We start from the raw sequence: 57671 nt of genomic DNA, 5'->3' as shown, positions 1-57671 counted from the left end.
CAAACTCGTTGGCAGGATGAATATTGGTTACACTTACCGGGGTTCCGTTTGGCAGTACTGCAAGATTCGTGTAGGTAGGATCACCAACTTTTTTTAATAACAATGCAAAACCATCCCCAATGGTACAAGGATAATTATTTTCATATTCTTCTGACGCAAAGAGATAGTTGAATTTAACTTCAGCAGAACTCGGAACAAAATCAAATTCTATGTAAGTAGCATCTTTTAAATTATTATTTCCTATGCCAAGGGCATTGGCAAGATCAACATCTCCCTGAGTGGGCACACCATCACTCAACTGTCCGGACTGAAAAACATTTCCTGCCTTTCTTGCGTGTCCGGTGGTCAGGATGATTCCCTTTGCAAAAGGAAAATTTGTAGTTCCTTTATTAAAAAAACCCCATGTCCTATTCTGATTATTTACTGCCAGATCAGGAGAAACGATAACGTTGCTCACATTTGCTGTAGAACATGTAGATCCACCTGCAATAAGAACATCTTTAACCAACTGCGTAATGCTGAAGGAAGATTCCTGATAGTTAGCAGTGTTGACATCAATAAAATTACCTGCTTTCATTGATTGAGCAGACCCCTTCTGAACACTTTTGCCCCTCTCCCTGATCTGAGAAAATGTAAAGTTCCCTATAAAAACTAAAAGTAAAGCCAAAAATAAACTTCCTGCACTTTTATATAACATTTTATATTATTTAGAACAAAAATACTATTTTTTTTGATTAAAATTTAATTCACTGATATTTATATTATTATTACTATAATTCTGATATCAGCCTTATTGATTTATCGAATGATACAATAAAAAAAACCGGTCAATTTTATGACCGGTCTTTATTCAATATTACAATAAATTTATTCAAAGTTCTTCAATAATATCCATCCTGTTTTTACAGTCAACTTATCAGTCGCAGGATCTTCAAAAGTTACCTGATACCAGTAAGACGCCGTTGGAAGTTTTTTACCCTGGAAATATCCATCCCAGAAAGGCCTTGTTTTTTCTGCCTTAAATACTGCTTTGCCATAACGGTCTGAAATAACTGCCTGGAAATCTTTCAAATCACTGATTCCCCTGAAATCGATCATGTCATTCACATTATCGCCATTCGGAGTGATTACATTTTTCATCACAAATGTGAAGTATTCAAGAAAACCTACACAGCTTGTATTTTTCACTCTGACCCTGATTGGAACGAGCACATTTTTAGGAACATTGTTAAATACATTTGAAGACTGCCAGGTCACTCCATTATCCATAGAATATTCTAACACTCCATTACTTGGATTACTGGCTGTTACCACCAGTGTTCCGCTTTCACTGAAATCAACTTTTATAATTTCAGGAATAATCGCAAGAATCACCTGGGTAGTGTAGACTTTTGAACACACTCCATTATTAATAGTGACAGAATATGCTCCCGGCGAATCTGCAGAAATAGTTTGTGTTGTAGCACCATTGCTCCAAAGATAAGAATAATTTGGTCCAGCTCCCGCATCTAAAGTGATTCTGTCACCGATACAGATAAATCCACCCGTAAGATTTGAAGTAATAGCAGGGACAACTTCAACAGTTACTGACGCAGGCTGCAATGATTTACATCCTTGCGCTCCAATAGCATAAACTGTATAGGTTGTGGTCTGGGTCGGAGACAATGTACGTACCGCTCCTGTACCTGCAAATCCATCCCACTGATAGGTCACCCCCCCAGAAGCTGTTATCGTAACAGATTCACCCAAACAGATTTTCAATTTTGAAGCAGTAAGCACTGCGACAGGTGTAGCTTCTTTTTGTAAAGTTAAAGTAACAATCTTACTACAGAAAGCACCGTTTGATACAACCACATACAGAACCTGCCCGTCATTTCCGTTAAAGAGCTGAGGTGTTGCAATAAAATTGTTATTCTGAGCCGTAGCATCTGCCTGATTAACGTAGAAACGAAATACAGCTCCTGGTGTTGTGCTTAAAGAAGGTTTAGCAGAATTGAGATCAAAAGTAGAAACAGTCGGAGTAGTACATAGTTTCAGAACCGCATTCTGAGCAACTGGCGTTGTACCTCCAACAATGGTCACTGTGGCTTCAGCAGGACAGGTAGCTCCCGGAGCTGTCACCTGTACTTTATAAACACCGGGTGATGTAGCAGTATATTCCATATTGGTTGCCCCTGGAATAAGTACACCATCTTTAAACCATTGAAATGTTGTTCCGGGATTCACAGGAACAAGGGCTTTTAAGACCTGCGGAATATTATCGCATACATTAATACTGTCAGGAAGAGGGTTTCCACTACTGTCAACGATCGTAAGACCTAAGTCAAAAGATCCGCCTTCAAGAAAAACTGCTGAATCTAAAGTATTATCATTATAATCAGCTAAAACCATTTTAAAATGATAAGAGACTCCGGGTGTTACTGTAGCAGTTGCTGTTAAAGGAACGACTCTTCCGTTATAGTTAGTTTCTATACTGGAAGAATTATAACCTGCAAAATACGTCGGATTCAGCGCACCACATGAAAGAGCACCCCCGGTTGAACTGTTGGCAGGTCTTATGTTGGTTACACTTACCGCACCAGCCGTACCCGGCAACACAGCAACATTAACATAAGGACCTCCTGCTGTTGGTCTGATTAACAGAGCAAAAGCATCCGAGTAGCTGCAGGGAAAAGTCCCGCTGTACTCTTCAGAAGCAAATATATAATTGAATTTTACCTGAGTAGAATTGGGAACAAAGTCAAATTCCAATGCGACAGCATCCCGCTGACTTCCCTGATTAGTATTGGTGGCTGCAGCAAGATCTGCATCTCCTAATTGCGAAATGTTTCCGGCTAAAGAACTAGATATAAAAGAGTTACCCGATTCCGATGCAAGACCGGTGGTTAATACAATCCCGTCATTAAATGGAAAATTGGTTGTACCTTTATTAAAATACCCCCAAAAGCGATTTGCATTGCTTACTAATTGATTAGGTGAAACAGTGACGTTGCTTACATTAGGTATAGAACATGTAGAACCACCGTTAATCAAGACATCTTTAACCAGCTGCTCAGGAGTATAATTGCTCGGAAGATATGGAGGTACATTTACATTGATGAATGCTCCTGCCTTATATGTAAGAGCTCCTGCCTTGGCTTTTACATTTTTATTTCTTTCAGTTTTTTGAGATATTGCAAAAAATGGCAGAAAAAAAATCAAAAAGAAAAAATAATGTTTTAATCGATATTTTAACATTTTATTATTGTTTGGTCAAAAATAATAAAAATAATTCTAAATATTTAAGATTAGCTCGATAGATTTACGAATTAACAACATATTAATCATATGATTAAATCAAATTTGATCAGGCTGATCTTTTTTCAGCTGATCGATCATAGTTTGCAGTTCACTAATTTTGTCCTTTAGCAGTTTAATCTCGGTCTTATTAGAATGAACGTTACTTTTTAAAATTGCATTTTTCGCCTTTTCAATATGTTCTTCATCATCCTCATCCTCATTGATTTCCTCAATGTCTTCCTGAATATCTTCAATATCTTCTGTAATTTCTTCAATATCTTCCTGAATATCTTCAATATCTTCACTGATTTCTTCAATATCTTCCTGAATATCTTCAATTTTTTCATGGCTTTTATTGACTGACATCTGAATAAAGATTGCAAGATAAATTGCTTCAAGAGACACAACAGTCGTCAGTATCAGCAACATTTTATCAAACTCAACAATATTGAGTGCCGGAAGTAAAAATGAAATAATGAAAAACAAACTATGGACAATAAGGGAAGGTATAGAACCAATCCACCAGGTGATACCATCAGCAATCTTTTCTAAAAATTCTATTCTTTCGTGCGATGTTTTCATTATTTTTTATTTAGAACAATTCTTTAGTTACTCCTAAACCGAACAGAGCAAAATCGTATTTTGCAGGATCCTTTTCGTCAAACATTCTAATGATCGCGTCCAGTTCCATGACTGTTTTCCAATCGTTCTGTGTTCTGGTAATCATTCCTAATTTTCTGGATATATTTCCGGTATGAACATCTAAAGGTATGGATAGATACCTAGGTTCAATATTTTCCCATATTCCAAAATCGACACCGCGCTGGTCATTTCTTACCATCCATCGTAAAAACATAATGATTCTTTTCGAAGATGAATTTTTGTAAGGCGAACTGACATGTTTATGACTTCTGTGTTTTTCAGCCTGTAAAAAAAACGCTCTGAATCTCTCAATTGCATGATAAAAATTATTTTCATCGGGATGCAGCACAAATAAGTTTTCCAAGCTTTCATATTCACTGTAAATCTTATTGAACTGTCTTATAAAATAAATAAAGTCCTGTCCGTTAAAAGTTCGGTGTATACTTTTGTGTTCTAATGATCTTAAATCCTCTTCAGAACAGTTCATTACAAAGTCATATGGTGAATTCCCCATAATATCAAGCATCTTATCTGCTGACTTTACAATTGCTTTTCTGTTTCCCCATGAGATCGTTGCGGCCAGAAAACCTGCAATTTCAATATCCTGCTTTAAAGAAAAACGATGTGGTATCTGAATAGGATCATCCTGGATAAATTCAGAATTATTATATACATCAGCCTTCTCGTCCAGAAAATTTTTCAACTCCTTAAAATTCAGCATATCCTTTTAAATTTTTACAACCTCTAATGCTTTAGGTAAAAAAGTGTTTGGAAAAACGGTTCTTGCTTCGTCTGTAAATACTGTCAAATCACCATATCTGTTTGAGAAATGACCTAAAATTAATTTCCCTACATCTGCGTTTCTCGCTATTCTGGCTGCTTCTAAAGCTGTAGTGTGCCCGGTATAGTCGGCCATTTCCTTGAGATCATGCAGAAATGTAGATTCATGATATAAAACCGTCACATTTTTTATGATGGGAATTATACTTTCCAGATAGCGTGTGTCACTGCAAAATGCGTAGGAAACAGGTGGAGCAGGCTCAGTGGTCAGGATTTCATTCTTAAGAACATATCCATCGCTTAGCTCAAAATCCCTTCCTGCTTTCAGATGATGATAGTCACAGGTTTCAATTTCTTTGTACTTTGAAATTTCCTGCATATTGAGATGTCTGTCCTTCGGCTTTTCTTTAAAAAGGTAACCATTACAGTAGATCCTGTGATCAAGTGGTATTGTAAATACCTCTACCCTGTTATCCTCATAGATTTTTTCAGAATAATCTTTCTGTAACTCGTGATAAATAATTTCAAACCCCCGATGGGTCTCTGTAATACTGAAAATAGTTTCCAACATCTTTTTTATTCCCTTCGGACCGTAAACATGCAGAGGAATATCTCTTCCCAACAGACGGAATGAGGCGATGAGCCCCGGCAGACCGAAACAGTGATCGCCGTGAAGATGGGAAATAAATATATGATTGATTTTTGAAAATCTTGCCTTTGCTTTTCTCAGCTGTACCTGTGTTCCTTCTCCACAATCAATAAGGAAACACCGTTCTTCCATTTCAAGAAGCTGGGCTGTAGGTGACGTGTTGACTGTAGGAATAGCTGAATTAAATCCTAAAATCGTTAAATAAGTACTCAAATCAATAATTTATTGGGGTAAATGTACGACACAAAATTAAAAGGCAGTTGATTTTAATCTTCTTTTGTTTTCAGAAACTCCAGAAATAAGTCTAATGCCTGCTTACGGTGACTGATCTGATTTTTATCTTCGGGATTCATTTCTGCAAAAGTCATTTCATATCCCTGAGGAACAAAAACAGGATCATAACCAAAGCCCTGCTGCCCTCTATTTTCAGTCAGTAAATTTCCATGTGCTCTTCCATCGAAATATTTTGCTCCGTTTCCGTCATAATAGCATAAAACAGTAATAAAATAAGCTTTCCTGTTATCAATACCGTCCATTTCGCTTAGCACCTTAGAAATATTTTTAGCAAAATCATGATCCCCTGCATAACGGGCTGAGAAAATTCCCGGCCTTCCGTCTAAGGATTCCACCACGAGACCACTGTCATCTCCCAGACTTGGCACTCCTGTTTTCTCAAAGCAGTATTTCGCTTTTATTAATGCATTAGCATTAAAAGAATCACCATCTTCCACTATCTCATCATGCAGATTGTAATCTGCAAGACTTTTAACGGTAAAACGATTTCCCAAAATCTGCTGTATTTCTTCTTTTTTATGTATGTTGTGGGTAGCAACTAATAATTCCATGATCAATTTATTTTTCTATGTCAAACAATAAAAGCCCTGATTTTTCAGAGCATTTTCCTGAGATTTAAATTTCTGAATAATGTACTTTGTATTTTTTCATGAATAAAAAACAAAACAAAGTAAAGAGGATAATTCCCGCAAACAGTATGATATATTCAGAAACTTTAAAAGCATCGGCAAAGCTCTCATTTTTTGTATACAGGATCAAGAAACATGAGCAGAGATTATTAAAACCGTGTAAAAGCATCGGCAACAGTAAAGATTTGGTTTTATAATAAACTAAACCTAATACACAACCCAACAGAACCGCTCCTACAAACTGCCAGGGATTTCCATGTACAAGACCAAAGACAACAGAAGCAAATACAATGGCTTTCCATGGATCAACCCCTTTATTGATCAATCCTTTCTGTATAATTCCCCTGAAAATAATTTCTTCAAAGATAGGGGCCATCAGTACTGCAGTAATAATCATAACCACAGGATTATTCGTCAGCTGACCCATTAAATCCGTGAAAAAATCATAATACTTTCCAAAGAAAGGTCCGGTAGTGGGAATCCGGGAAGTTACAAACTCTCCAATCAACATCATCCCAAACATCATTGGAAATATAAGGAGGTAGGTTGCAAAATTTGTAGGTGAAAAATTGAAATTCAGTTTTTGTTTAGTATTTATCCTCACTACAAAAAAGTCAAAAAAAGCGATTGAGGACAGGAAAACTATCGCATTTGAAGCCATCAGAAACCAATCTTTGTATTGCAGGTTTTCTTTAAATGTGAACATCCAGAATACACTGAAAAATCCAACTGCTAATGATCCGACAACAAAACCCGCGAATAAGATAAGACCGCCAAGCCATGTAAAAGTAAATTTAGGGTATCTGCCGTTTTCCATATTTTCTTTAAATTTAAGGAAAACAAAGATAATTGATTTTGTCCGATACATGAAAGTAAAGATTCACTCTTCATCTTAATTAATTTGCAGTGAAAATGATACATCTTATCTATATCAAATTTATCATTCAGTTTAAACAGTTTTTCTTAATTATCTTTGCAGCCTAATTTTTTATGAATATGGAGCATGCAGTCAATCAACCGGAAAATGTTAATTTGTCACTTTTTACTTATGTTGCTTTTACATTTTTAGGGTATTTTATTATAGGGTTATCATTATCTGTCCTCCCAATTTTCATCAGTAAAAGTTTAGGTTTCAGTTTGGTTATTGCAGGTTTGGTCATCAGCCTTCAATACGTAGCAACATTTTTCCTGAGAGCCTATTCCGGTAAAATTATTGACGGAAGAGGGCCTAAACCAGCGGTACTGTTCAGTATGCTGAGCTTTTCACTCACCGGAATATTCTTGATTTCAGCATATTATTTCAGATTATCTCCACTGATCAGTATCGGATTTCTCATCATTACCCGCCTTCTTACAGGGTGTGGAGAAGGAATGATCGGAGCAAGCCCCATCAACTGGGCAATCATGGCACTTGGCGAAAAACATACTGCAAAGATCATTTCCTATAATGGAGTTGCCTGCTATGGTGCTTTAGCTGTTGGAGCTTCACTTGGGGTTATTATAGAGCAAAAATTTGGTCTGTACGGCATTGGAATATTATCTATTTTTATTGGAGTTACCGGATTTCTATTGGCGAAAATTAAAGTAAATCATATGCACAGCAACTCCCAGGATTCACAGTCATTCTGGAAAGTATTGGGAAAAGTTTCGCCTTTCGGGGTCTGTCTTGCTTTAGGCGGAATTGGTTTTGCAAGTATTTCAACATTTATCACACTGTACTATAATTACTTTCACTGGAATAACGGTGCGCTCTGCCTCAGTGTATTTGGTGGACTTTTTGTTGCCGGAAGACTGGTCTTCAGTAATGTCATCAATAATTACGGAGGAATTAAAGTGGCAATTGCCTGTCTGTTTGTAGAAGCTTTGGGACTTGTTATTATAGCTGTGGCAACAAATCCTGAAACCGCATTGCTCGGAGCAGGAGTAACCGGTTTAGGATTTTCACTAATCTTTCCTGCTCTTGGAGTGGTCGCTATTAAAAGTGTATCACCATCCAGCCAGGGTTCAGCATTAGCAGGATATGGACTTTTCATTGATCTTTCACTCGGTGTTGCAGGCCCTTTGATTGGTGCAGTAGCAGATCTTTGCGGAATGAAATATATTTTTCCTTTCAGTGCTGTTATGGTTTTGACAGGTTTGGGAGTTGCTTATTTGCTTAAAAGAAAATCTAACTTATAATTGATTTCACAAAACCACAAAGTCACAAAATATTTTAGCACATTACTTAAAAAAAATTTGACTTTTATTATTATATGACTTTTCACTTCCAATTTACTGAAGCTAAAAAACTAATGTGCCTTAATGTGTTCTTATGTGTTTAAATAGTAAAAAAAATTAAAACAATGAGATACTTTAGATTATAATCTTTGTAAACACAAAAACACATTCGTTAAAAAACATTTTTCTTCCTATGTGAGCTTTTCTCTTCCAATTATTGAAGCTAAAATGTGCTCTACAATGTTTACAATAATAAATATCACAACTTTAAACTTTAAAAAATCCGATTTTCAGAATCCGATAAAAATACCGATTTTTGCAAATTCAAAATACACTATGTCAGACTTAATCAAAGAAATAGAGAAAAGAAAAACATTCGGAATTATTTCTCACCCCGATGCCGGAAAAACCACGCTTACAGAAAAACTTCTTCTTTTCGGAGGGGCAATCCAGGAAGCCGGAGCTGTAAAATCGAACAAAATAAAGAAAGGAGCTACTTCCGACTTTATGGAAATCGAAAGACAGAGAGGAATCTCGGTAGCAACTTCTGTATTGGCATTTGAATATAAAGGCTATAAAATCAACATCTTAGATACACCAGGACACAAAGATTTTGCTGAAGACACTTATAGAACTTTAACAGCCGTAGATTCAGTAATCGTTGTAATTGATGTTGCGAAAGGTGTTGAAGAGCAGACAGAAAAACTGGTAAAGGTCTGTAGAATGAGAAACATCCCAATGCTGGTTTTCATTAATAAACTGGATCGTGAAGGGAAAGATGCTTTTGACCTCCTGGATGAGGTGGAGCAGAAATTAGGCTTGAGAGTCGTTCCGCTTTCTCTACCGATTGGAATGGGAGCAGATTTTCAGGGAATTTATAATATCTGGGAAAATAATATTCAGTTATTTTTAGAGGAAAAGAAACAGAAAGTTGGTGAAGCCATCAAGTTTGACGATATCAATGATTCTACAATTGACGAGATTATCGGAACCAAAGCTGCACAAAATTTAAGAGAGGAACTGGAACTGATACAGTCGGTCTATCCGGAATTCAGCCGTGAAGAATATATGAACGGTGATTTACAACCTGTTTTTTTTGGTTCTGCTTTGAATAATTTTGGAGTTCGCGAATTACTGGATACATTTATTGAAATTGCTCCGATGCCGCAGCCGAAAGAGAGTGAAACACGAATGGTAAACCCTGAAGAATCAGCGTTTACAGGATTTGTTTTTAAAATTCATGCAAATATGGATCCTAAACACAGAGACAGGCTCGCTTTCGTTAAAATTGTTTCCGGAACTTTTAAAAGAAATGAAAATTATCTCTTGGTGCGGGAAGGAAAAAAAATGAAATTTTCATCTCCTAATGCATTTTTCGCTGATAAAAAAGAAGTTGTTGACGAAAGTTTTCCGGGTGATATTGTAGGGCTTCACGATACCGGAAGTTTCAGAATAGGCGATACTTTGACAGGCGGCGAGAAAATAAGCTTTAAAGGTATTCCGAGCTTCTCTCCTGAGCATTTCAGATATATAAATAATAATGACCCTTTAAAAGCTAAACAATTGGCAAAAGGGATTGATCAATTAATGGATGAAGGGGTTGCTCAGTTATTTACTCTTGAAATGAACAACAGAAAAATTATCGGGACTGTAGGTGCACTGCAATATGAAGTTATACAGTACCGTCTGGAGCATGAGTATGGAGCGAAATGTACTTACGAACCCCTTTCTATGCACAAAGCGTGTTGGGTAGAAGCTGACGAAAAATCTGAAGAGTTCAGAGAATTTGCCAGATTGAAACAAAGGTTCTTAGCAAGAGATAAATACAACCAGCTTGTATTTTTAGCAGACTCATCATTTACGATTCATATGACACAGGAGAAATTCCCAAATGTAAAGCTACATTTCATCAGTGAATTCAGACAGCACTAATTTAACTTTTTAAGCAAAAAAAAACCGTTCAAATGAACGGTTTTTTTATTAAACATTACGTATTGATTACTTATGCAGCATTAATAATTTTTTAACAATCTTCTCATCGTCTACTGTTACATGAATCATGTAAGCCTCTGTAGGCAGATCTTTCAGATTAAGTTTTTCATCTGCTCTGTTATCAACAGTTCTTGAAAAGATATATCGTGTTTTCTTTGGCACGACTAATTTTCCATCCATCGCATAAATTTCATACGTCACCTTGTAAGGCGCAGGACGTCTGTTTTCGTCAAATTTAGGAGGGAAATCTGTTTTTATGTAAACAAACCCATCATTTGAAGGAACGGGATAAATCATCATTCCCTGAAAAATAGGTGATTGAGATCCAGGGCTTCCCGGATTTGTTGGATCTCCCGGATTACCACCTCCCCCCGGAGGAATAACCACTGCAGATGAATTAATAACAAAGCCTTGTGTATTTACATTTAAAAATACATTGTTAATTGCCTTCACCATAATTCTGGCATTTGTTACATTTCCTAAACCACCCTGTACGGTGTAAGAATATGATCCATTATTGGGAGTACTCGCCACCAATACATTGGGAAATGTAAGACCGCCATCCTTTGAGAGTAAGATGGTTACGTTAGGAGTACTTACCGGTGCTGCGGTAGTATTTGCAACATTCCAGGTAATCGTTTGTACCTGACCTTCATTCCATACTACACCCGCAGCATTTTGCGAAGTTACTACAAAGGGACCTGCAGTGTCCACAACTGTCAATTTCACATCGTCACGTCCTGTCTGACCTCCTACCGGATTATTGTCTCTTACAAGTACAGAAAAATTAAGCGTTCGGGCAGCAGATGGTAGCTTTTCCCAGGCTCTGACATCGGTAGGTGCAACGATTGCCGGATTATATCCACTGACAATGGTTGACAATCTGGGAAAGTATCTTGAAGGCGACACCGTAGGCATTACAGATCTGAACAAAGGTCCCACGGTATTAGTTGGCTGTGGCGGCTGTGGTGCAACTCCGGCATCGATCTGCTCCCATGTATAAGTAAGTACATCACTACTATTTGGATCTGTTGCAGCTGCCGTTAACACAAAGGGTGTACTTTTCGGAATACTTCTGTCCAATCCTGCATCTACTGTCGGTTCAACATTAGATGTTGGAGTCTTAACCCCACAAACCGCAGTAGATCCTGTCGTTAACCTTAAATACATTTCTGAAATACTTACTGCATGGAAATATGCATCACTATTTTGTTGCACATTCGGAGGACAAATTCCGGCATATCCCATAATAGAACTTGCACTTCCAGGCTCTACTGTTGTAGGTACATTTCTGTTACAGGCATTATTTTGAGTATGCATAGCTCCAAATTGGTGCCCCATTTCATGAGCCACAAAGTCAATCACAAAGGGATCTCCTACAGGAATTGCAGAACCGGTAACCCCACCTGCTTTGCTATTTCCACATATTGATGGCGTTGCAGCCAGCCCGTTATCATTTCCGGCTGTCGCTCTGAAAAAAAGATGTCCTATATCATAATTTGCAGCCCCGATAACCGAGTTTGTTACCGTTATGTTCTCATTAAGCATTTGTCCTGCATCAAGAGTGTTAAATGTATCACTACTGATAAAGAACAGTGCATCTGTATTGGCAATCAACTGTAATCTTACAGAGATATCTTTTTCGAAAACTTCATTAAGACGGGTGACCGCTAAGTTTACGGCGGCCAGAACAGCTGCTTTTTTCTGAGCATCAGTTCCTGCACCTACCCCTGCAGCACCCGCAATATACGCTGTATATTCGATTGTTGTTGTGATGGAAAGTCTGTATTTCCTGTTTAAACCGTCAACTACAGTTTTTTGAGCATTAAGTGCATGATCTTTCAAATCGCTGTCACCATTAAAAAGGCATTCAAACTGATTCAAAGAAGATGCCTTTTTTCTGTCATATATTTTATAAACCTTATTGTCTGCAGTATGAGAATCAATATAATAAATTCCATTATTGTTTCTCACCATTCCATTAAATCCAAAATAAGGATCTACAGTAAATCTAATCATTGATGACTGATCTCCTTTTTTAAATCCCAAATAAGATTTGATATCAGAATATCTCTTCTGAAGGTCCGGATGCATAGTAGATGATTCAAAAACCTCGTAAGTATCAAATCCTCCCTCAATGTTAGGAAAATTCATCAGCACTCCTTTCGTATAAGGAAATGCACTTCTGTCAGGCGCATTTTTCAGCTGATTCTGAATATCAGCAACATTTAATGTGAAAAGAGTATAATCAGAAATTCTGACGTTATTTTCACGAACTTCTGTTTCGACTTTCGAAGTAAACTTCTTCCAATTATTTTGCTGTGCAAAACCCGCTGCAGAGAAAATCAGCAAGCTGCTCAGAATGAGTATTTTTTTCTTCATATTTTAAAATAATTTCTATTATTATTCATTTACATGTTATAAGTTTGACACCTTTTGGAGCAGCTTCACTGACTCTCAATATCAATATAGGATTTTTTTGATTATTTAATAAATATTCTTCGTTACTGTTCTCTCTGTAATAGACATTCAGAACGGAACCCTTTAACTCTATTTTTATTACCTCGATATCACCATTGAGATACATTTTCATTTTTGGCTTTAACAGAAGAAAAAATTCATTATCAGATAGTGTAGGAATAGGTTCTGACCTTGAAAAGTTCTTATCAGCAAGCTGACCATATACTTTAATTGTTTCAGCCAGATTTTCCAGAATCATATAATCATTCAGCGGAACATCACGATTTATTCTTCGAACCTCCGAAAACCGAATACCATTCTGTGGCAGATTCATGTCCGATTCATTTTTAAATTTACTTTCAGTCAGAGAAACGCCCCTGCAGCTAAACTCTGCTGAAGATACTAAAAATGACAATACTACCAGGAAAGTACGTTTCATTATTAAACTCTCAAAAAGCAAAGGTAAATATTATTACATTTCTAATGAATTTTTTTATTTAACATTTTTAACATTTAACATTTTTTTTTGTAAAATAAGCATGAAAAATTTACAAAAATCTGACAATCAACATGATATAATTTTGCTAAAATTATATATTTCTTTTACAAATTTCATTTCAGATAACACCCTAATTTTACTTCAGTAAAAAAATTAATGTTATGAAAAAGTACTTATTATTATTAACGGCCGCAGGCATTTTTACAATGTGTAAAAAAGGGGAAGCATCGACATCACCATCACAAAACCCCGTGAATCCTGCTGACAGTATTGCAGTAAATGTGGAAGACAGGGCAAATGAAACCGCTCCGGATGCCGGAGTCGTTTTTGATTCTGCCGCTATCAGAATTAAGAATTTTGACAAAACCAGTAACGAAGTTACAGAAAAAATAGAATCTACCGCCAGAAGCGTCGATTCTCTATCAGATAAAATTTCTCATATGAGACTTGAGTCTAAAATCGAGAAAAAGGATTCTCTGCAAAAAAATTCAGAAAAAATTATTGTCAATGTTGCTGCACCAAAAGTCATCAGGGAAACGAAGGTTATTTATAAAGACAAACCAAAAAGCAATCACCAATCCGTTGTGTCCAAAAACAAAATGTATAAAACAGGACTGCTTGAGCTGAATGTTAAAGATGCTGAAACTGCAAAAGAAATCGTGGAGGAACAGGTAAAAAAGTATGACGGTTTTATAAAAAGTGAAAATATTTCTTTAAATAACAACGACAAAAAAACTGCCTATCTGAAAGTGAAAATACCCATCCAGAAATTTGATTATCTGATGGAGGATCTGAGCTATACTATAGGGGAGGTTATCAGTAAAGGAGTAGACCTAACGGGTCAGGATTTTGAAAATAATACTTTGTGTGACGTTGAAATCACTTTGTATGGAGGCAGTCAAAATATTACCGCTACAAACAAACCTGAAGGTTTTGGAGAACAATCCCTGGCAGCAGTCTCTTCCGGCTTGAATGTCATCACTTCAATTTTCCTTTTTATCCTTCCGCTCTGGCCGCTATTTTTAATTGCGGGAACAGGTTATTATTTTTACAAAAAGAAAAACCGAAGTTTACCTAAGAGTTAGATAGATAAATTTTAATAAAATTTTAAGCAGAGACTAAATCAGGAAAAGAAAATCCTTTTTAAATTTGTACAGGAAAACAATCAGAAAAGATGATTTAACTTCAGTCAGAAAGAATAATCAAACAATAAAGAATTTAAAATTTTCATATATTATTTTGTGATTTGGTGTAAAGTAAAAGGCTCTCTTAACGAGAGCCTTTTATGATTATTTCATATTCACAATTTTATCAACAACAAACTTTGTATTTCCTCTCCACGGCAGAGTCCCGTTGTATTCTTTATAATGGAGATCAAAGGTTTTACCACTGTTAAGTTCCAACTGTTTAAAAATTTCCGGATCTTCAACAGAAAATTCAAATTCGTAACTAGTAATTGTTCCTGTTTTTCCTCTTCCAAAACCCTCCTGAATCAGTTTACCTTCATATGTTTTAAAAACATATCCTTTATTAATGGCATAATTGAGGTACCCTGATTTTACTCCATCGGCAAGAACGAAGAAAAATTTATACCAGATAAAAACTCCCAGAAGAAGTATAATAACTCCTAATGTGATTAACCATGATTTTTTCATATTCAGATTTTTTGTTTTTTGTAGATAAAATAGTGTAATGAATTATTTTGAAATACTTCTCGAAATCACAATTCTCTGAATTTCAGATGTGCCTTCGTAAATCTGTGTGATTTTCGCATCTCTCATCAGCCTTTCTACATGGTATTCTTTCACGTATCCATAACCACCGTGAATCTGAACAGCTTCAATCGTAGTATCCATTGCAACCTGAGATGAATACAATTTTGCCATTGCTCCGATTTCAGAGATATCTTTTCCCGCATCTTTTTCTACAGCAGCTTTAAAGCAAAGCATTTTTGCCGCTGTAATCTGCGTTGCCATATCTGCCAGCTTGAAAGCAATCGCCTGATGATTGATGATTTCAGTTTTAAAAGCTTTTCTGGTTTTAGCATATTTAAGAGCCATTTCATAAGCTCCTGATGCAATACCTAAAGCCTGCGAGGCAATACCAATTCTCCCTCCATTCAAAACAGCCATTGCAAAATTGAATCCGAAACCGTCTTCACCAATTCTGTTTTCTTTAGGAACTTTTACATTGTTGAAAAGTAAAGAATGGGTATCACTTCCTCTGATTCCCAACTTGTCTTCCTTTGGACCGATTTCAAATCCTTCCCAACCTCTTTCGACAATGAAAGCATTGATTCCTTTATGTTTCTTTTCAGGGTCTGTCTGAGCAATCACGATGTAATAGGTAGCTGTTCCGCCGTTCGTGATCCAGTTTTTAACTCCATTCAAAAGGTAATAATCGCCTTTATCTTCAGCCGTAGTTTTCTGAGAAGTAGCATCAGAACCTGCCTCCGGTTCAGACAAAGCAAACGCTCCGATGACCTGTCCGCTTGCAAGTGGCGTAAGATATTTTATTTTTTGTTCTTCAGAAGCGTATTTTTCAAGACCTGCACAAACCAAAGAGTTATTTACAGACATTACAACAGCTGCAGAAGCATCAATCTTTGCAATTTCCTCCATTGCCAGAACATAAGAAACACTGTCCATACCTGCACCACCGTATTGAGGGTCAACCATCATTCCTAAAAGTCCCATTTCTCCCATTTTTTTTACCTGCTCAGTAGGAAATTTCTGGTCACGGTCTCTTTCGATTACTCCGGGTAATAGTTCATTTTGTGCAAAATCCCTTGCTGCCTGCTGAATCATCAGCTGTTCTTCCGATAAATTAAAGTCCATAAAAATTATAATTAGATGGCCGTAAATTAACACTTTTTAGTCAAATCTGAAAAAATATTTGACAATTGAAAATTGTAATCAGATTAATGTTATTTTTACAAAAATGCTTATATTTAAAATTCTTTATTAATTATTTAACAAATTATGACAATCAAAAGATTATTCGATATACCGCACCGCGCTTTAGAAAAACTCCCTAATAATGTAATGTTTGCAACAAAGCATCAGGGCGAGTGGATCAAGACATCTACCCAGGAGTTTGTGAACCAGGGAAATAAAATCTCCAGGGGGCTTCTGAAGCTAGGCATTAAACCCGGAGATAAAATTGCACTGATTACCACCAATTCCCGTACAGAATGGGCGGTAATGGATCTTGGCCTTTCACAGATCGGAGTGGTTTCAGTACCTGTTTATCCAAGTATTTCACCGGAAGATTATGAATTCATTTTCAATAATGCCGAAATAAAATACTGTTTCGTTTCAGACAAAGAGCTGCTGACGAAAGTAATGAAGATCAAGCATAATGTCGCGTCTCTGCAGGGTGTTTTCACATTTGATCATATTACTGGAGCGGCCAACTGGAAAGAAATCTTAGATTTGGGTGAAGATGATTCTACCCAGATAGAAGTGGAAGATCTTTCGAAGTCAATTAATCCTGAAGATTTAGCTACTTTGATCTACACATCCGGAACAACAGGAAAACCAAAGGGTGTGATGCTGACCCACGAAAATATTGTATCCAACGTTTTAGGCTCACTCCCAAGAATTCCAAAAAAGAAAAGCCTGGATTATAAAGACACAAGAGTATTGAGCTTTTTACCGATCTGCCATATTTTTGAAAGAATGCTTTTTTATCTTTTCCAATATAATGGCTTTTCAATTTATTTCGCTGAAAGCATCGAAAAAATGGGTGAAAATGTAAAGGAAGTAAAACCACACTATATGAGTGTAGTCCCAAGATTGGTAGAAAAGGTTTATGATAAAATTTATAATACAGGTTCATCGGCAGGCGGATTTAAACAGAAAATATTCTTTTGGGCACTGCATTTAATTCAGAAAAAGAAAGAAGTTTCAAAACCTTCCGGTCTGTCAGAAATTATTGCTGATAAATTGGTATTCAAAAAATGGAGAGAAGGTCTCGGGGGTGAAATTATCACCTTAGTGTCAGGCTCTGCTGCTCTGTCAAGCAGATTGAATCTCATGTTTCAGAATGCAGGAATTCCTATATTGGAGGGCTATGGGCTTACAGAAACTTCACCGGTGATTTCTGTCAATTCATTTGGAAAAATGAAAGTGGGAACTGTTGGACACCCATTGGATAATTTAACTGTGAAGATTCAGGAGGATGGGGAAATTACAGTCAAAGGGCCTTCGGTATTTAAAAGTTACTTTAAAAACGAAGAACAGACGAAGGAAACATTTACACAGGACGGTTTTTTCAAAACAGGAGATATCGGGCATATTGACAATGAAGGTTTTTTACAGATTACCGATCGCAAGAAGGAAATGTTCAAAACTTCCGGGGGAAAATACATCGCTCCGCAAACCATTGAAAATTTAGCAAAAGCTTCCAAGTTTATTGAACAGGTGATGGTGGTAGGTGACGGTGAAAAAATGCCGTGTGCATTTGTACAGCCGGATTTCGAATTTGCTAAAAACTGGGCTATGAGAAACAATCTTAACATCGGTTCTACTCCACAGGAAATTGCCAAAAGTCCTGAACTGAAAGAAAGAATCGAAAAAGAAATCGATGGCATCAACGAACATCTCGGAAATTGGGAACAAATAAAGAAAATTGAGCTCACACCCGAAGTATGGAGCATCGAAGCCGGCCTGCTGACCCCTACCCTCAAATTAAAAAGAAAGGCGGTAAAAGAGAAGTTTAAAGACCTATACGACAAAATGTATGGTCACCACGAATAAGTAATGAGCCGTTTCAATTTTGGAACGGCTTTTTTTACAAATGTCATTTGTAATCATTTTCAGGAATTATTAAGAACAGCTTCGTGCCCGTTATTATGAAAAAATAAAAACATTAAGTGCATTCTTTTGAAATGGATGCTAATGCTTGTTTTTTGAGTTTTTTTCTAATTACAAAATTTTCATGCAACCAATCTAATTTTGTAGAAAACTGCATAAAGTTCTAAAACAAAAAGAAGGCTTCCAAAATTTGAAAGCCTTCTTTTTTATAAAAATCTGTATTAAAATTTAATTACAGCATTCATTTTTTCAGTTTCCTCATTGACCAATTCATCATCAACCAGAATTTTACCTGAGTGTTCATCAATAATAATTTTCTTTCTCTGGGCAATTTCCATTTGTTTTTGCGGTGGAATGGTAAAGAAAGACCCTTTTGGAGCTCCTCTTTCAAGACCTACTACCGCAAGACCTGTAGAAGAATTAGCTCTGATCCTATGATAAGATGCCAATAATCTCTCATCAATTTTGGAAGCAAATTCTTCAGATTTTGTGATCAGATAATCTTCTTCTTTCTGAGTTTCGGAGATAAGTCCTTCCAATTCCTCTTTTTTGAATTTAAGGTGATTTTTAAGATCATCGATCTTAGAATTCAGTTCATTCAGAGTCTCTTCTTTATGACCGATTTTGGCTCCGTATTCTTTGATTCTCTTGTCAGAAAGCTGAATTTCAAGTTCCTGATATTCTATCTCTTTTCCTAAAGCTTCAAATTCTTTATTATTTCTTACGTTATCCTGCTGAGATTTGTATTTTTCGATTAAAGTTTTTGCATGATTGATTACTTCATTTTTAGTGCTGATCTGATCATTCTGCTCTTTAATCTCTGAGTGAAATTTTTCCGCTCTCTTTTCTAGGCCTTCAATCTCAATTTCAAGATCTTCAACTTCGATTGGCAATTCTCCTCTTGTATTTCGGATCTCGTCCAATCTTGAATCAATGATTTGCAAATCGTATAAAGCTCTTAATTTTTCTTCGACTGAAATTTCGGTGATTTTTGCCATATCTATAGGAAATAATTTACTGGGTTTGTTTTTTCACTAGATTTTAAGATTGCAAAGGTACTAAATTTTTGTGATAAAATTTCAAATAATTGCTGACTTACCAATTGCTCTGATTCGTAATGTCCGATATCACAAATAAGCATTTTAGATTCAGCCAGAAAATAATCATGATATTTGAGATCTCCTGTTATATAAGCGTCACATTTTTTCGAAAGCGCTGCTTTTATTCCACCTGCTCCGGATCCACCTAACACGCCTACCCTTTTGATTTTCTTACCATTAAAATCTGAATGTCTGATAATCTTTAATTGAAACTGATCTTTTACAAAAATGAGAAACTCCTCCTCCCCCATTTCATTTTCAAATTCGCCAAACATTCCCAGACCGGAATAATGATTTTCGTTTTCCAGCTGATAAATCTGATGAGCAACTTCTTCATAAGGATGTACCGATTTCATTGCTTTTACAATTTGATTTTCTTTAAACGATTCAAAGATCACAGAAATCATATCTTCTCTGCCATTTTCACGAATATTCTGCTGTCCTGCAAAAGGATTTGAACCTTTTACCGGTCTGAATGTTCCGCTGCCTTCTATTTTAAAACTGCATTCATCATAGAAGCCGATATTTCCCGCTCCGGCAGAAAAAAGGGACTCTATTACCTTCTCTGAATAATCTTTAGGTACGTAAACATTCAGCTGTTTTAAATTATTTTTTTTAGGCTGAAGGATTTTCAGGTTTTTCAATCCTAAAAGATGACAGATTCCTGCATTCACTCCAAAATAATCGTTATCAAAAGCAGTATGAATTGCATAGATAGCAACCTTATTTTCAATAGCTTTCAACACAGCTCTTTCTACATAATTTTTTCCGGTCAAAGATTTTAATCCTGAAAAAATAATAGGATGAAAACAAACAATTAAATTACAATTTCTGTAAATGGCTTCATCCACTACATTTTCCAAAGCATCATGACAAACTAAAATTCCGGAGACATTTCTTTCCGGTAATCCACAAAGAAGCCCTACGTTATCAAAATCTTCAGCCTGTGGAAGCGAAATATGTATCTCTATCTCTGCAATTACTTTTTGTATTGTCATTTTATTCTGTAAGTTTGTTACGAAAATAGGAATAATTTGCTAAACTTAAAAAAAACGCTGATCATGGAAAGAGAACATGATCTTGTTCCCGGAGACAAGCTCTGGAAAAGATTCTTATACCGTATCATTTACCGTTCTGACACCAAACTGGGAAAGCTATTTGATATTACCCTGCTCTCTCTTATTTTAGTGAGTACTTTTATTATCATGATGGAAAGCGTTCCCAGGCTGGATAAAAAATTCCATATTTATTTCATTATTTCCGAATGGGTAATTTCATTATTTTTTACAGTCGAATACTGGATGCGGATTGCAGTTGTAAAAAACAAAAAAAAGTACATCTTTAGTTTTTTCGGAATTATTGATTTCCTGTCACTTGTTCCCTTTTATCTGAGTTTTATATTTCCTGTAACTAAGTATTTTCTGATTTTCAGAATGCTCCGGATGCTAAGAGTTTTTAGAGTATTTAATCTGCTGGATTTTATGAATGACGGTTTTGTCATTATGAGAGCGTTAAAAAACAGTTCTAGAAAAATTTATATTTTTCTTTTATTCTTAATCATATTCTCTGTAATTGTTGGCTCATTAATGTTTATGGTAGAAGGCGGAAGACCTGGTTTTGAAACCATACCTCAATCCATTTACTGGGCAGTAGTTACCGTCACAACTGTTGGTTATGGTGATGTTTCTCCTATTACACCAACAGGAAAATTTTTTGCAGTCATTCTGATGCTTGCAGGTTACTCTATTATCGCAGTTCCTACAGGAATCGTAACTGCGGAAATGAGAAATAAAAGGCAGAATCTAGAATTGATCTGCGAAAGATGCGGAAACGAAGATATTGACGATGATGCAAGATATTGTAAACAGTGTGGCAAGAAATTAGCATAGTATATTTATCAAAAATATCTATTAATTAAACACCCAAAAAAATCATGGAACCACAAAAGAAAAACAGGCCCAACAGTTTAGTGATTATCTTATTTGCTTTAGTTATCCTGATGATCATTATCTATTTTATACTCGTAATGTTTTTCCCGACTGTATTTGATCTTATGAATACCGGTGAAATAAAACCAGTTCCTCCCAGCGAATAATACTCTATCTGTATTGATAAATAAAGGTGGAAATGCATATGCGTTTGCCGCCTTTTTTTAAGGTATATAATTTATTCTTATAAGTTTTAAAACCATTCTTAATTAAAAACGCCGTATTTGAATGATCATAATAAACTAAAACATACTTGCAGGTAATAATAACAGGAACTGGGAAATGCCGGATCAAGATAAAATTCAAGGCCTGTAATATTTCCTGCAGCATTGGCTTTTATTTCTCGCTTCGTGAAAATCTGCTGAACATAAGAATAGCCATGATATATACTGATGGGGGCGATCACGATATTGAAACTTCCGGTGCCCAAAGTAATCTGTGCATCTATCCCAATGCTTATAAACAATGGGCATGAAAATAAAATTTGTTTTATAGATCATTATTGTACTAAAGAGTAAATTTTAATAATAAAATCAATAAAAAAATGGCAGCTGAGAAATCAGCTGCCATTCAAAATTAAATAATGATTAAATTCTATTTTTTAATTGCCTTTATAGTCTGTTTAGAACCGTCATTCATATTAAGAATAATCATAAACATACCAGATTTCAATTCTCCTAACTGAAGACCTGCGCTTGGATTTTCTATAGTTTTCACTAATCTTCCTGCAACATCAATAACTGATACAGATTTAACATTCTTCACATCTGAAATGTTCAATACATCAGCAAATGGGTTTGGATAAACAGTAAGATTATTTTTTACCTGAGCAGATTCTGAAGTTGATAATAATGTAACCAAATCATATTTAACATCATCCAGTAAAACACTGTATCCATTGCCATTATGTCTTAAAGCTAATGTACTAACTCCTGAAGGAACTCCTACAATAGGTAAAAAGAAATTATCAATTGCTGTGATACTTGTCGAGGTATATGATCCTAAAACTACAAATGTAGATGCGTTGTTCGGATCAGTCATATATCCGACTTGTACTACACCACCAACAGTGAAGTTAGCACGACCTTTAAATGAGATTGCATAATTACCACTACTTAAGTTACTAATTTCCGGTAATTTTACAATACTGGTTTCAGTTGCAGTACTTGCGTAAATGTACATTAAATTTGGAGCACTCATTGAAGTCCCGGCTTGTACATATGCATTTGCTGAACCTGTTACAATTTTCGACCAACATACTGGTAAAATATTCCCGGTAGCAGAAGTTGTATCAAAATTTTCAGAAACAGCAGATACACTTACACATGGTGTCATGAAACTTGCCACCACAGACCAGGTACTTTTATCTGATGCGCTGCACACTGATCTTACCCATGCATAATACTGGGTAGACGGAGTAAGTGGTGATAATACTTTAGAAGTTGCTGTTATTCCTGTGAAATTTGGAACAGTTGTTGAGGTTGGTGCACTATTACTAGTACTGTAGTAAACATCATAACCATTAGCCGGTGCAGTTGTTGGTGCAGTCCATGCTAAATTTGCAGCAGTAATTGTTATATTTGAAACTACAACAGCAGTAGGCTCAAAACAAGATGGTACAGCTTCAACTACAAAATCATCCACATGAAAATCAATATCTGGAGAAGTAGAAGTTGTAGTAGTTACAAAAGCAATTTTTATAGTACCTGTATAGCCTGTCAGATTTACAGTTTCTGTCTGTCCTGTATTGGAATAAGTTCCGGCACCTGTATACGTTTTTATCACATTCGTATCACTCCACGTAGTACCTCCATCAGTAGAAACGATAAGTCTCACAATGTGTGATCCTAAGGTTGTTTGTACAGCTGTACCTAAATAACTTGTCACAGCCATTCTGTATTTTACTCTGTAAATTCCAGCTGTATTTCCAAGATTTATTGGCTGCGAAATCAACCAATCTCCAGGATTAGCATCATACAAATTAATTCTTACTCCAGCATTGGTTCCGGTATTGGCAAAACCTGTTTCAGAAGTCCATTTACTTGTACCATAAGTTAAAGTCGAAGATGTGGCTACCACTCCTTTAGCAGCAGACCAGCATGATGGCAAATAAGAACTAAACGTTTGTGATAAAGTAGGTGCGTTTTCAGCGCTACACAATGTTGTAAAGTTTCCTTCAACACAAGAAGCTGAAGTTGAAGTAGTATTATATGAATTTACTTTATAAAAATATTTTGTAGACGAAGACAAAGGAGTAGCAAAAGTATAAGATAATACATTTCCTAAATCTTGATTATTTATAATATCTGTACCCCCCGCAGTAGTCCCTACTGTCATTCTGTAACCTGTCGCACCTGAAATTGCGCTCCAGGTAATTGTTGGGCTTAAAGCTACACCAATCGCTGCAGCTGTTGGAGCCGTAACTGTAGGACATGGGATTGTAGTGGTAGTAAAGCTGGTCTCTGTACATCCTGTTGCTGTACCAAAATTATTTTTAGGAAATATAGTAATATAATATTGAGTTGAATAATTTAATGGAGTACCTGTAGGAATTGCATAAGATGTAACATTACCTACATCTATATTATTCATTACATTGGTTCCTCCCGGAGTTGTTCCTAAATTAATCAAGTAACTTGAAGCACCGGAAGCTGCAGCCCATGTTATAGTTGGGTTTACCGAAACTCCTGTAGCTGCATTTGCCGGTGTAGAAATTGTGGTACAAGATGGTGCAACTGCAGAAACATTTATTGCCAAATTATCAATATAAATATCATCACTTCCAAAATCACTAGTAGCCAGAAAACGAATTATAGCTGTAGAAGATGTAGAATTTGTAGTAAAGGTTTTATTCGACCAAGCTGTTGCAGTAGTTAATGAGCTTCCAATATTACTAAAGGTATTTCCACCATCAGTAGACAATAAAACATCTAACTTATCTGTACCAGATTGATTTCGATAGTCAAAAGAGATAACCCTGTTGCCGGTGCCTCCGGTAGATAAATTCACATATAAATCCATATATCCTGAATATCCGGCGCTAACTTGATAAGAATGAAATCTTGCAGTAGGAGCAACAGCTGGTGTAGCAATAGCTGTGGCAGTTGATTCACTATTATCGGTCCACCCTGTACTGGAAGCAAATCCTGTAATTCCAGTAGCAATATTACTTGCTCTCCATGAATTATCTCCTCTTGAAGGCCAGGTTCTCCAATATGTAGCATTAGGCAAATCTCCGGTTGAGTTACCATTTACCCAATTAGAAAAATCTTCAGTATAGGGTATTGCAGTATATGCAGTTGGTGCATTAAGTAATGTTCCTGGCACAAAATTAAAAGTAAGACCGGATGCAGGTACTGTCGTTGTTCCTGTGGTCCCTAAAGTACAGTTACTTGTAGTAGACGTACCAATCGCAGTAGAAGTCCAGTTGGTTCCGGTTCTGTTATTCATATCTGAACTTTCTGCACCTTTCAATCCAACTTGTCCTGTTAATGTTGCAGTTCCAGAAGCACAAGTGCCATATACAATAGAAACATTATTATTTGATGAGTCTAACTGTATTTGAAAAGTAATAAGCTGTGCTGCGGAAGCAGAATTTCCCTGTAAGTCAGTAAACTGAATAATAAATTTTGACCCTGTAGATTCATAAGCAATTTCAGAAGTCGTTGTGTTTGCATTTTTGAGGTTAACTGCAAATCCAGCTACTGCTCCATCGTAAAAACTACCTGTTGCTGTTACATTGGTAGACAATGCAGTGTAAGTTGTAGCTGTAGAAGGACTTCCAAATGTAATATATCCATTATTACTAATATAGATACTATTATAAATTTTACCGTTATATTTAAAATTAGATGGTAAAGTTATTGCAGAAGATACGGCGTCTGTTGCAATAGTTACTCCGGATTGCCATATCGTTCTATTGGCAGATAACGGAACATATGTACCGGAAGTTTGTGTAAACCCATATCCATTGTTGGTATTGGGGTTTGTTGCCTGTGGTGGACCCACCTGTGCAGCAGCTCCCAAACTTAGAGCCGTCATGCATGTGAGTAAAAATTTTCTCATACTTAGTTAAATTAAAATTAGAAGGTAAAATTAGTAATTTAACCATATAAAAATCATAAATAATCTTAATTTTTTGAAAATTCTATAACATATAGAGATAAACAATTAAAAAAACTAAACATCCATTTAATATTATAATTATGTGCTTATATTAATTATCTAAATATCAACATATTAAATTATCGTTAAATATTTCACTATTATAAGTAATAATATTTTTAATAAGTAATATTTTTTATGATAAAACAATAACAATAAAAAAAGTGGCTTATTCAAGCCACTTTTTTAACAAAAATTCCAAATTTTAATTGAGATAAAATTCATATTTGTTCAATAATTGAATTTCTTTAATCAGATCACCATTCAAATCCACTGAATATTTCATAGACTGTAACTCCATATCAGAATTTTCTTCAGAGTTTTTAATTAAAAACTTAAATTTCTGGTTTCCTTTATTCTGATCAAGAACATTTCTGAAGAATTCCAAATCCTCTTTTCTGAAATCCATAATATCCATAACCAGAGAAATACTTTTTGCGAATCTCTCAAATGCTTCCTGAAGCTCGATTACATCGACAACATTTACAAATACACGTCCGTCTTTAACCTGAGCGAATTTTATTTTTAAGATCACGAAACGCTGCACTTCTAGTTTCTCTTTTAATCTCATATAATCACGGTCTCCCAATCTGAAAGAATAAGATCCGGAATAATCTTCCAACATCAAAAAGGCTACTTTTTCACCACTTTTGAAACCGTCCTGCACCCGATACTCAGTAATCAAACCGGCAACGGTGTATTCTTTTCCACCTCCACCGTTTTCCCTTTCTTTCTGAAGGGTTTTCCAGTCTTTCTTTTTTTCTTCAAATAATTCAGCAGGCTTATTGGCAAAAGCCTGTTCTTTATAAGCATCCACTTCATCAAGATTTAAAAATCCAAAATTGCCTTTCGGCTCTGCTTTTTTCGTGATCTCTTCAATAATCTCTTCTTCTCCAGAAACAATATCGTCAGAAACAATTTCTGCAATATCAATGGTTTCATCTTTGTCATCTGCTTCCAGCATAGGGACTTCATCTATCACAACTTTTATCTCATCCTCTTTCTCTAAAACTGCTTTTTTTGATAACCTTCCCTGCATAAACTGATAATGATATTTAAACTCATCCAGTGGATGTGCAGAAAGATAAAACCCGATGATCTCTTTTTCCTTGTTCAGTTTATGCATATTAGGCCACTCCGGACAAGGCAATAATTTAGGCTGCTCAATCTGAACCTCATCTGCAAAATCCGCAAAAAGAGAATTCTCCATTTCATTTTTACTTTCCTGAAAGCTCTGTCCATATCTGATCAGACGCTCCAGATTTGTTCTTCCAGCCATGTCAATATCAAAATACTGCCCCCTGTGATACATACTGAATTCATCAAAGGCACCGGCAAGCACCAAACTTTCCGCTACCCTCTTATTCATATGGGATGGCATTATCCTCTCAAAAAAATCATATATATTTTTAAACCTTCCATTTGCTCTTTCTTTTGTGATTCCTTCACTAGGACCTTCTCCGATTCCTTTGATTGCTCCTAAACCAAAACGGATTTGTCCTTTATCATTTACCGAAAACTTGTATTGAGACTCATTTACATCCGGTCCCAGAACATCAACACCTATACTTTTACAATCTTCCATGAACAAGGTTATAGAATCTGTATTGTTAATGTTATTACTCATCACACTCGCCATATATTCTGCCGGATAATTGGCTTTCAAATAAGCTGTCTGATAAGCGATAAGCGCATAACAGGTAGAGTGAGATTTATTGAAAGCATATTCTGCAAACGCTTTCCAGTCATTCCATATTTTATTTAAAGGATCTTCTGCAAGGTTATTTTTCTTACCTCCTTCAATAAATTTCGGATACATTTTATTCAGTACATCAATCTGCTTTTTACCCATTGCTTTTCTCAAAGTATCGGCTTCACCTTTTGTAAAATCTGCTAATTTTTGAGACAGCAGCATTACCTGCTCCTGATAAACCGTAATACCATAAGTTTCTTTCAGATATTCTTCTGTTTCAGGCAAATCATAGATGATTTCTTCAACACCGTGTTTTCGGTTAATAAAGTTAGGAATGTACTTGATCGGTCCCGGACGGTACAATGCGTTCATGGCAATCAAATCGGCAAAAACCGTAGGTTTCAGTTCCCGCATATATTTTTGCATCCCGGGACTTTCATATTGAAAAATCCCGACCGTTCTACCTTCCTTAAATAGTTGGTACGTTTTAGAATCATCCAGTGGGATACTGTCAGGATCAATATCTATATTATGCCTCTGCTTAATTAATTTTAAAGCATCTTTGATAATCGTTAACGTACGCAGACCTAAAAAATCCATCTTAAGAAGTCCTGCACTTTCAGCAACAGAGTTATCAAACTGCGAAACCAAAATATCAGCATCTTTTGCAGCAATGGTTACCGGCACCAGATTACTTACATCTTCAGGGGTAATAATCACTCCACAAGCATGAATTCCGGTGTTTCTGATACAGCCCTCCATCTTTTTAGCACTTCCAAGTACGCCATGCCGTGGATCATCAGGATTTCCCAAAACAAACTTCATTTCATCAACCAACATCTGGTCTTCAGGTTTCAGTTTATCATATTTAGCTAAAGCTTTTGCAATGTTCATTCCCGGGCTTGGAGGAATCAGCTTAGCAATGTTATTGGTATCAGGAATTGGCAGATCAAGCACTCTTCCTGCATCTTTAATCGCTGACTTCCCTCCCAAAACGGAATAGGTAATAATCTGTGCTACCTGGTTTTTGCCATACTTTTCAACTACCCATTTGATAATTTTATCACGCCCTTCATCATCAAAATCAATATCAATATCAGGCATGGATATTCTTTCAGGATTTAAGAATCTCTCAAATAGCAGATCATACTTGATCGGATCAACATTAGTAATACCTGTGCAGTAAGCTACTACAGAACCTGCAGCAGAACCACGTCCGGGTCCTACCCAAACCCCCATATTTCTGGCTTCATTGCAAAAATCCTGTACAATCAGAAAGTAGCCCGGATAACCTGTATTTGCAACTACTTCAAGCTCAAAATCAAGACGTTCTTTGATTTCGTCTGTAATTCCCGTTTCAACATATCTTTTTTTCGCTCCCTCATAAGTCAGATGTGTGAGATAAGCCATTTCACCTCGTTTTCCTCCATCGATGTCATCTTCGGCACGGATAAATTCTTCGGGAATATCAAACTTTGGTAAAAGAACATCACGCTTTAAAGTGTAAGGACTAAATTTCGAAGTGAATTCCTCGTAGGCATCAAAAGCATCCGGATACGCTAAAAAAGTTTCTTTAATTTCGTGAGAATTTTTAATATAATATTCTCCGCCTGCCAATCCTCTTCTTTTACCAAATCCTTTCCCGACAGGAGTGGTGAGTTTTTCACCGTCTTTAATACAACTTACGATATCCTGAATGTTAGAATCATCTTTATCCGTATAATAAGTTTGATTCTGAGCTAAAATTTTCACATCATATTTATCTGCAAAATGCAGGAGTACATCATTTAAATGCTCTTCCTCAGGTAGCTTATGATTTTGAATCTGAACATAGAAATCATTTTTAAAAGTATCTTTCCACCATTTGAAGAGCTCCTCCCCTTTTTGTTCACCGGTATTTAAAACAGCATCAGGAATATCTCCGTTGATACCGGAAGTCAAAGCAATCAGTCCCTCTTTATATTCAGCAATCAATTCTCTGCTGATTCTGGGAACGCCAAAGTAGAATCCTTTTAAAAATCCTATACTTGAAAGTTTAGCTAAATTTTTATATCCATTAAAATCTTTTGCAAGTAATACGACCTGTGTTCTTCTGTCCGGATCGTCTTTAGTAAACTGTTTCTGCTCATATCGGTCAGAAATATAAAATTCACATCCTACCACAGGAATCAGAGGATCAGAAACAGGTTCAGCCTCATTGAAATCAGTTCCGTTTTCTTGTGCTTCCTGTTTTTTAACAAGATATTCCTTATACTTTTTAGATCGGTCAGAATTGGCAGATTCAACTGCGGAAACAAACTTAAAAGCTCCCATCATATTCCCTAAATCAACCATTCCGACAGCAGGAAAATTATCTTCTGTAGCTTTTTTAATTAAATCATTGATGCTGGAAGTAGCCGTTAAAGTTGAGAAAACACTTTTATTATCAAAATTAAAATACCTTCCCAATTCAATATCATCGATACTACCGACATCGGATTGCTTTTTCTTATTGTTAAATTCTGCAACCTGCCTTCTGATAATGATTCCAAAAGGTTTGATCGGATCGGGATGCAGTGTTCTAAAGTGTGATAACTGATCTTCCGATGTTTTCAGAACATCAGCCGGAATAATTCCGATACGCATCATTTCAAAGAAAACCTGAGCAGTTGCATTTACGTCAGCTGCAGCATTATGCGCTTCATCAAATTTGTATCCGTACAGTTTTTCATATAATTCTTCCAGTTTCGGAGATTTGTATCTTCCCCCTCTGCCCCCTCCAAGCTGACAATAATCTGTACCTAAAATCATCGTATCAGCTTTTGGCTTTTCCTGAAGATTATCCTGAATATTCTTCCTGAAAAACTCAGCACCGACAATATTATAATCAAACTCTACATTATGTCCTGAAACGACTCTGACTCTATCCAAAACTTCAGAAAACTCTTTTAAAATTTCCTGAAGATCACGACCTTCCTGATGGGCGATCTTTGTGGTAATACCATGAATTCTTGCAGCGTTAAAAGGTATATCATAACCTTCCGGTTTTATTATATAATCTTGATTTTCAACTAAATTACCATTATCATCATGCAACTGCCATGCAATCTGAACCATTCTAGGCCAGTTATCTGAATCTGAGAGCGGTGCGTTGAAATTTTTCGGAAGACCTGTGGTTTCTGTGTCAAAAACTAAATACATAAATTCTGTCTGACTTTTAATTAAAAAAAGAATGTAAAGTTAGTTATTTTTTTAAAAAATGCTGTGCAGAATATCTAAAAACAACACTTTTCAAGTATACTAAATTTATCTTTTTTAAGAAAACATTTACATACTCATTTAAAATTATCATTTTTCACATACAATATAAAAAACAAAATGAAATTATTTATATATATTTGTTTTTTATAAATAATTGATTTTTTTATGTCATGAAGAAACATTTACTTTTAGTCAGTACTTTAGCATTATCATTGTTAAGTGCACAAAATAATGATGCTTTAAAGAGAGAGTTTGAAAAACAGAATAAAGAGAATAACAAAAAGTTCGATTCTTATATTTCAAAACGGTATGGTTCAGACAGATCACCGGAAGTTTTAAAAGAAATAGAACAACAAAGAAGTACCTTAGCCGGTTTCAATTTTGGCGTCCCTTATTTTCTTCAACAGGAAGATACCAGACAGCTTTTGAATGCTAACTCTGATCTGCTCAATACAGCAGGGAATATATCAGGCTTAACCGGAGCTTTTAATGGTGAAAACATTAAATATACTGTTTTTGACGGAGGTAGAATATATGAATCTCATACTGCATTCAATAATAGTCCTGGCAGAATTACCAATAAAGAGGCAACTACTCAAGTGTACTCCGACCATTCAACCGGAGTTGGCAGCTTTATCGGTGGAAAATCAGTTCCACTTTCTTCAGGAACTCCCCCTAATCAGGTTCCCGTAGGAAATGCACAGGGTGTAGCAATCAATTCTACAATGGACAGCTACATGTTTAATACAACCACTCTGCCCGGGAACACAGCTACAAGCACTGTATTTCAAAAAATTATTATTGCTCAGCCTAATATATCAAATCATTCTTACGGTGTAAATTCAGGATGGACAGAAGCATACGCTAACAATACTTATGCTTCATTTACATATAGTGGTTTTAAATCCGGGAATACTTTTTATGATTATCAGGGCACCTATAATACAAATGATGCCAATTATGATCTGATAGCTTACAATAACCCATCATATATTATTGTAAAGTCGTCAGGTAATTATTTTGATCTTGGACCGGCCGGTAAAAATTCAACAGCCCCCACCTATTACAATAGCGCAAACGGACCTGTTGCATTTGCAGCAACAGATACTTTACCGCCAAATAACTGTTCTTTAGGGTATGACTGCATAGGAACAGGCTCACTGGCAAAAAATATTATTGTAGTAGGAGCAACTGATATTATCACAACCAACAACAATCGTTACACAACTTCAGACGACGTTGTACATTCAAGTTACAGCAGCGCAGGACCAAGGGATGACGGAGGCATTAAACCTGATATTTCGACGGTTGGTACGAATGTATACTATGCTGCGACATCAGCTGCAGGAAGCAGTATTTGGGCAGGTGGAAGCGGAACTTCATTTTCCGCACCTATCGTGACCGGAATTATCGGACTATGGACTCAGATCAACAAACAATTGTTTAACAATGCCCTGCTTAACGCATCATCTGCGAAAGTTTTAACGATACATTCTGCATCAGAAGCCGGAACTGTTGGACCAGATCCATTGTTTGGATGGGGATTTATCAATGCTAAAAAAGGAGCTGAATTATTAGTTGGCAAATCTAATGGCAGTGTGATTTTCGCTGATGAAACATTAACAAGCGGAGTAACAAAAGCCAAGAATGTTAAAGCTTCAGGATCAGAACCTTTAAAAGTAACAATCAGCTGGCTTGATCCAAAGTATACGCCCAATTATCAATTTGTGTCTGATGTATATAATAACAGAACTTCCAAACTTATCAATGATATAGATTTAAGAATAATTGATACGACTAACAATACAATTTATTATCCTTGGAAATTAGACGCTAATAATCCGACAACTCCTGCTATAAAAGCTGATAATACTGTTGACAATGTCGAACAGGTAGTGATCAACTCTCCAGTGGCCGGTAGAAATTACAGAATTGAAATCACCAATAAAGGCACTTTGGTAAATGATTCCGGAACGGCAGCACCATCAAATTATTCAATCATTGTAACTGGATATAATGAAGTTTTAGGTACACAGGAAACAGCAAATCCTCATGGAATTATTATTGCACCTACTGTTACAAAAGACCTGGTTAAAGTATTAAAAGCTCCTAAAAAATCTACTTACAAAATCTATGATCTGACCGGTAAATTATTACAGAGCGGAACAATCAGCAGTGATGAAACCAGCCTTGATTTATCAGCAGTAACAAATGGTGTTTACATTATCGAAGTGAAAACCGATAAAGATATTATTACTAAAAAAGTAATCAAAGAGTAATATAAATCAAATAATTAACATAAAACACTAACGCTTGTTAGTGTTTTATTTTTTTATGTATATTTGCTTTCTATGGAAAATACACTTCACGAAAAAGTTTCTCAGGATATTTTACTTAAGGCTTATAATCACATGATGCTTGCCAAAGCAATGGCAGACATCTATGAAGAAAACAGAAATGTTTGTAAATATGTACACAGTACTTCAAGAGGGCACGAGGCTATTCAGTTGGCAACAGCTTACCAGTTGAAAAAAGAAGACTGGGTTTCTCCTTATTATAGAGACGAAAGTATTTTATTGGGAATTGGTTTTGAACCTTATCAGTTGATGCTTCAATTGCTGGCAAAAGCTGATGATCCTTTTTCCGGTGGAAGATCGTATTATTCTCACCCGTCAAGCAGAGATGAAAATATGCCGAAGATTATTCACCAAAGTTCTGCTACCGGGATGCAGACGATTCCTACAACAGGAGTTGCACAGGGAATCAAATACATTCAGGACTTTAATTTAGAACAATTTGAAAATAATCCGGTTGTGATCTGCAGCCTGGGTGATAATTCTGTAACAGAAGGTGAAGTAAGTGAAGCTTTACAGTTTGCAGCCCTGCACCAACTTCCTATTATCTTTTTAGTTCAGGACAATGAATGGGGAATTTCAGTAACCAAAGACGAAGCAAGAACCTGTGATGCATATGATTTTGTCGCCGGTTTTGAGGGTTTAGGAAGGATTAGAGTTGACGGAACTGATTTCGCAGCAAGTTTTGAAGCGATGAAAAAGGCCGTTGATTTTGTAAGAGCAGAAAGAAAACCATTGGTTGTCTGCGCAAAAACAGTTTTGATCGGCCATCATACTTCAGGCGTGAGAAGAGAATTCTACAGAGATGAGGAAGACCTAATTAAGCACAGAGAAAAAGATCCTGGAGAAATACTGAGAAATCAATTGCTGGAATCCGGCACCGATGAAGAATTACTGAAGCAGATTACAAAAAGGACAAGACTGGCAGCTGAAGAAGCCTTTGAAAGGGCTCAGAAAGCTGAAGATCCAAATCCTGAAACAGTAATGCAGCATATTTTCGCTCCTACTCCAATTACAGAAGAAGTGGGAATCCGTGAACCGGAAAGTGGAGAAAAAATCGTAATGGTTGACGCAGCGATTCATGCTATTCAGGAAATCATGTGGAAGCACCCGGAGGCTTTACTGTACGGACAGGATGTGGGTGAGAGAATTGGTGGAGTTTTCCGTGAGACAGTAACTCTAGGTAAAAAGTTCGGAAGCAAAAGAGTTTTCAATACTGCTATTCAGGAAGCTTATATTATAGGTTCAACTACAGGAATGAGCGCAGTAGGCCTGAAGCCTATCGTTGAAGTACAGTTTGCTGATTATATCTATCCTGGAATTAATCAGCTGATTACCGAAATATCTAAATCCAATTACCTGAGCAACGGTAAATTTCCTGTGAGTAATATCATCAGAGTACCTATCGGAGCCTATGGCGGCGGCGGCCCGTACCACAGCGGAAGTGTAGAAAGTATTTTAGCCAATATTAAAGGAATAAAAATAGCATACCCAAGTAATGCTGCGGATTTTAAGGGTCTTTTAAAAGCTGCTTATTATGACCCGAATCCCGTTGTAATGTTAGAGCATAAAGGCTTGTATTGGAGTAAAGTGCCCGGAACGGAAGATGCTAAAACCATCGAACCTGCAGAAGATTATATCCTGCCGTTCGGAAAAGGAAAAATCATTATAGAAGCTGACGCAAAAGAGATTAAAAAAGGAAACACCATTGTTGTAATCACTTACGGAATGGGTGTTTATTGGGCAAAAGAAGCCGTTAAAAACTTCAATGGTAAGGTGGAAGTAATTGATTTAAGAACAATTATTCCTTTAGATGAGGAGTTGGTTTTTGAAAGAGTAAAAGCACATGGAAAATGCCTTGTTCTGACAGAGGAACAACTAAACAATTCTTTTGCAGAGGCTTTTGCACACCGTATTTCAAAAAACTGTTTCAAATACCTTGATGCACCTGTTGAAGCAATGGGATCTCTTGACACTCCGGCAGTTCCTATTAATTTAATTTTAGAAAAGGAAATGCTTCCAAATTCTGAGAAATTAACCAGGAAGATTAACGAAATGCTACAATATTAAAATTTAAAAACCTCTGAACAATTTTCAGAGGTTTTTTTGTACGGTTTTTGATAACTTGGTTATATTAAATTTTCTGATACAATGATCACAACAAAATATTTCAATTACAAACAGATAGCAAACCTTGCCGGACTGCACCTTGTATGGCTTACTGCATGGAGCACATTCGTTGCAGCCATCTATTACTTTTTTGAATGGCAGTGGATGACGATTCCGCTGATTCCTCTTACATTGGTGGGTACTGCAGTTGCCTTTTTCGTCGGTTTTAAAAGCAATCAGGCATATGACAGACTATGGGAAGCCAGAAAGATCTGGGGAGCCATCGTGAATTCAAGTAGATCATTTACCTCAATGCTGTATGCATTTGATACCGAAAAAGGTGAAATGCATTATATAAAAGACTTTAAAAAACAGCTTGTATACCGTCATATAGCATGGCTCTACACCTTGAGGGAGCAGTTGCTGATCCCTACAGAATGGGAACACATCAGTCTTGAAAGGCATTTCGGAAGTATCAATTTTAAAAGACACAGACAGATCAAAGCTGGTTTTCCTGATTATGTCAGAACCCATTTATTTCAGCAGAAATATCTTTCAGAAGAAGAGCTGGAACTGCAGGAAGACTACAAAAACTTTGCAACATTTTTAAATTCACAACAGGCAAAAGATTTAAATTATTTAAAAAATAAAAAAGTCATCACAGATTTTGATCAGATGCAGCTTCAGAATTGCTTAAATGACTTCTATGATTATCAGGGGCAGGCGGAGAGAATCAAAAAGTTTCCCTCCCCAAGACAGTTTGCGAATTCAGGATTTATATTTATTGTAATTTTTATTATTCTTCTTCCATTAGGTCTGGTAAGTGAATTCAGTAAATTGGGAGACTGGGGAATCTGGACCTGTATTCCGTTCTGTGTTATTGTAGGCTGGATTTACATCATCATGGAATTGGTAGGTGATTATTCCGAAAATCCTTTCGGAGGATTGATGTTTGACATCCCTATGCTGTCGATTTGCCGGACCATCGAAATTGATCTTCTTCAGATGATCGGGGAACATGATGATCTGCCTGAGCCGATTGCTTCTAAAAATGGTGTTTTAGTTTAAATTTCACAAGACCAGTTCAGTAGTATTTTTCACTTCAGAAATAGTGAAAGCACTCTGTGTGCTTGCGATATGCTGTATCGTAGTAAGTTTAGTAAGCATAAAATTGCGGTAGTCTTCCATATCTTTTACACAGATTTTAAGAATATAATCATAATCACCGCTTACATGAAAGCACTCTGTAACTTCATCGATGTTCATGATCTCTTTTTCAAACTGAAGCACAAACTCTTTTTTATGCTGAGTAAGTTTTACATGACACAGAACAATAAAGTTTTTGTCAATTTTAGTTTTGTCTAAAATCGCTGAGTATTTTGAAATCACTCCATTATTATCCAGCTTTCTTATGCGTTCATAAACAGCAGTTATGGATAATCCGAGTTTATACGAGAGTTCTTTGGTAGTTTGCTTGCAGTCCTGCTGCAGAAAAAGCAGCAGCTTTTTATCTGTTTCGTCAAATTGCATAGATAATTTTTTGGTTAAATTTAATGAAATTAAATTTAATAAACTTTTTGTCACCATATTTTCAATTTTATAGATTTATAATCTAAATTTCAATCAACGTATTGTAAAAACATTATAAAATATTCATTTTTAAACAAAAAAAATATGGATCATTTTAGTGCAGCTAATGAAATACAGGATTTGCAGTATTTTGGAGAATTTGGAGGGGTAAATCCATCCATTTCAGACAGTTCTACATACACATTTCTTTCTGCCAAAACCATGTTTGATACATTTGAAGGAAATGCAGATGGCTGTTATCTGTATTCGCGGCACTCTTCCCCGATGAATCTTTATCTTTCCCAAGCTTTGGCAAAAATGGAAAATACAGAAACTGCGAATGTTACAGCTTCCGGAATGGGCGCAATCACTTCCGTTCTTATGCAGATCTGTAAAAGCGGAGATCACATTATTTCCAGCCGGACAATTTATGGCGGAACTTATGCTTTTCTGAAAAATTTCCTCCCTCCTTTCAATATTGATACTACATTCGTATATATCAATAATTTCGAATCGATCGAAAATGCCATTCGTCCGACGACAAAGATCATTTATTGCGAAAGTGTGAGCAATCCACTTCTGGAAATTGCTGATCTCAGACAACTTTCGATACTGTGCAAAAAACATAATTTAAAACTTATAGTAGACAATACTTTTTCTCCGCTTTCCATTTCACCGGCTCTTTTAGGTGCTGATATTGTCATTCACAGTTTAACTAAATTTATTAATGGTAGCAGTGATACGGTTGGCGGAGTTTATTGTTCTACACAGGAATTTATTGACAACACTAAAAATGTGAATAACGGAGCATGTATGCTTTTGGGTCCGACAATGGACAGTTTCAGATCAGCAAGTATCTTAAAAAATCTCCGAACCCTTCATATCAGAATGAAGCAGCACAGTTATAATGCGATGTATCTTGCTGAACGGTTTGAAAATGACGGACTGAAAGTCTCCTATCCGGGTTTAGTATCCCACAGGAATCATGCGCTGATGAAAAGTATGATGCAGAAAGAATACGGTTTTGGAGGGCTTCTAACCATTGATGCCGAAACGACTGAAAAAGCAAACGAACTGATGGAAATGATGCAGCGTGAAAACCTCGGATACCTTGCAGTAAGTTTAGGATTTTATAAAACATTGTTCTCATGTTCCGGAAGCTCCACTTCATCTGAAATTCCTGAAGAAGAACGCGAAGCGATGGGCATCTCTGACGGTCTGATACGATTTTCCATAGGCCTAGATCACGATATAGAGCGTACCTATCAGAAAATGAAAGAATGCATGCGCAAAACAGATATATTACACCATGAAACTATTTATACATCTTGATTACCAGATGCTGTTGACTTCAACAGCATCTTTTTTAAAAATACCTGTAAGATAAGAAGCACTATTATAAATTTATTAACTGACCATCTTAATATTTAATTTCTATGAAAATGTTTCGGAAAAGCTTCTTCAGGTTTCATTCTGAAAACATTGAGTAATATCCATGATTTTAAAAACCCGTAACCGTAAGAAAACATCTGAATGTAAGTGGAAATAACTGCCATTCCTGCAATGGCAATATTTTTCGTAACGATCAGTGCATGAATAAGAACCATGAATGTATAGAGCCCATAAAATGCTAAAACAGTTCCTCTTCCAAGAATAAAGTATTCGATAAATCCTAAAATATATCCTAAGAAAAATAAAGTCGGAAAAGCAAAAGAAATTTTCACATATTTAGGATGTCTCTGATTCAGAATTGGTCTCGCACAGCCAAACTGGTAAATCTGCTTTGAAAACTTTCCGAAATCAACACGGCGTTTGTGATAGACTGCAATAGTATCAAAAAAGGCAGTCGTAAAACCATTTTCCCAAAGCGTCATCGATAAATCAGGATCTTCACCAATTCTCATTTCAGAAAAACCGCCAACCTGATTAAAGACCGCTCTCTTTACTCCCATATTGAAACTTCTGGGTTGAAATTTTGAAACCGCTTTTTTATTTCCACGAATACCACCGGTAGTGAAGACTGACGTCATTGAATAAGAGATTGCTTTCTGCATCAGATTAAAGCCTCTGTGAGCCTTATCCGCTCCACCAAAAGCGTCACACGGAATGGTAAGAATATCTTTCTTAATATTCTGAATATAATCTTTTTCTACAATCACATCACTGTCAACAAATACCAGCCATTCGCCGGAAGCACGTTTAGAACCATAATTCCTTGATAAACCAGGTCCTGAATTATCCTTCCTGAAATATTTAATATCCAAAATACCATCGAAACTGTGAACAGTTGGTTTTAAATCAATTAAAGAACCGTCATCAACAATGATAATTTCAAAAATCTTATCCGTCTGAAAGGTCAGCGAATTGAGAAGCTCGAAAAGTTCGTCTCTTCGGTTAAAAATGGCAACGATAATGGATATGGTTGGATTCAATTTATTTCAATTTAAAAACTAAACAAATTTGATCTAAAATATATATACAAAACAAGTGCAGTCAACAATAAAATAAGTGATCCACTGAAAAATACACATGTGAAAAAGCATCTGAAATAATAAAGATCCAGTTGATAAAGTAAAAAAAAGACAGTAAAAGAAAGAGTGAGCCCAAATGCAGAACAGATAATAACAGCCTGCAACAAATTCTAATTCGGCAAAGGATTTTTAAATACGATAAAGAACAAAATGGAGGCAATTACCAAAAAAGCCTCCACTCCACAATTCAAATGTATATTTTGATTTTCTCCTGATTTTTTTCGCATTATTATTAAAATCTGACGAGGTATGATTTGCCAAAAGACAAATGAAATCAATGATACCTTCAATAATTTCAAAAATATTCAGTGACATTTTTACTCTTCCTTATTCTCCAGTTTATGCACCTTCTTCGTCCCTTCATACATTTCATACTGCAGAAACCTGGTTTCCAGTTTTCCGTTAAAAAGCTTGATCTTTCTTGAAGGCCGCAATCCGATTTTTTTCGGTGCATCAAGATCTGAAGAGATCAGCCACGCTAACGTATTTGGATAATTCGTTTTAAAAGTATCTCCGATTTTCTTGTAGAAATCATCATCATTGATAGAAATTCTCTCGTCATACGGAGGATTGAAAACCATCAGTAAAGGGAACATATCTTTTTTGGTATCAAAGAAATTTTCTCTTCTTACCTCAATTACATCTTCCATTTCTGCAGATTCTACATTAGTCCTTGCTGCATCAAGCATCCTGCCGTCGATATCGTAACCTACAATTTTTCCGTGGAATTCTCTTATCCTGTCTACCCGATGCTGTTTGATTGTTGCAAACAGATCTTCATCATAATTTTTCCAGTTCTGGAAAGCAAATCCTCTTCTGTACAACTGTGCGGGTAAATCCATTGCGATCATTGCAGCTTCAATCAAAAGCGTTCCTGAACCGCACATCGGATCAAGAAAATTTCCCTTGCCGTCCCAGCCTGCCAGCTGAAGCATCCCGCTTGCCAGAACTTCATTGATCGGGGCTTCACCCTGTTCTCTCCTGTACCCTCTTTTAAATAAAGCATCACCTGAGGAATCCAGGGAAATCGTCACCAATTCTCTGTCGATATGAAGATGGAATTTAATATCCGGAGATTTCGTCTCAATGTTAGGTCTTTTCCCGTATTTATTCTGGAAATAATCTACAATTGCATCTTTCATTTTAAAGGTCATGAACTGAGAATGACTAAATCTTTCAGAATTAACTGTAGAATCTATGGCAAAAGTCTGATGGACATCCATAAATTCATCCCATTCAAATTTGAATAGCCTGTCATAGTATTTTGTTTCATTATACGCTTTGAATTCATCAATCGGCACAAGAATTTTTAAAGCTGTTCTTGCAGAATAATTGATTTTATAAAGAAAACCTAAATCTCCCTCGCAATTGACTGCCCGATTTTTAAGTTCAACGTTTCTTCCGCCCAGTTTTTTGATTTCTTCACCCAAAACTGTTTCTAATCCGAAGAATGTTTTTATCTGAATTTTGATATTTTCTGTATCCATAAGTTGTAATTAAAAGATTTAACCATTTAAAAATTAAAGAATTAGCGTTTCGTTTTATTAGTAAATTGAATTTTTCAATACCTTAATATTTAAAATACTTTTCTTTTAACACCGCAAATTTAGTTATTTTTGCATTATGGAATGGTTTGAATCTTGGTTTGATACGCCTTATTATCATTTGCTTTACAGTAACAGAGACTACACAGAAGCAGAAAACTTCATCACAAAACTCACTCAGGAGCTTCAGCTGCCTCAATCTTCAAAAATAATTGACCTTGCGTGCGGAAAAGGAAGACACTCAGTTTTCCTCAATAAATCAGGCTATGATGTGCTTGGTTTAGATCTTTCTCAGCAAAGTATTGAGTTTGACAAACAATTTGAGAATGAAAGTTTAAATTTCAAAGTTCATGATATGAGGGATCCTATCGATTCTAAACCAGTAGATGCTGTTTTCAATCTCTTTACCAGCTTTGGATATTTTGACAGAGAATCTGATGACAGGAATGTCTTTAAATCAGTTTACAGCGCTTTGAAATCAGAAGGTTATTTTGTTTTAGATTACCTGAATGAAGAGTACGTGACACGAACTATAGTACCTGAAACTACTATCCATAGGGAAGGTATTGATTTTTATGTTTCTAAAAAGATTGAAGGCAGACATATTATCAAAGATATTTGGTTCGAAATTGACGGAGAAAAAAAACATTTTTTTGAAAAAGTAAAGCTCCATACTTTAGAAACGATTGAAAACTATGCATCGGAATGCGGCTTTGAAAGAATAAAAATTTGGGGCGATTATCTGCTGAATGATTTTGAAAAAGAAATTTCACCACGTTGTATTAATTTATTTAAGAAAAAGTAACTCAGAATTGCAATGAAGCTCAATATAGTTTTCATGGTTGTGACTCTAAGTTCTTTATTTGCTGGAATGAAATTTGGATTTACAGACAGTCACACATCTCCACTACTTTGTTATTTCTGGCGTATTGTTATTCATTGGAACTATTTTTTTAAGAACACCTTTAAAGATAAATACAGATGTCCAGTTCACATTGTTTTTACAGTTCTAAATTTATCAGTTGTTCTGTATTGTTTACTATAGCCTTTTATTTAAAATGATTATAATATTATTAATTTTAAGCGTTATTGCCGGTGTTTTACTTGGAAAATTCTTTGGTAAAAAAGAGCAGTTTGCGAAAAACCTGTTGATTTTAAGCGCCGGTTTTCTGATTACCATCTGCCTTAACGAAGTTTTTCCTCAGGTGTATGCCTCTGACGTGAGTAAAAACCTTGGCATCTTTGTGATTGGTGGAGTATTGCTTCAAATGATTCTTGAAGCTCTAACCAAAGGTTTTGAACATGGACATTTTCATCATCATAATGAAAGCGGAAATATTCTGCCTGCCGCATTAATGGTTGGGCTTTTTATTCATGCATTTATTGAAGGAATTCCTTTGGCGAACGAAACCAATCCCTGGTCACCTTATCTGTTAGGAATTCTGTTTCATAATCTACCGATTTCGTTTATTTTGGGGGCATTTTTATTTAACCGGTCAGGAACAAAAACTTCTTATCCCTCAATGCTGATTGTTGCATTATTTGCTCTGGCATCTCCCATGGGAGTGGTATTAGGTAATTATTTCAATCCGGAATGGCAGCCGTATTTCTTAGCTATTGTAGGAGGTATCTTTCTTCATATATCTTCTGTGATCATCTTTGAGAGTAATAAAAATCACAATATTAACTGGTCTAAAATAGGGCTGGTTATTCTCGGGGTCTCTTTAGCTTTACTGATGCATCTTTTTCATACGCATCCTTATAATCATTCTCATTAAAATAGTGGTGCCATATCAATGATGATAGTTGGAATTCAGTATCTGTTGATAAACAGACAGTATTTTATTCTGAAAATTTATTTATTAACCCATCGATAAAAGTCTGTTGATTTCAGATAATAATAAAGGCTTCGAAATCAATCGAAGCCTTTATTATTTATTTAATCAGAAAGGTATGATTAAAATTTCCATCCAATGGTAAAGAAGAAATTATTTCTTATGTTTTTCACATCTGAAACAACCGAATTAGGAGTGGTTACATCAAAATCTCCCGAATAGTATCCTGTATTGTAACTATTAAATTCGTATCCCGCCAAAAATGGATTTTTGTATTCAGAACTGATATTCTGATATGCTGCATCAACATAAAATTGGCCAAAATCATATCCTATACCTGCACCGATAGTACTTCTGTCTCCTAAAATAAAGTTACTGAAATTATTATCTGCAACCGTTCCGTTATTAGAGAAGGCACTTATGGTAACATTGTCAAATGGACTTGATGCATAAGAATAACCTCCTCTTAATCTGAAAGCCTTGATTCTGTATTCAGCACCTACTTTTATTTCTGATAGATTTTTATAGTTATCGCTGAAGAAAGAGTTAAGTTCTGTTTCTGCTACCCCCTGAACTTTATATTTCGGTTTTGACAGTCCTAGCGTATAATCAACATTTATTGCAAAATTCTTATTAGGAACAAATGCACCACTTACGGTTGCTTTCATAGGAGATCTGAATGTTCTGTCTTCGACAAAATTATCATAATAGATTCCGTCTGCGCCATCATAATAATCTCTGTATGCTCTGTCGACAGACCACCAGGTAGGTGTTTCTATTGAAGCTCCCAATCTCAACTGATTGCTCACTTTACCGATCACCCCTAATGTACCGGAGAAACCACTTGATTTTTCAGAATACGGGGTATATTGCTTATCATAGGTGGCTACCGAATTATCTAAATTCAGTCCTAAAACAGCACTGTCATACTGCTCCATATCAACTCCATGCATATTAATACTGGCTCCAAAATATAAAGCGTTGTTATAATTGGCACCTACACCAATATTAAATTGAGTCTGCGTACCATATCTGTTATATGCATGACCTAAGTAGGATACATTTCCAACTACATTATTTCCAGCCTGATCAACTAAATTTTTAGCAATAGAAATATTTGAATTTCCAGGTGATTCTATATAATTTTCAATGGATGTTGTGGATATATTTGCAGCTACATTAATAAACTTCCAAGGTGTTTCGGTCATTAACTGAAAAGTTGCCAAACCGTTTACATTTCCGACATTGAATTTATTGATTGTATAATCAACAGATGAGCCGGCTAATGAAGAAGTGTTTTTATTATTAGTAACTGATAGTGTTCCTGAAACATCACTGGCGATAGCAACCCCAATACCAGCAGGATTGGTCATCAGTGAAGTACCGTCACCTCCCAAAGCTCCATTCGAGCCTACCATCGCATTAAACTTTGAATTACCTGTCATAGGTATATTAGAATATACATCAACAGAGTTTCTGATCACTGAAATATCCTGAGCCTGCACAAAGAATGCTGCAGAAATACTCATAATTACTAAAGATTTTTTTAACATTATGTATTGATCGTTATTGAGTTTATAAATTATCTGCCACCGGATCTGAATCCGCCGCCACCGCCACCGGATCTCATTCCACCGCCTCCGGAAGAACCACCGGATCTGAATCCGCCTCCTCCGCTGCTGCCGGAATTGAAGCCTCCTGATCTGAATCCGCCGTTATCTGAAGGTCTCATACCACCGTCGTTTCTGTATCTTGGTTGAGACTGTTGATTATAGTTTGGTCTTTGCTGCTGATAATTAGGATTTCTAACTCCTGACTGGTTTCTAAAACCGCCATTCATCGTTCCCTGTCTGAAGCCGCCATTAGCTGTCCCCTGTCTGAAGCCGCCATTGTTATTTCTGAATCCCTGACCCTGTCCATTTCTGAAACCGGAATTGTTGCTTCCGTTTCTAAAACCTGAGCCGTTGCTGTTATATCTGTTTATACCGGTAGTGTTATTGGTAAATCCTCTGCCGTTTGCTCCACTTCTTCTGTAGGAAAGCCTGTTATAGTTTCCACCCCAATAGCCACCATATCCCCAATTACCATAACCGTATCCACCCCAGTAAGGGTTATACAGTCCCCAATAAGGAGAGTTCCATCCCATTCCCCAGTATGGACTGAATCCGCCACCCCAGCCCCAGGAATTTCCCCAACCGAAAGACATTCCCATGCCCCAGCCGGATCCCATTCCCCAGTATGGACTGAATCCACCCCAGCCCCAAGGTGAGCCCCAGCCCATTCCCATACCCCAACCCCAGGAGTTGTCGTATACGTTAGTCTGGCTTCCTGCGAAATTACCCCAATCAGAATCTGTGGCATTACCGTAGTTTGCATCACTCCATTCATTATATCTGTTATTGTATTCCTGGGAATTGATCTGAGAATTTTCTACAATACTTGATTGCGGATAGTATTCATAATAATCTCCTACTCTGTTTCCCTGATCTCCATTAATGATCACCCCTTCCGGCAGTGTATCTTTATTAGGATCATAATATACGCCGTCGGTCTCACTGTAACCACCTACCTGTGCACCGCAAGACATTAATAGTAAACCACTTGAAACAGCTAAAATCCCTTTGGACCTCAGCATACCAAGTAAATTTTTATGTATATTTCTTTTCATGATAATGTAAAAATTTTTAATTTAAATTATATTTGCATTCTGTACCAAAAATATACCAAATTATTGGTAAGAAATATCTATCAAAAATAGATTTTTATTTTTAGATTACAATAAAAGACAAAAGTTAAAAATATTAAAAAAAAATTAATGGCAAAATTAACCTCAAGAAGCGAAGATTACAGTAAATGGTATAATGAATTGGTTGTAAAGGCAGATTTAGCTGAAAACTCAGGTGTGAGAGGATCAATGGTTATCAAACCTTACGGCTATGCAATCTGGGAAAAGATGCGTGATGAAATGGACAGAAGATTTAAAGAAACCGGTCACGTCAACGCCTACTTCCCTCTTTTTGTTCCCAAAAGTTTATTTGAGGCCGAAGAAAAGAATGCGGAAGGTTTTGCCAAAGAATGTGCTGTTGTCACCCATTACCGTTTAAAAAATGACCCTGACAATCCAGGAAAATTAATTGTTGATCCTGAAGCAAAATTAGAGGAAGAACTGATTGTTCGTCCTACTTCTGAAGCAATTATCTGGAATACATACAAAGGATGGATTCAATCTTACAGAGATTTACCTATACTGATCAATCAATGGGCAAATGTTGTTCGTTGGGAAATGAGAACCCGTTTATTTTTAAGAACCTCAGAATTCCTCTGGCAGGAGGGGCACACTGCTCACGCAACAAAAGATGAGGCTCTGGAAGAAGCAGAAAAAATGAATAACGTCTATGCTGATTTTGCAGAAAAATTCATGGCGATGCCAGTTGTGATGGGAGTCAAAACGCCTTCTGAAAGATTTGCAGGAGCGGATGACACGTACTGTATCGAAGCATTGATGCAGGATGGAAAAGCACTTCAGGCCGGTACTTCCCATTTCTTGGGACAGAATTTCGCAAAAGCATTTGATGTAAAATTCACCAATAAAGAAGGGAAAATAGAACATGCGTGGGCAACCTCGTGGGGAACTTCTACCCGTTTGATGGGTGCTTTGATCATGACCCATTCTGATGATTTCGGTTTGGTTTTACCTCCAACACTAGCTCCTATACAGGTGGTGATTGTTCCTATTTTCAAAGGCGAGGAACAATTGAGCCAAATCAGCGAAGTGGCATTAGAAATCCAGAATAAATTAAAACTTAAAGGAATCTCGGTAAAATTCGACAACGACACACAAAACAAACCGGGATGGAAATTTGCTGAATACGAACTGAAAGGAGTGCCTGTAAGAATTGCAATGGGACAAAGAGATTTGGAAAACAAATCAGTTGAAATTGCAAGAAGAGATACCCTTACCAAAGAAACCCGTCCTTTAGAGGGATTAGATTCTTACCTCGAAGATCTATTGAAAACGATTCAGGAAGATATGTACAAGAAAGCTTTCAACTTCAGAAAAGACAACATCACGAAAGTCGATTCATATGAAGAATTTAAAAAAGTTTTGGAAGAAAAAGGCGGCTTTATCTATGCGCATTGGGACGGAACTGATGAAGAGGAAGCACAGATTAAAGAAGAAACCAAAGCTACGATCAGATGTATTCCTGCTGATGATGATATTGAAGAAGGTGTTTCAATGATTTCAGGCAAACCATCTAAAAGACGTGTACTATACGCAAAAGCATATTAAAAATCAATTATTTACCATTAACAAATCTTTAGAAATCCCCATGATTTTTAAAGATTTTTTTTTGAAATTAACATTTGGATAGATTTTTGTTTAAGTTTATACTACATTAATCTCAAATAATTTATTATGTCATTAAACATCATCGATTTAATTAAGGGACAGCTTGGTTCTGCGTTAGTAACTCAGGCTGCATCGCAATTGGGCGAAAGTGAATCCGGTATTTCAAAAGCTATCGGAGGCCTGTTACCTGCAGTCGTAGGAGGATTAGCAAATAATTCAAACAATCCGGCTGTATTGGACGCAATCTCAAACGCCCCTTCTCGGGGAGTATTGGGAAATCTCTTAGGTTTGGCATCAGATAATACATGGGTACAGGGTTTATTAACATCAATTTTTGGTGATAAATTAAGCGGTTTGGTAAATTCTATTGCTACCTATGCAGGAATAAGTAATAATTCTTCAGCTTCGTTACTTAACTTAGTGACGGGAGCGACAATAGGCTCAGTAGGAAAATATGCAGCTGATAACAACCTTGATCGAGCAGGGATTTCAGGTTTACTGAATGACCAGAAAGGTATTGTATCATCATTGTTACCAGCAGGTCTTTCTTTAGCATCTCTTAATGTAGGAGACTGGGCAAAAGGATACAAGTTTGACAATGATAATGATACCATTAAAACCACACCTACAACTCCTCTTCCTGATCCGGTGCATCACGAAGAAAAAAAGATTGAAGTAACTAAAAGTGTAGCTGATGGCGGAACTTTCCCCGACAGACCTACAGCTGCTTCAGACGGAGGATCTATCTGGAAATGGCTACTGCCTTTATTATTACTGATTGCTGCTGCTTATTTTTTATGGAAGCAGTGTGAGAAAAAAGAAACAACAACCACAACCACTGTTGCAGGTGACACTTTAAGTACATCAAATGATACTTCATCAATGCAGAATGATACTGCAGCAACGATGACCAGTACAAGAGTAGATGAAAATATCGATCTAAACGGTACCTCATTAAAAGGGTATGAAGGAGGAATGGAAGATAACATGATCTCTTTTCTGAAAAGCGGTGCTTACGTAAGTGCGGCTGATGATGCAGCTTTAAAGGATAAATGGTACGACTTTGATCATGTAAACTTTAAAATGGGAAGTGCTTCGGAACTGGAAGCTGGTTCACAAGGTCAGTTAGAAAATTTAGTTGCAATACTTAAAGCATATCCTGATGCTAAAATTAAAATTGGCGGATACACTGACAAAGTGGGTAACGAAGCTGCTAATGTAAAACTTTCAGGAGAAAGAGCTAGTTATATTAAAGACTGGTTAGCTAAACAGGGTGTAGGATCTCAGGTCTTGGGAGCAGAAGGCTACGGTGGAAAATTTGCTACTGTTGATGCAGGTGCTTCAGATGCAGAAAGAGCTGTTGACAGAAAAATGTCTGTAAGATTCGCTAAATAATTTTTTTAGACAAATATTGATCCCGAAAAATATTTTTTCGGGATTTTTTTGTGAATTTCAATTTCATTTCATTTATTTAATTAAATTTGTTAGTCATTTCTAACAATCATGAATTTACTATGAAAAATGCCTGGCGTAAAGAAAATACCTCCAATTCACTGCCGGAGGTCTTTTCATCGATTTCCATTCCTAAAAAATCAGGTTTCTGGAGAAAATACCTGGCATTTGCCGGTCCCGGATTGATGGTAGCGGTAGGTTATATGGATCCCGGTAACTGGGCAACCGATATTGCGGGTGGCTCACAGTTTGGGTATACCTTACTTTCAGTCATTCTTATTTCCAATATTTTCGCCATGGTTCTGCAGCATCTGTCTGTAAAACTTGGAGTGGTAACTGAAAGAGATCTTGCACAGGCCTGCAGAGATCATTTTAAACCAACCACTAATTTCATTCTCTGGATATTTTGCGAAATTGCCATTGCCGCCTGTGACTTGGCGGAAGTCATCGGTTCTGCAATTGCTTTAAATTTATTATTTGGAATTCCACTGACGTGGGGGATTGTAATTACTACAATTGATGTTCTGATCATTCTGCTTCTTCAGGCAAAAGGTTTCCGCTGGATAGAAAGTATTGTGGCGGGATTGATGTTTATCATTCTGGTTTGTTTCGGATATGAAATAATTATTTCCCAACCTGAGATCAATGCAATTTTGGGAGGACTGATTCCTCAGAAAGAGATCATCACCAACCCGGCAATGCTGTACATCGGGATTGGTATTTTGGGAGCCACGGTAATGCCCCACAATTTATACCTGCACAGCAGTATTGTGCAGACAAGGGATTATACAAGGGACAAGGAGGGTAAAAAGGAAGCCATAAAATTTGCTACTTTAGACAGTACCGTTTCCCTTTTACTTGCTTTTTTTATCAATGCTGCTATCTTAATTCTGGCAGCTGCAACTTTTCATACCACGGGCAATGAGCACATTGCTGACATTCATGATGCCTATAAAATGCTGACTCCCATCTTAGGAGCGTCCATGGCAAGTATTGCTTTTGCAATTGCATTATTAGCTTCCGGACAGAACTCGACATTGACAGGGACTCTTGCAGGACAAATCGTCATGGAAGGATTTTTAAATATCCGGTTGAAACCATGGCTGAGAAGATTAATTACAAGATTGATTGCTGTAATTCCGGCACTGATTGTTACAGTTTTATATGGCGAACAGGGAACAACCGATCTTTTAGTGTTAAGTCAGGTCATTTTATCCATGCAGCTCAGTTTCGCTGTCGTTCCTTTGGTGATGTTTACCAGCGATAAAGGAAAAATGGGGGATTTTGTCAACAAACCCTTTCTCAAAGTTTGTGTGTGGATAATCACTGTTGTCATCATTATTCTGAATCTGTATCTTCTTTATCAGACTTTCTTCGGCGAATAGTCGTATAATCAGTGACTACTTTGATAACGACCACCTATCAACATTAAATTTTAATTGTAAAGAATAAGTATTCACAGATTCAATGGTTGACTTAGTGTCTGGAAGAAATTGACAGATGATTGTTAACAAATCACAGTATCTCTGCCTAAATGTCCTGATTCTTTCTTTGGCAAAATCTTTGACAAACATGTTTTATAAAAAGTTATTGAAACATGGAAAATCAGGATATCAACGAAGAAAACATCAATAATCAGGAAGAAAACAGTCCTCAGACTGAAGCAACAACAGAAGAAAATGTGACAGAAGTACCGACTGCAGAAGAACTTTTGGCAGTGGAAAAAGACCGTTACATCAGATTATATGCTGAGTTTGAAAATTACAAAAAGAGAACTTCAAAAGAGAAAATGGAATTCTTCACTTATGCCAATCAGGAAATGATGGTTTCGATGCTGGGTGTTCTGGATGATTTTGAAAGAGCTTTAAAGGAAATTGCCAAAAACGGAAACCCTACAGACCTTCAGGGTGTTGAACTGATTTATCAGAAATTCAAAAATAAACTGACTGAGAAAGGCTTAAAAATCATGGAAGTAAAAGCAGGTGATACTTTTAATGTAGACTTCCACGAAGCGATTACTCAAATCCCTTCACCATCTGAAGATTTAAAAGGTAAAATTGTAGACGTGATCGAAACAGGATACACTTTAGGTGACAAAGTGATCCGTTTTGCAAAAGTTGTAACAGGAAACTAAAATTCATTAATGATAAATGATAAGTGATGTTTGATTTTAAATCAATTATCATTCATCAATCATCAATTATAATTATATATGTCAAAGAGAGATTATTACGAGGTTCTTGAGGTCAGCAAATCTGCGAGTGCCGACGAAATAAAGAAAGCATACCGAAAAATGGCTATCAAATATCACCCTGATAAAAATCCTGGGGATAAAGAGGCTGAAGAAAAATTCAAGGAAGCAGCAGAAGCTTATGAAGTTCTAAGTGACGACAACAAAAAAGCCCGTTATGACCAGTATGGGCATGCAGGAGTTGGCGGTGCAGGTGGATATGGAGGCGGCTTCGGTGGAGGCGGCATGAATATGGAAGATATATTCAGTCAGTTCGGTGATATTTTCGGTGGTGGTTTTGGAGGATTCGGCGGTGGCGGTGGAGGCCGTCAGCAGGTGAAAGGGTCTAATTTAAGAATCCGCATCAAGCTGAATCTTGAAGAGATGGTGAACGGAACCCAAAAAACTCTTAAAGTAAAAAAAATGAAGATGGCGGAAGGTGCCACTTCAAAAACCTGTCCTACATGTAACGGAGCCGGAGTCCAGATGAAGGTGATGAACACGATGTTTGGACAGATGCAGACACAGACTACCTGTGGAACCTGTCAGGGAATCGGTAAAGTTGCTGATAAGATCCCTGCCGGAGCTAATGCTCAGGGTCTGATCAAAGATGAGGAGGAAATATCAATCAACATTCCTGCCGGTGCAAGAGATGGGATACAACTCAATGTAAGAGGTAAAGGTAATGATGCTCCTTTTGGAGGAATACCGGGAGACCTTCTCGTGATTGTAGAAGAAGAGGTTGACAAAACCATTAAAAGGGAAGGTGATAATCTTCATCAGGAACTTTATGTTTCTTTTGCTGAAGCAGCTCTAGGAACTAAAAAAGAAATTCCTACTGTGGGCGGAAAAGTAAAAATCACTGTTGATGCCGGAACGCAGTCCGGAAAAATCCTGAGACTGGCAGGAAAAGGCTTACCGAGTATTGACAGCTATGGAAAAGGTGATATGTTTATACACATCAATGTATGGACTCCTCAGACACTGAATAAAGAGCAAAAAGACTTTTTTGAAAAACAGATGGCCAGTGGTGACATGGTTGCAGAACCATCCGGTAAGGAAAAAACTTTTTTTGATAAAGTGAAAGATTTATTCAATTAAAATATGGAAGAGACTTTGCAGAAAGTCTCTTTTTCACTTCATTTGTATAATTAATTTTTAATATCTTTAAGGTAGCAATTCAAAATGAACTATCAACTTCAACTTCGTACGCCAGATTCTAAAGGTAATCTTGTTTTTAATACAATATTCTTTGATTCATTCAAAGTAAATATCGTAGAGAGATATTATGGCCTCGTTCCAAAATCTTGCGACGTTTTATTTAAAGTCAGAACCTTGGATGATCAACTCATCAAAAGAAAAGACGGGCATGTGAAATTCAGGATCAAAGATGACGACTACATCATCTATAAAAACTTATTGAAAGTTTTGGGATCATATGAGTATAAAAATAAATTAATCAGCCGTAACGATGCGCAACAAGACTTCGTTCATTTTATTTTGAGGCTGGTAATTATGAATTATAATTTAAACTAAACCTTTTCCTGTTTATACCATCCTTTAAAAATTTAATTTTATGAAAGGATGGATATACTTTTACCATATTGTGCAATCGATTGCTCAAAGAAGGATCCATAGTAATGTCTTTCTCACTCTCCATGAGAAAAAATAACGGGTGAATGCAATTGGTTATCTTTCCGAACCCTTTAATTTAAGAGGTGAAATTCTGACACCTGCTGTTGGCTGGACACCCCATTACAGATCGTTGAATTGATAAATATGCTATTTTTTTCAATTCTAGCAAGTCTCAGGTAAGAAAAGTTATTTGCAAATTTTAAAAGTACAGGAACTGAATCATGACCAAAAACAGTCATATTAACCAATGAATGGAAATGATTAAAGTTTATAGTATATATTTCAATTTTCTATTGAGAGATACCAATCCAAAACTTAGCGGAATTAAAATCAATAAGAAGATAAGGATTTTAAAAGATTGTATCTCCGTGTAAAAATCAGATTTCATGATCAGCGGGTGAACAACATAGATGGCTGTGGAAAGATTCGCTAAAATCTTTGAAGTCGTTTTAATATAAATACTTTGACAGTATAAAAATATCAGAGGACAGGTAAAAACCAGAGAGAACAGAACATCTGTACTCTCCTTACTTATCTCATTGTAATTGAAAAAAGCTTCTCCAATAACACAAGAGACAGACAAAATAACCAAAAGAAATGAATTTCTATATTTTGAAATAGCAATATGATGCTTATTGATTAAAAAACCTACTGTTAAGAAAGGAAAACATACAAAAAGAAAGTTGCGGTACAGCAGATACATATTCAAAACCGGATCTTTTCCATCTTTGAAGTAGTGCATATTTCCTAAGACCTGAACGGCATAACCGAGCAGGAACAGAGAGATAGCAGTGGTAATAAGCAGTACCGAACTTTGATTTTTTAAAAGATAAAGTATAATTCCTGAAAAAAAAGTTCCGATCAGGTACCATAAGTGGTGATACCCAAAAATAACGGTCAATATAATCTTCTCACTGTCTTTCCAGTACGAAAAATAAACAGCCATCCATATTGAATACAGCAAAAATGTTCTGAAAAGCCATTTCTTCAGTTTTTTCGGTTGATCAATATGAAAGAAATAATACCCAGTAATCACTAAAAAAACCGGTACTGCAATTCTGAACAGTCCGTTAACCAGAATATAACCTAAAACAGGATAAGAATCTTTCAGTAGATTCATATGCAGAAACACGACAAAAAATGCCAGCACAATTTTTAAAACATCAATTGATAAATTTCTACCCATAATCTGCTGATTCAGTTTTGCAAAAGTAAATCAAAATAAACAATCCTGCTCAGATGATTCTAAGCAGGATTGTTTTATTTTATATTTAAAATTATTTTTTAGTAATTAGGGAATACACTTTTTTTCCGCCAGTGAAAAGCACTACACCAATCAGACCGCCAACAAGACCAAAAACAACCTGTTTCAAAATTGCCGGCCAGCTTGGGAGAATATGATGGAGATAGTCAACCCTGTGAGCAAAAATCTCACCTGCAACCATGATCAATGCAATGGTTCCGATAACGCCCAGGGCTTTAATAATCCATGGCAGAGCGTCAACCAACAACTGACCGAGTTTTGCTAAAAATCCTTTACCATTGCTTTTCTTGATTAATTTGAAACCGGCATCATCCATTCTTACGATCAGGGCAACAATTCCGTAAACTCCTACTGTCGCAATAAATGCTACCAGACTGACGGTTATAATCTGTGTCATCAAAGGATGTTTTTCTTCAAGAACAGTTCCCAAAGCAATAATTACAATTTCAACTGATAAAATAAAATCTGTAGTAATTGCAGACTTTACTTTTGTCTTTTCTATCAGTTCTTTATTTTCTTCCTCAACAGTTTCCTTCACCACTTCATGTCCTTCTTTTTTACGGTGAAATAAGAATTCAATAATTTTTTCCACACCCTCAAAAGCAAGATACAGGCCTCCTAAAATAAGTATGTAATTAATCGCAGGCTCGTAAAGCCAATTGAGAAGAAACACCACAGGAAGTATGATCAGCTTATTGACAAATGATCCTTTGGTGATTGCCCAAAGAACCGGAATCTCCCGTGAAGAAAGAAATCCTGTCGCCTTTTCTGCATTTACCGCAAGATCGTCTCCTAAAATACCCGCTGTTTTTTTCGTTGCCAGCTTTGCCGTGACTGCAACATCATCCATCAAGGCAGCAATATCATCTAAAATCGCAAAAAAACCAGAAGCCATAGTGTTTTAATATTTTTTTAATAGTCGTTAAAATCCTGACAAAAATAATGTTTTAATTTGATTTAAATAATTGTTTTCAGTGCAAATGCGAGCTTTTTTGATAACCTTAGAGACTGTAAATTTCCGATCGTAAGAAATATTATTTTCTTCTTATCTTTACTCTATGAAAAAGCTGATTTTTAATTACCACTTCTTTATATTAGGATTAGCAGGCGTTGTATTAAGTTCATGTAATTCAAAATTCCGGGTTTGGGTGGGAAACAATGATCAGAAAATTTATAATTTAAAATATGGTGAACATAAACGCCAGAAGATGGATATTTTCTTACCTGCAGGATATTCCCGGGACTCACCCGTCGTATTGATTTTACATGGTGGAGCATGGAAGTACGGAAGAAAAGAGCACATGATCAAAATTCAGAAAATGCTTTTTGAAAACAATATTCCAAGCATCAATATGAATTACCGGCTGGTTTCCAAAAATTTCACTTACAGGGATCAGCTGGAAGACATCCGTTCTGTGATCGGAAAGTTCAATTCCCTTGCTGAAAAAGCAGAACTGCTTCCTGATAATTACATTCTTTTAGGAGAAAGTGCAGGTGGTCATCTTGCCTTGCTGTACGGTTACCGAAATCCGGATACAATAAAAAAAATCATTTCGATGAGCGGACCGACCGATTTTTATTCACAGGAATATCTCCGTTCATTTTATTCAAAATATACTTCAGGAACTGTTCAGAAGATGGTTGGCAGCAAATTCGACAGGAAAGATGTATCGGAAGAATTCAAAAAAGCCAGTCCTGTTGCGAACATTACAAATGTTCCCACCCTTCTATTTCAGGGAAACCGGGATTTTCTGGTCAATCAGAAACAAGGGTTAGCTTTAGACTCAGCACTCACGGCTATGAATGTGCCGCACAAATTGGTTTTTATGGATAAAACCGGTCATGCACCCAGATTTTTCAGCAAAACAAAAAGAGACAGCATCATTTATCCCAATATTCTGGAATGGATAAAAAAATAGCCCGCAGAACTGCAGGCTATTTTCTATATCTCAAATATATTATTTTTCTTTATCGATCAGATCTTCCAGTACTTCGTCCTCTACCTTCGGATCTTCTTTTGGCGCTCCGAACATAAATTTAAGAATAACAGGAACCGTGGTAACCAGCACAATAATAATGATAATGAATTCTAATTTTTCTTTTAAATTAATTCCGAACTGATCTAAGAATAATTTATCTAAATAGTGACCTGCAAAGATCAGAATGAATGACCAAAGTACACCTCCAATAATGTTATCTCTGAGGAATGCTTTTTTATCCATTTTGACAATTCCTGCAACAATCGGCATAAATGTTCTGACAACGGGTAAAAATCTTGCCATAATAATGGCTAAAGCACCATTTTTTTCAAAGAAATCATGTGCCTGGTAAAGATATTTTTTCTTGAAGAGCATGGTATCTTTCCTGTTGTACAGAGCAGGACCTGCTTTGTGGCCAAACCAATACCCTACCTGATTACCTATGATGGCAGCAACCGCTACAGCGCCTGCAAGAATAGTCGTGTCTAAGAAGTCACTTCCGGTAGATCCAAAGGTCTCTTTGATGATATCAACAGCATAGATTCCGGATACGAAAAGCAGTGAATCTCCCGGAAGGAAGAACCCTACAAATAACCCCGTTTCAGCGAAAACAATAAATAAAATCAGCCAAAAACCACCCATCTTGATGTACAGCTCCGGGTTTAATAAATCTTTCCAACTATTGATATCTTCCATAAAAAATCCTATCTCACAAAAATAAGCTTAATACTGTTCAGTAGGAAATTTATTAGCATATTTTAACGAAAATTCAAACATGATATTTTATAGGTCGAGGTCATCATCAGAAACAGCCGTTCCGTCAGCCATTAAAAATGCTTTAAGGAATGGGGTGAGGTTTCCGTTCATGACCGCTTCAACATCTGAAGTTTCATGTCCTGAGCGCACATCTTTTACAAGTTTATAAGGGTGCATCACATAATTTCTTATCTGGCTTCCCCACTCTATTTTCATTTTGCCAGCTTCGATTTCATTCCGTGCCTTTAGCCTTTCTTCCAGTTCCATTTCGTACAGTCTGGATTTCAAAAGTTGCATGGCTTTCTCTTTATTCTGAAGCTGAGAACGTGATTCTGAGTTTTCAATGATGATTCCACTCGGAGCATGACGGAGACGAACGGCAGTTTCTACCTTGTTCACATTCTGTCCACCGGCTCCGGAACTCCGCATTGTTTCAAAAGATATATCTGCAGGATTAATATTAATTTCAATCGTATCATCTACCAATGGATAAACATACACAGACACAAAACTCGTATGACGTTTTGCATTGGAATCAAAAGGAGAAATCCTTACCAGTCTGTGAACACCATTCTCCCCTTTCAGGTACCCGAAAGCATATTCACCGTCGATTTCCAAGGTAACTGTTTTTACACCGGCAACTTCACCTTCCTGATAATTAAGTTCTTTGATTTTATACCCCTGCTTTTCCGCCCACATATTGTACATTCTCATCAGCATTGCGGCCCAGTCACAGCTTTCAGTCCCTCCGGCACCTGCGGTGATCTGAAGTACGGCAGAAAGTTCGTCCCCTTCATTGGAAAGCATATTTTTGAATTCGATATTCTCAATTTTTTCCATTAAAACAGGAAAACTTTCATCCAGTTCCTTTTCAGAATCCGGATCTTCTTTTGCAAATTCCATCAGAACCTGCAGATCCTCAAACTGCGTGTTGATTTCTTCAAAATCTTCCACCCATTTTTTCTTAGAACGCAGCTGCTTAAGGAAGATCTCAGCGGTTTTAGGATTATCCCAAAATTCCGGAGCGGCGGTCTTCTCATCATCATTGGATATTTCTATCTTCTTTTTGTCTATCTGAAGATATTTATGCAGGTCTTCAATTCTTGATTGAATTTCTTTTATCTGGTCGTTATTGATCAAAACTGTAAAATTTGAGGTGTAAATTTACGGATAAAATCATGAGTAATTGATATGTGAATTAAGTAATATAAGGCTGTCTTAAATTTCAGAATGACATGATTCATCACTAAAAAAAGTCAAACCGTTTAAAAATAAACGGTTTGACTGATATAGACAAATATTTTTTACAGAAAATTAATTTCTTACAACTTTTTGAGAAGAAGATGTTCCGTTTTTATTCTTTAATACAATTATATAAGTTCCTTTATCTAAAAATGATAAATCCATTTTAGCTGCAGGCTGCAAATTCTGTTTGATAGCTCTTCCGGAAATATCTAGAACATCAATTGAAACAACATCAGAAATATTGGAAAAATTCAGTTCGTTAGAAAAAGGATTAGGATAAACCGCTTTTTCTTTTACAAGTTTAGCATCTGAAACAGACAGCTGTGTCGTCTGAACTGATAGAGCAAAGATATTTATTACGGTTACTTCCGTAG

The 57671-nt window shown here is 36.4% G+C and carries 45 protein-coding genes (2 of these 45 cut by a window edge); 20 read left to right on the top strand and 25 right to left on the bottom strand.

From position 1 onward, the window contains the following. The 7 genes from AC2A07_RS16060 to AC2A07_RS16030 all read right to left on the bottom strand — a co-directional run. Nucleotides 1-697, bottom strand: partial view of a choice-of-anchor L domain-containing protein gene (locus AC2A07_RS16060; protein WP_484051222.1) — the start only. It extends 2906 nt beyond the left edge of the window; only the first 697 of its 3603 coding nucleotides appear in the window; it begins with the start codon at nt 695-697; its stop codon lies beyond the left edge, outside the window. Nucleotides 698-867: 170 nt separating this feature from the next. Further along, a complete protein-coding gene (locus tag AC2A07_RS16055) occupies nt 868-3201 on the bottom strand; it encodes a choice-of-anchor L domain-containing protein (protein ID WP_484051221.1) in 2334 nt (777 codons plus the stop codon). Between the two features lie 135 nt (nt 3202-3336). Next, nucleotides 3337-3861: a DUF1003 domain-containing protein gene (locus AC2A07_RS16050; protein ID WP_314497262.1), complete on the bottom strand. Its 525-nt coding sequence runs from the start codon at nt 3859-3861 to the stop codon at nt 3337-3339. Nucleotides 3862-3871: 10 nt separating this feature from the next. Then, nucleotides 3872-4642: a TIGR02757 family protein gene (locus AC2A07_RS16045; RefSeq protein ID WP_484051220.1), complete on the bottom strand. Its 771-nt coding sequence runs from the start codon at nt 4640-4642 to the stop codon at nt 3872-3874. Between the two features lie 6 nt (nt 4643-4648). Next, on the bottom strand, nt 4649-5563 hold the full coding sequence (locus AC2A07_RS16040) for a ribonuclease Z (protein WP_314497259.1): 915 nt from the start codon (nt 5561-5563) through the stop codon (nt 4649-4651). 53 nt (nt 5564-5616) lie between these two features. After that, nucleotides 5617-6195, bottom strand: a complete 579-nt coding sequence (rdgB, locus tag AC2A07_RS16035; RefSeq protein ID WP_484051219.1) for an RdgB/HAM1 family non-canonical purine NTP pyrophosphatase — start codon at nt 6193-6195, stop codon at nt 5617-5619. 64 nt (nt 6196-6259) lie between these two features. Then, nucleotides 6260-7090 (bottom strand): lysostaphin resistance A-like protein, encoded by an 831-nt coding sequence (locus AC2A07_RS16030; protein ID WP_484051218.1) that lies wholly within the window; start codon nt 7088-7090, stop codon nt 6260-6262. A 179-nt stretch (nt 7091-7269) separates the two neighbouring features. Between AC2A07_RS16030 and AC2A07_RS16025 the strand changes: the two genes are divergently transcribed. Together AC2A07_RS16025 and AC2A07_RS16020 are read left to right on the top strand one after the other, a co-directional pair. Then, complete coding sequence (locus AC2A07_RS16025) at nt 7270-8451, top strand: MFS transporter (RefSeq protein ID WP_484051217.1); 1182 nt, start codon at nt 7270-7272, stop codon at nt 8449-8451. Between the two features lie 375 nt (nt 8452-8826). Next, on the top strand, nt 8827-10422 hold the full coding sequence (locus AC2A07_RS16020; protein ID WP_484051216.1) for a peptide chain release factor 3: 1596 nt from the start codon (nt 8827-8829) through the stop codon (nt 10420-10422). Between the two features lie 66 nt (nt 10423-10488). On the opposite strand, the gene AC2A07_RS16015 is transcribed toward AC2A07_RS16020, so the two are convergent. Continuing rightward, entirely contained in the window at nt 10489-12864 is a 2376-nt protein-coding gene (locus AC2A07_RS16015; RefSeq protein ID WP_484051215.1) for a reprolysin-like metallopeptidase, read from the bottom strand. A gap of 25 nt (nt 12865-12889) precedes the next feature. Further along, a complete protein-coding gene (locus AC2A07_RS16010; protein WP_484051214.1) occupies nt 12890-13381 on the bottom strand; it encodes a hypothetical protein in 492 nt (163 codons plus the stop codon). 221 nt (nt 13382-13602) lie between these two features. Between AC2A07_RS16010 and AC2A07_RS16005 the strand changes: the two genes are divergently transcribed. Continuing rightward, nucleotides 13603-14526, top strand: coding sequence for a DUF4349 domain-containing protein (locus tag AC2A07_RS16005; protein ID WP_484051213.1), 924 nt, complete (start codon nt 13603-13605; stop codon nt 14524-14526). Nucleotides 14527-14730: 204 nt separating this feature from the next. On the opposite strand, the gene AC2A07_RS16000 is transcribed toward AC2A07_RS16005, so the two are convergent. After that, nucleotides 14731-15096 carry a hypothetical protein gene (locus AC2A07_RS16000; protein WP_314497236.1) on the bottom strand — a complete coding sequence of 122 codons (366 nt, stop codon included), beginning with the start codon at nt 15094-15096 and terminating at the stop codon, nt 14731-14733. Nucleotides 15097-15138: 42 nt separating this feature from the next. Continuing rightward, complete coding sequence (locus AC2A07_RS15995; RefSeq protein WP_314497234.1) at nt 15139-16278, bottom strand: acyl-CoA dehydrogenase; 1140 nt, start codon at nt 16276-16278, stop codon at nt 15139-15141. A 144-nt stretch (nt 16279-16422) separates the two neighbouring features. On the opposite strand from AC2A07_RS15995, the gene AC2A07_RS15990 reads away from it, so the two are divergent. Continuing rightward, on the top strand, nt 16423-18201 hold the full coding sequence (locus AC2A07_RS15990) for an AMP-dependent synthetase/ligase (RefSeq protein WP_484051212.1): 1779 nt from the start codon (nt 16423-16425) through the stop codon (nt 18199-18201). Between the two features lie 278 nt (nt 18202-18479). Here AC2A07_RS15990 and AC2A07_RS15985 read toward each other — a convergent pair whose 3' ends face one another. Further along, nucleotides 18480-19256 (bottom strand): hypothetical protein, encoded by a 777-nt coding sequence (locus AC2A07_RS15985; RefSeq protein WP_314497229.1) that lies wholly within the window; start codon nt 19254-19256, stop codon nt 18480-18482. Between the two features lie 2 nt (nt 19257-19258). Continuing rightward, on the bottom strand, nt 19259-20356 hold the full coding sequence (locus AC2A07_RS15980; RefSeq protein ID WP_484051211.1) for a Nif3-like dinuclear metal center hexameric protein: 1098 nt from the start codon (nt 20354-20356) through the stop codon (nt 19259-19261). A 63-nt stretch (nt 20357-20419) separates the two neighbouring features. Between AC2A07_RS15980 and AC2A07_RS15975 the strand changes: the two genes are divergently transcribed. The 3 genes from AC2A07_RS15975 to AC2A07_RS15965 all read left to right on the top strand — a co-directional run bounded on the left by AC2A07_RS15975 (nt 20420) and on the right by AC2A07_RS15965 (nt 21821). Next, entirely contained in the window at nt 20420-21247 is an 828-nt protein-coding gene (locus AC2A07_RS15975) for an ion transporter (protein ID WP_484051210.1), read from the top strand. Nucleotides 21248-21291: 44 nt separating this feature from the next. Continuing rightward, nucleotides 21292-21453: a hypothetical protein gene (locus AC2A07_RS15970; RefSeq protein ID WP_314497221.1), complete on the top strand. Its 162-nt coding sequence runs from the start codon at nt 21292-21294 to the stop codon at nt 21451-21453. 146 nt (nt 21454-21599) lie between these two features. Then, a complete protein-coding gene (locus tag AC2A07_RS15965; protein WP_484051209.1) occupies nt 21600-21821 on the top strand; it encodes a hypothetical protein in 222 nt (73 codons plus the stop codon). A 119-nt stretch (nt 21822-21940) separates the two neighbouring features. Here AC2A07_RS15965 and AC2A07_RS15960 read toward each other — a convergent pair whose 3' ends face one another. Together AC2A07_RS15960 and dnaE are read right to left on the bottom strand one after the other, a co-directional pair. Then, entirely contained in the window at nt 21941-25411 is a 3471-nt protein-coding gene (locus tag AC2A07_RS15960) for a fibronectin type III domain-containing protein (protein WP_484051208.1), read from the bottom strand. A 304-nt stretch (nt 25412-25715) separates the two neighbouring features. Further along, nucleotides 25716-30383 (bottom strand): DNA polymerase III subunit alpha, encoded by a 4668-nt coding sequence (gene dnaE / locus AC2A07_RS15955; RefSeq protein WP_484051207.1) that lies wholly within the window; start codon nt 30381-30383, stop codon nt 25716-25718. 230 nt (nt 30384-30613) lie between these two features. Between dnaE and AC2A07_RS15950 the strand changes: the two genes are divergently transcribed. From AC2A07_RS15950 to AC2A07_RS15940, 3 genes are all read left to right on the top strand, one after another. Then, nucleotides 30614-32722 (top strand): S8 family peptidase, encoded by a 2109-nt coding sequence (locus AC2A07_RS15950; RefSeq protein ID WP_484051206.1) that lies wholly within the window; start codon nt 30614-30616, stop codon nt 32720-32722. 72 nt (nt 32723-32794) lie between these two features. Further along, nucleotides 32795-34867, top strand: a complete 2073-nt coding sequence (locus tag AC2A07_RS15945; RefSeq protein WP_484051205.1) for an alpha-ketoacid dehydrogenase subunit alpha/beta — start codon at nt 32795-32797, stop codon at nt 34865-34867. Nucleotides 34868-34948: 81 nt separating this feature from the next. Next, nucleotides 34949-35974, top strand: coding sequence for a bestrophin family protein (locus tag AC2A07_RS15940; RefSeq protein ID WP_314497207.1), 1026 nt, complete (start codon nt 34949-34951; stop codon nt 35972-35974). A 3-nt stretch (nt 35975-35977) separates the two neighbouring features. Here the strand turns inward: AC2A07_RS15940 and AC2A07_RS15935 are convergent, their stop codons facing one another. Next, nucleotides 35978-36436 carry an Lrp/AsnC family transcriptional regulator gene (locus AC2A07_RS15935; protein ID WP_484051204.1) on the bottom strand — a complete coding sequence of 153 codons (459 nt, stop codon included), beginning with the start codon at nt 36434-36436 and terminating at the stop codon, nt 35978-35980. A gap of 144 nt (nt 36437-36580) precedes the next feature. Here AC2A07_RS15935 and AC2A07_RS15930 point away from each other — a divergent pair, with 144 nt between their 5' ends. Beyond that, nucleotides 36581-37807: an aminotransferase class I/II-fold pyridoxal phosphate-dependent enzyme gene (locus AC2A07_RS15930; protein WP_484051203.1), complete on the top strand. Its 1227-nt coding sequence runs from the start codon at nt 36581-36583 to the stop codon at nt 37805-37807. 95 nt (nt 37808-37902) lie between these two features. On the opposite strand, the gene AC2A07_RS15925 is transcribed toward AC2A07_RS15930, so the two are convergent. Then, entirely contained in the window at nt 37903-38907 is a 1005-nt protein-coding gene (locus tag AC2A07_RS15925) for a glycosyltransferase family 2 protein (RefSeq protein WP_314497201.1), read from the bottom strand. A 416-nt stretch (nt 38908-39323) separates the two neighbouring features. Then, the gene (locus tag AC2A07_RS15920; RefSeq protein ID WP_484051202.1) at nt 39324-40493 is read right to left on the bottom strand and encodes a THUMP domain-containing class I SAM-dependent RNA methyltransferase; all 1170 of its coding nucleotides are present in this window, start codon (nt 40491-40493) and stop codon (nt 39324-39326) included. A gap of 136 nt (nt 40494-40629) precedes the next feature. Here AC2A07_RS15920 and AC2A07_RS15915 point away from each other — a divergent pair, with 136 nt between their 5' ends. Further along, nucleotides 40630-41355 (top strand): class I SAM-dependent methyltransferase, encoded by a 726-nt coding sequence (locus AC2A07_RS15915; RefSeq protein ID WP_484051201.1) that lies wholly within the window; start codon nt 40630-40632, stop codon nt 41353-41355. A 253-nt stretch (nt 41356-41608) separates the two neighbouring features. Next, the gene (locus AC2A07_RS15910) at nt 41609-42328 is read left to right on the top strand and encodes a ZIP family metal transporter (protein WP_314497194.1); all 720 of its coding nucleotides are present in this window, start codon (nt 41609-41611) and stop codon (nt 42326-42328) included. Nucleotides 42329-42507: 179 nt separating this feature from the next. Here the strand turns inward: AC2A07_RS15910 and AC2A07_RS15905 are convergent, their stop codons facing one another. Further along, the gene (locus AC2A07_RS15905) at nt 42508-43914 is read right to left on the bottom strand and encodes an OmpP1/FadL family transporter (RefSeq protein WP_484051200.1); all 1407 of its coding nucleotides are present in this window, start codon (nt 43912-43914) and stop codon (nt 42508-42510) included. Between the two features lie 53 nt (nt 43915-43967). Then, a complete protein-coding gene (locus tag AC2A07_RS15900; RefSeq protein ID WP_484051199.1) occupies nt 43968-45053 on the bottom strand; it encodes a prolyl-tRNA synthetase in 1086 nt (361 codons plus the stop codon). A gap of 147 nt (nt 45054-45200) precedes the next feature. On the opposite strand from AC2A07_RS15900, the gene proS reads away from it, so the two are divergent. The 6 genes from proS to AC2A07_RS15870 all read left to right on the top strand — a co-directional run bounded on the left by proS (nt 45201) and on the right by AC2A07_RS15870 (nt 51954). Continuing rightward, the gene (proS, locus tag AC2A07_RS15895; RefSeq protein ID WP_484051198.1) at nt 45201-46676 is read left to right on the top strand and encodes a proline--tRNA ligase; all 1476 of its coding nucleotides are present in this window, start codon (nt 45201-45203) and stop codon (nt 46674-46676) included. Nucleotides 46677-46802: 126 nt separating this feature from the next. Next, complete coding sequence (locus AC2A07_RS15890; protein ID WP_484051197.1) at nt 46803-48131, top strand: OmpA family protein; 1329 nt, start codon at nt 46803-46805, stop codon at nt 48129-48131. A gap of 119 nt (nt 48132-48250) precedes the next feature. Then, nucleotides 48251-49573 carry an Nramp family divalent metal transporter gene (locus tag AC2A07_RS15885; RefSeq protein WP_484051196.1) on the top strand — a complete coding sequence of 441 codons (1323 nt, stop codon included), beginning with the start codon at nt 48251-48253 and terminating at the stop codon, nt 49571-49573. Nucleotides 49574-49785: 212 nt separating this feature from the next. After that, nucleotides 49786-50322 (top strand): nucleotide exchange factor GrpE, encoded by a 537-nt coding sequence (locus AC2A07_RS15880; protein WP_484051195.1) that lies wholly within the window; start codon nt 49786-49788, stop codon nt 50320-50322. A 78-nt stretch (nt 50323-50400) separates the two neighbouring features. Beyond that, nucleotides 50401-51519 carry a molecular chaperone DnaJ gene (dnaJ, locus tag AC2A07_RS15875; protein WP_314497181.1) on the top strand — a complete coding sequence of 373 codons (1119 nt, stop codon included), beginning with the start codon at nt 50401-50403 and terminating at the stop codon, nt 51517-51519. Nucleotides 51520-51603: 84 nt separating this feature from the next. Beyond that, nucleotides 51604-51954: a prevent-host-death protein gene (locus AC2A07_RS15870; RefSeq protein WP_314497179.1), complete on the top strand. Its 351-nt coding sequence runs from the start codon at nt 51604-51606 to the stop codon at nt 51952-51954. Between the two features lie 367 nt (nt 51955-52321). On the opposite strand, the gene AC2A07_RS15865 is transcribed toward AC2A07_RS15870, so the two are convergent. Then, nucleotides 52322-53239, bottom strand: a complete 918-nt coding sequence (locus tag AC2A07_RS15865) for an acyltransferase family protein (protein WP_484051194.1) — start codon at nt 53237-53239, stop codon at nt 52322-52324. A 91-nt stretch (nt 53240-53330) separates the two neighbouring features. Then, complete coding sequence (locus AC2A07_RS15860; protein ID WP_484051193.1) at nt 53331-54212, bottom strand: DUF808 domain-containing protein; 882 nt, start codon at nt 54210-54212, stop codon at nt 53331-53333. Nucleotides 54213-54375: 163 nt separating this feature from the next. On the opposite strand from AC2A07_RS15860, the gene AC2A07_RS15855 reads away from it, so the two are divergent. Further along, nucleotides 54376-55236, top strand: coding sequence for an alpha/beta hydrolase (locus AC2A07_RS15855; protein WP_484051192.1), 861 nt, complete (start codon nt 54376-54378; stop codon nt 55234-55236). Between the two features lie 39 nt (nt 55237-55275). Here AC2A07_RS15855 and AC2A07_RS15850 read toward each other — a convergent pair whose 3' ends face one another. From AC2A07_RS15850 to AC2A07_RS15840, 3 genes are all read right to left on the bottom strand, one after another. After that, nucleotides 55276-55992: a DedA family protein gene (locus AC2A07_RS15850; RefSeq protein ID WP_484051191.1), complete on the bottom strand. Its 717-nt coding sequence runs from the start codon at nt 55990-55992 to the stop codon at nt 55276-55278. 87 nt (nt 55993-56079) lie between these two features. Continuing rightward, on the bottom strand, nt 56080-57192 hold the full coding sequence (prfB, locus tag AC2A07_RS15845; protein ID WP_484051190.1) for a peptide chain release factor 2: 1113 nt from the start codon (nt 57190-57192) through the stop codon (nt 56080-56082). A gap of 174 nt (nt 57193-57366) precedes the next feature. Next, a protein-coding gene (locus AC2A07_RS15840) for a T9SS type A sorting domain-containing protein (RefSeq protein WP_484051189.1) crosses the window boundary here: on the bottom strand, nt 57367-57671 show its final stretch. 655 nt of this gene lie beyond the right edge of the window; the window shows 305 of its 960 coding nt (coding positions 656-960); its start codon lies off the right edge, out of view; it ends in the stop codon at nt 57367-57369.

It is taken from the genome of Chryseobacterium sp. HNCC26DJ238 (genome assembly GCF_057180465.1).
Note: the sequence above shows the minus strand (reverse complement) of the source record. Positions and strands in the feature narration are given on the sequence as shown.

Bases quoted from the DNA above. Each gene is read 5' to 3' on its own strand.
- AC2A07_RS16050 (WP_314497262.1), bottom strand. From the start codon at position 3,861: ATGAAAACATCGCACGAAAGAATAGAATTTTTAGAAAAGATTGCTGAT.
- AC2A07_RS16045 (WP_484051220.1), bottom strand. From the start codon at position 4,642: ATGCTGAATTTTAAGGAGTTGAAAAATTTTCTGGACGAGAAGGCTGAT.
- rdgB (WP_484051219.1), bottom strand. From the start codon at position 6,195: ATGGAATTATTAGTTGCTACCCACAACATACATAAAAAAGAAGAAATA.
- AC2A07_RS16030 (WP_484051218.1), bottom strand. From the start codon at position 7,090: ATGGAAAACGGCAGATACCCTAAATTTACTTTTACATGGCTTGGCGGT.
- AC2A07_RS16025 (WP_484051217.1), top strand. From the start codon at position 7,270: ATGGAGCATGCAGTCAATCAACCGGAAAATGTTAATTTGTCACTTTTT.
- AC2A07_RS16020 (WP_484051216.1), top strand. From the start codon at position 8,827: ATGTCAGACTTAATCAAAGAAATAGAGAAAAGAAAAACATTCGGAATT.
- AC2A07_RS16015 (WP_484051215.1), bottom strand. From the start codon at position 12,864: ATGAAGAAAAAAATACTCATTCTGAGCAGCTTGCTGATTTTCTCTGCA.
- AC2A07_RS16010 (WP_484051214.1), bottom strand. From the start codon at position 13,381: ATGAAACGTACTTTCCTGGTAGTATTGTCATTTTTAGTATCTTCAGCA.
- AC2A07_RS16005 (WP_484051213.1), top strand. From the start codon at position 13,603: ATGAAAAAGTACTTATTATTATTAACGGCCGCAGGCATTTTTACAATG.
- AC2A07_RS16000 (WP_314497236.1), bottom strand. From the start codon at position 15,096: ATGAAAAAATCATGGTTAATCACATTAGGAGTTATTATACTTCTTCTG.
- AC2A07_RS15995 (WP_314497234.1), bottom strand. From the start codon at position 16,278: ATGGACTTTAATTTATCGGAAGAACAGCTGATGATTCAGCAGGCAGCA.
- AC2A07_RS15990 (WP_484051212.1), top strand. From the start codon at position 16,423: ATGACAATCAAAAGATTATTCGATATACCGCACCGCGCTTTAGAAAAA.
- AC2A07_RS15985 (WP_314497229.1), bottom strand. From the start codon at position 19,256: ATGGCAAAAATCACCGAAATTTCAGTCGAAGAAAAATTAAGAGCTTTA.
- AC2A07_RS15980 (WP_484051211.1), bottom strand. From the start codon at position 20,356: ATGACAATACAAAAAGTAATTGCAGAGATAGAGATACATATTTCGCTT.
- AC2A07_RS15975 (WP_484051210.1), top strand. From the start codon at position 20,420: ATGGAAAGAGAACATGATCTTGTTCCCGGAGACAAGCTCTGGAAAAGA.
- AC2A07_RS15970 (WP_314497221.1), top strand. From the start codon at position 21,292: ATGGAACCACAAAAGAAAAACAGGCCCAACAGTTTAGTGATTATCTTA.
- AC2A07_RS15960 (WP_484051208.1), bottom strand. From the start codon at position 25,411: ATGAGAAAATTTTTACTCACATGCATGACGGCTCTAAGTTTGGGAGCT.
- dnaE (WP_484051207.1), bottom strand. From the start codon at position 30,383: ATGTATTTAGTTTTTGACACAGAAACCACAGGTCTTCCGAAAAATTTC.
- AC2A07_RS15950 (WP_484051206.1), top strand. From the start codon at position 30,614: ATGAAGAAACATTTACTTTTAGTCAGTACTTTAGCATTATCATTGTTA.
- AC2A07_RS15945 (WP_484051205.1), top strand. From the start codon at position 32,795: ATGGAAAATACACTTCACGAAAAAGTTTCTCAGGATATTTTACTTAAG.
- AC2A07_RS15940 (WP_314497207.1), top strand. From the start codon at position 34,949: ATGATCACAACAAAATATTTCAATTACAAACAGATAGCAAACCTTGCC.
- AC2A07_RS15935 (WP_484051204.1), bottom strand. From the start codon at position 36,436: ATGCAATTTGACGAAACAGATAAAAAGCTGCTGCTTTTTCTGCAGCAG.
- AC2A07_RS15930 (WP_484051203.1), top strand. From the start codon at position 36,581: ATGGATCATTTTAGTGCAGCTAATGAAATACAGGATTTGCAGTATTTT.
- AC2A07_RS15920 (WP_484051202.1), bottom strand. From the start codon at position 40,493: ATGGATACAGAAAATATCAAAATTCAGATAAAAACATTCTTCGGATTA.
- AC2A07_RS15915 (WP_484051201.1), top strand. From the start codon at position 40,630: ATGGAATGGTTTGAATCTTGGTTTGATACGCCTTATTATCATTTGCTT.
- AC2A07_RS15910 (WP_314497194.1), top strand. From the start codon at position 41,609: ATGATTATAATATTATTAATTTTAAGCGTTATTGCCGGTGTTTTACTT.
- AC2A07_RS15905 (WP_484051200.1), bottom strand. From the start codon at position 43,914: ATGAGTATTTCTGCAGCATTCTTTGTGCAGGCTCAGGATATTTCAGTG.
- AC2A07_RS15900 (WP_484051199.1), bottom strand. From the start codon at position 45,053: ATGAAAAGAAATATACATAAAAATTTACTTGGTATGCTGAGGTCCAAA.
- proS (WP_484051198.1), top strand. From the start codon at position 45,201: ATGGCAAAATTAACCTCAAGAAGCGAAGATTACAGTAAATGGTATAAT.
- AC2A07_RS15890 (WP_484051197.1), top strand. From the start codon at position 46,803: ATGTCATTAAACATCATCGATTTAATTAAGGGACAGCTTGGTTCTGCG.
- AC2A07_RS15885 (WP_484051196.1), top strand. From the start codon at position 48,251: ATGAAAAATGCCTGGCGTAAAGAAAATACCTCCAATTCACTGCCGGAG.
- AC2A07_RS15880 (WP_484051195.1), top strand. From the start codon at position 49,786: ATGGAAAATCAGGATATCAACGAAGAAAACATCAATAATCAGGAAGAA.
- dnaJ (WP_314497181.1), top strand. From the start codon at position 50,401: ATGTCAAAGAGAGATTATTACGAGGTTCTTGAGGTCAGCAAATCTGCG.
- AC2A07_RS15870 (WP_314497179.1), top strand. From the start codon at position 51,604: ATGAACTATCAACTTCAACTTCGTACGCCAGATTCTAAAGGTAATCTT.
- AC2A07_RS15865 (WP_484051194.1), bottom strand. From the start codon at position 53,239: ATGGGTAGAAATTTATCAATTGATGTTTTAAAAATTGTGCTGGCATTT.
- AC2A07_RS15860 (WP_484051193.1), bottom strand. From the start codon at position 54,212: ATGGCTTCTGGTTTTTTTGCGATTTTAGATGATATTGCTGCCTTGATG.
- AC2A07_RS15855 (WP_484051192.1), top strand. From the start codon at position 54,376: ATGAAAAAGCTGATTTTTAATTACCACTTCTTTATATTAGGATTAGCA.
- AC2A07_RS15850 (WP_484051191.1), bottom strand. From the start codon at position 55,992: ATGGAAGATATCAATAGTTGGAAAGATTTATTAAACCCGGAGCTGTAC.